40 protein-coding genes and 1 pseudogene (2 of these 41 cut by a window edge) are annotated in these 57,671 nt (G+C 66.1%); 22 read left to right on the top strand and 19 right to left on the bottom strand.

The genetic code is table 11. The annotated features are described in order from the left end of the window. Positions 1-286, bottom strand: partial view of an SDR family NAD(P)-dependent oxidoreductase gene (locus LOK46_RS06310; protein WP_273562988.1) — the 5' portion only. The gene continues 1,148 nt to the left of window position 1, outside the view; the window shows 286 of its 1,434 coding nt (coding positions 1-286); it begins with the start codon at positions 284-286; its stop codon lies beyond the left edge, outside the window. A gap of 190 nt (positions 287-476) precedes the next feature. Here LOK46_RS06310 and LOK46_RS06305 point away from each other — a divergent pair, with 190 nt between their 5' ends. The 8 genes from LOK46_RS06305 to LOK46_RS06270 all read left to right on the top strand — a co-directional run bounded on the left by LOK46_RS06305 (position 477) and on the right by LOK46_RS06270 (position 7,997). Further along, the gene (locus LOK46_RS06305; protein ID WP_273562987.1) at positions 477-2,084 is read left to right on the top strand and encodes an HAD-IIIC family phosphatase; all 1,608 of its coding nucleotides are present in this window, start codon (positions 477-479) and stop codon (positions 2,082-2,084) included. Continuing rightward, on the top strand, positions 2,050-2,361 hold the full coding sequence (locus LOK46_RS06300; protein WP_273562986.1) for a hypothetical protein: 312 nt from the start codon (positions 2,050-2,052) through the stop codon (positions 2,359-2,361). The genes LOK46_RS06305 and LOK46_RS06300 overlap by 35 nt, the downstream gene beginning before the upstream one ends. Then, the gene (locus LOK46_RS06295) at positions 2,354-3,394 is read left to right on the top strand and encodes a ketoacyl-ACP synthase III (RefSeq protein ID WP_273562985.1); all 1,041 of its coding nucleotides are present in this window, start codon (positions 2,354-2,356) and stop codon (positions 3,392-3,394) included. The genes LOK46_RS06300 and LOK46_RS06295 overlap by 8 nt, the downstream gene beginning before the upstream one ends. Next, positions 3,391-3,618: a hypothetical protein gene (locus LOK46_RS06290; RefSeq protein ID WP_273562984.1), complete on the top strand. Its 228-nt coding sequence runs from the start codon at positions 3,391-3,393 to the stop codon at positions 3,616-3,618. Before LOK46_RS06295 ends, LOK46_RS06290 begins: the two co-directional genes overlap by 4 nt. Before the next feature lie 14 nt (positions 3,619-3,632). Next, on the top strand, positions 3,633-4,355 hold the full coding sequence (locus LOK46_RS06285; RefSeq protein WP_273562983.1) for an SDR family NAD(P)-dependent oxidoreductase: 723 nt from the start codon (positions 3,633-3,635) through the stop codon (positions 4,353-4,355). Beyond that, positions 4,352-5,002, top strand: coding sequence for a PglD-related sugar-binding protein (locus tag LOK46_RS06280; RefSeq protein WP_273562982.1), 651 nt, complete (start codon positions 4,352-4,354; stop codon positions 5,000-5,002). The genes LOK46_RS06285 and LOK46_RS06280 overlap by 4 nt, the downstream gene beginning before the upstream one ends. Before the next feature lie 705 nt (positions 5,003-5,707). Continuing rightward, the gene (locus LOK46_RS06275; RefSeq protein ID WP_273562981.1) at positions 5,708-6,931 is read left to right on the top strand and encodes a class I SAM-dependent methyltransferase; all 1,224 of its coding nucleotides are present in this window, start codon (positions 5,708-5,710) and stop codon (positions 6,929-6,931) included. A 37-nt stretch (positions 6,932-6,968) separates the two neighbouring features. After that, entirely contained in the window at positions 6,969-7,997 is a 1,029-nt protein-coding gene (locus tag LOK46_RS06270; protein ID WP_273562980.1) for a methyltransferase domain-containing protein, read from the top strand. A 189-nt stretch (positions 7,998-8,186) separates the two neighbouring features. Here the strand turns inward: LOK46_RS06270 and LOK46_RS06265 are convergent, their stop codons facing one another. From LOK46_RS06265 to asnB, 4 genes are all read right to left on the bottom strand, one after another. After that, entirely contained in the window at positions 8,187-11,336 is a 3,150-nt protein-coding gene (locus tag LOK46_RS06265) for a glycosyltransferase (RefSeq protein ID WP_273562979.1), read from the bottom strand. 198 nt (positions 11,337-11,534) lie between these two features. Next, entirely contained in the window at positions 11,535-11,915 is a 381-nt protein-coding gene (locus LOK46_RS06260; RefSeq protein WP_273562978.1) for a hypothetical protein, read from the bottom strand. Further along, on the bottom strand, positions 11,915-13,009 hold the full coding sequence (locus LOK46_RS06255) for a hypothetical protein (RefSeq protein ID WP_273562977.1): 1,095 nt from the start codon (positions 13,007-13,009) through the stop codon (positions 11,915-11,917). Before LOK46_RS06255 ends, LOK46_RS06260 begins: the two co-directional genes overlap by 1 nt. Before the next feature lie 180 nt (positions 13,010-13,189). Beyond that, entirely contained in the window at positions 13,190-17,122 is a 3,933-nt protein-coding gene (asnB, locus tag LOK46_RS06250; RefSeq protein WP_273562976.1) for an asparagine synthase (glutamine-hydrolyzing), read from the bottom strand. 547 nt (positions 17,123-17,669) lie between these two features. Between asnB and LOK46_RS06245 the strand changes: the two genes are divergently transcribed. The 7 genes from LOK46_RS06245 (at position 17,670) to LOK46_RS06215 (ending at position 25,024) form a co-directional block, all read left to right on the top strand. Next, positions 17,670-18,761: a class I SAM-dependent methyltransferase gene (locus LOK46_RS06245; protein ID WP_273562975.1), complete on the top strand. Its 1,092-nt coding sequence runs from the start codon at positions 17,670-17,672 to the stop codon at positions 18,759-18,761. 151 nt (positions 18,762-18,912) lie between these two features. Beyond that, positions 18,913-20,049, top strand: a complete 1,137-nt coding sequence (gene rffA / locus LOK46_RS06240) for a dTDP-4-amino-4,6-dideoxygalactose transaminase (protein ID WP_273562974.1) — start codon at positions 18,913-18,915, stop codon at positions 20,047-20,049. Beyond that, positions 20,046-20,771 carry a WbqC family protein gene (locus LOK46_RS06235; protein WP_273562973.1) on the top strand — a complete coding sequence of 242 codons (726 nt, stop codon included), beginning with the start codon at positions 20,046-20,048 and terminating at the stop codon, positions 20,769-20,771. Before rffA ends, LOK46_RS06235 begins: the two co-directional genes overlap by 4 nt. Positions 20,772-21,462: 691 nt before the next feature. Continuing rightward, positions 21,463-21,891, top strand: coding sequence for a hypothetical protein (locus LOK46_RS06230; protein WP_273562972.1), 429 nt, complete (start codon positions 21,463-21,465; stop codon positions 21,889-21,891). 267 nt (positions 21,892-22,158) lie between these two features. Continuing rightward, positions 22,159-22,806 (top strand): class I SAM-dependent methyltransferase, encoded by a 648-nt coding sequence (locus LOK46_RS06225; protein ID WP_273562971.1) that lies wholly within the window; start codon positions 22,159-22,161, stop codon positions 22,804-22,806. Between the two features lie 218 nt (positions 22,807-23,024). Continuing rightward, positions 23,025-24,221, top strand: coding sequence for a hypothetical protein (locus LOK46_RS06220; RefSeq protein WP_273562970.1), 1,197 nt, complete (start codon positions 23,025-23,027; stop codon positions 24,219-24,221). A 140-nt stretch (positions 24,222-24,361) separates the two neighbouring features. After that, entirely contained in the window at positions 24,362-25,024 is a 663-nt protein-coding gene (locus LOK46_RS06215) for an acetyltransferase (protein ID WP_273562969.1), read from the top strand. Positions 25,025-25,168: 144 nt separating this feature from the next. Here the strand turns inward: LOK46_RS06215 and LOK46_RS06210 are convergent, their stop codons facing one another. From LOK46_RS06210 to LOK46_RS06165, 10 genes are all read right to left on the bottom strand, one after another. Further along, positions 25,169-26,407 carry a methyltransferase domain-containing protein gene (locus tag LOK46_RS06210; RefSeq protein WP_273562968.1) on the bottom strand — a complete coding sequence of 413 codons (1,239 nt, stop codon included), beginning with the start codon at positions 26,405-26,407 and terminating at the stop codon, positions 25,169-25,171. Positions 26,408-26,565: 158 nt separating this feature from the next. Further along, positions 26,566-28,293 carry a radical SAM protein gene (locus LOK46_RS06205; RefSeq protein WP_273562967.1) on the bottom strand — a complete coding sequence of 576 codons (1,728 nt, stop codon included), beginning with the start codon at positions 28,291-28,293 and terminating at the stop codon, positions 26,566-26,568. A gap of 290 nt (positions 28,294-28,583) precedes the next feature. Then, a complete protein-coding gene (locus LOK46_RS06200; RefSeq protein ID WP_273562966.1) occupies positions 28,584-30,173 on the bottom strand; it encodes a GSCFA domain-containing protein in 1,590 nt (529 codons plus the stop codon). Positions 30,174-30,369: 196 nt separating this feature from the next. Continuing rightward, positions 30,370-31,365, bottom strand: a complete 996-nt coding sequence (locus tag LOK46_RS06195) for an NAD-dependent epimerase/dehydratase family protein (RefSeq protein ID WP_273562965.1) — start codon at positions 31,363-31,365, stop codon at positions 30,370-30,372. Then, positions 31,362-32,696 carry a UDP-glucose dehydrogenase family protein gene (locus tag LOK46_RS06190; protein ID WP_273562964.1) on the bottom strand — a complete coding sequence of 445 codons (1,335 nt, stop codon included), beginning with the start codon at positions 32,694-32,696 and terminating at the stop codon, positions 31,362-31,364. Before LOK46_RS06190 ends, LOK46_RS06195 begins: the two co-directional genes overlap by 4 nt. A 344-nt stretch (positions 32,697-33,040) precedes the next feature. Beyond that, complete coding sequence (locus LOK46_RS06185; RefSeq protein ID WP_273562963.1) at positions 33,041-34,027, bottom strand: class I SAM-dependent methyltransferase; 987 nt, start codon at positions 34,025-34,027, stop codon at positions 33,041-33,043. 655 nt (positions 34,028-34,682) lie between these two features. Further along, positions 34,683-36,956 carry a rhamnan synthesis F family protein gene (locus LOK46_RS06180; RefSeq protein WP_273562962.1) on the bottom strand — a complete coding sequence of 758 codons (2,274 nt, stop codon included), beginning with the start codon at positions 36,954-36,956 and terminating at the stop codon, positions 34,683-34,685. A 178-nt stretch (positions 36,957-37,134) separates the two neighbouring features. Further along, positions 37,135-38,910, bottom strand: coding sequence for a glycosyltransferase family 61 protein (locus tag LOK46_RS06175; protein ID WP_273562961.1), 1,776 nt, complete (start codon positions 38,908-38,910; stop codon positions 37,135-37,137). A gap of 42 nt (positions 38,911-38,952) precedes the next feature. Further along, positions 38,953-40,062, bottom strand: a complete 1,110-nt coding sequence (locus LOK46_RS06170; RefSeq protein ID WP_273562960.1) for an aminotransferase class I/II-fold pyridoxal phosphate-dependent enzyme — start codon at positions 40,060-40,062, stop codon at positions 38,953-38,955. 126 nt (positions 40,063-40,188) lie between these two features. Further along, positions 40,189-40,833 (bottom strand): NeuD/PglB/VioB family sugar acetyltransferase, encoded by a 645-nt coding sequence (locus LOK46_RS06165; RefSeq protein WP_273562959.1) that lies wholly within the window; start codon positions 40,831-40,833, stop codon positions 40,189-40,191. 264 nt (positions 40,834-41,097) lie between these two features. Between LOK46_RS06165 and LOK46_RS06160 the strand changes: the two genes are divergently transcribed. The 7 genes and pseudogenes from LOK46_RS06160 to LOK46_RS06130 all read left to right on the top strand — a co-directional run bounded on the left by LOK46_RS06160 (position 41,098) and on the right by LOK46_RS06130 (position 52,454). Beyond that, a complete protein-coding gene (locus LOK46_RS06160; protein WP_273562958.1) occupies positions 41,098-43,770 on the top strand; it encodes a glycosyltransferase family 61 protein in 2,673 nt (890 codons plus the stop codon). An 83-nt stretch (positions 43,771-43,853) separates the two neighbouring features. Next, a complete protein-coding gene (locus tag LOK46_RS06155; protein ID WP_273562957.1) occupies positions 43,854-44,810 on the top strand; it encodes an NAD-dependent epimerase/dehydratase family protein in 957 nt (318 codons plus the stop codon). A 127-nt stretch (positions 44,811-44,937) separates the two neighbouring features. Continuing rightward, a pseudogene (locus LOK46_RS32840) lies at positions 44,938-45,573 on the top strand (DedA family protein); the annotation flags it as partial. A gap of 601 nt (positions 45,574-46,174) precedes the next feature. After that, the gene (locus LOK46_RS06145) at positions 46,175-48,328 is read left to right on the top strand and encodes a hypothetical protein (protein ID WP_273562955.1); all 2,154 of its coding nucleotides are present in this window, start codon (positions 46,175-46,177) and stop codon (positions 48,326-48,328) included. A gap of 43 nt (positions 48,329-48,371) precedes the next feature. Then, complete coding sequence (locus LOK46_RS06140) at positions 48,372-49,436, top strand: glycosyltransferase family 2 protein (protein ID WP_273562954.1); 1,065 nt, start codon at positions 48,372-48,374, stop codon at positions 49,434-49,436. Positions 49,437-49,600: 164 nt separating this feature from the next. Beyond that, on the top strand, positions 49,601-50,017 hold the full coding sequence (locus tag LOK46_RS06135; protein WP_273562953.1) for a hypothetical protein: 417 nt from the start codon (positions 49,601-49,603) through the stop codon (positions 50,015-50,017). Positions 50,018-50,069: 52 nt separating this feature from the next. Then, positions 50,070-52,454 (top strand): glycosyltransferase family 2 protein, encoded by a 2,385-nt coding sequence (locus LOK46_RS06130; protein ID WP_273562952.1) that lies wholly within the window; start codon positions 50,070-50,072, stop codon positions 52,452-52,454. A gap of 123 nt (positions 52,455-52,577) precedes the next feature. Here the strand turns inward: LOK46_RS06130 and LOK46_RS06125 are convergent, their stop codons facing one another. From LOK46_RS06125 to argC, 4 genes are all read right to left on the bottom strand, one after another. Then, positions 52,578-54,236 carry a GDSL-type esterase/lipase family protein gene (locus LOK46_RS06125; RefSeq protein ID WP_273562951.1) on the bottom strand — a complete coding sequence of 553 codons (1,659 nt, stop codon included), beginning with the start codon at positions 54,234-54,236 and terminating at the stop codon, positions 52,578-52,580. Positions 54,237-54,258: 22 nt separating this feature from the next. Then, positions 54,259-55,503 (bottom strand): hypothetical protein, encoded by a 1,245-nt coding sequence (locus LOK46_RS06120; protein WP_273562950.1) that lies wholly within the window; start codon positions 55,501-55,503, stop codon positions 54,259-54,261. Positions 55,504-55,581: 78 nt separating this feature from the next. Then, positions 55,582-56,925 carry a coagulation factor 5 8 type domain-containing protein gene (locus LOK46_RS06115; RefSeq protein ID WP_273562949.1) on the bottom strand — a complete coding sequence of 448 codons (1,344 nt, stop codon included), beginning with the start codon at positions 56,923-56,925 and terminating at the stop codon, positions 55,582-55,584. A gap of 338 nt (positions 56,926-57,263) precedes the next feature. Beyond that, positions 57,264-57,671, bottom strand: partial view of an N-acetyl-gamma-glutamyl-phosphate reductase gene (gene argC / locus LOK46_RS06110; RefSeq protein ID WP_273562948.1) — the end only. It continues 543 nt past the right edge of the window; only the last 408 of its 951 coding nucleotides appear in the window; the start codon falls outside the window, past its right edge; the stop codon is at positions 57,264-57,266.

Below are 57,671 nucleotides of genomic sequence, written 5' to 3'. Positions count from 1 at the left end.
CGTGGACCGTCAGGACGGTGCGGTCCCCGACCAGCACGAATCGCTCGAACCGCATCTGGAGCGTCGCGAGCCGGTCGAGGGGATGGGCGTCCGCGCAGGCATCGAGGGCCCAGAGGGCGGCGTGGACACCGTGGACGGCGCGCTCGCCGGCGAGCGTCCGCCGGGCCATCCGCGCGTCCATGTGCATCGGGTTCACGTCGCCGGTCGCCCGCGCGAAGGCGGCCTGATGGGCCTCGGTCCAGGTCCGCGTCGTAGCGGCGGCCTCGTCCGAACCGGATCCGTTCATCGCGCAGCTCCTCCTCGGCCGGTCCCCGTCCGGTCCACGCCCCGGCCGGGCCGGCCGGCCGCCGGATGCCCGGCCCCTTGCTTTATGGCACGCGATCTCGCAAGAGGGCGGCGCTCGCACGCACGGAAAGGGGCCGGTCGATCGCCGGAGGGCAGGCATCCGCAGGGTGTCGCAGGGACCGGTATCGAGGATGACCACGGCTCGCGCCCTGTCGATCGGTTTCGTCGGAAACGTCGTCACCAACCCGTTCGGGAAGGTGGCGGGCCGCCTCGCGAATCTCGCCACGGTCTCGTGCGAGCATCTCCCCATCGGGCAGATCGAGCAGGTGCTGGCGGGACCCGCCGCCGCCGACGTCCTGATCGTTCATCTCGACCACCGCTGGTTCTTCGACGTCGCCCCGGACGAGGCGGCCGTGGACCGCGCGCGCGGCCTCGCCGAGCTGGTCTCGGCGCGGCTCGCCCGGGCACCGGGGACGATCATCCTCAACACCGTGCCGTTCGTGCCGGTCTCCTCCGTCGAGAGCGACCTCCACGACCAGCTGGAGGCGCTGGCGCGGGTGAACGCGGTGCTGTTCGACCTCGCCCGGGTGCAGGAGCGGGTCAGCGTCGTCGACGCCGCCGGCGCGCTGGCGCTGCTCGGCTTCGCCAACGCCTTCCGCGAGCGCAACCGGTACATGTACCAGATGCCCTACGCCCCGGCCGCCGTGGACGCGCTCAGCGAGCGCTACGCCGACGCCGTCGCGGCGCGGCTGCGGGCGCGGCGCAAGGTGGTGGTGGTCGACGCCGACAACACCCTCTGGGGCGGCGTCGTCGGCGAGGACGGCGTCGAGAACCTGGAGGTCGACAGCGACTATCCGGGGATCGTCCACACGCAGCTCCAGCGCCAGCTCCTGCGCCTGAAGGGCCTCGGGATCCTGCTCTGCGCGGTGACCAAGAACAACGAGGAGGATTTCCGCGCGGTCTTCGCCCAGCGCGCGATGCCGCTCCGCCTCGACGATTTCGTGTCCTACCGTAGCAACTGGTCGGAGAAGAGCGAGAACATCCGCGACCTCGCCGCGACCCTGAACCTCGGCCTCGACAGCTTCATCTTCCTCGACGACAACCCGTTCGAGATCGAGGAGGTGCGCGCCCGGCTCCCCGGCGTCGAGTGCCACCTGTTCGACCGGACGCGGCCCGAGCAGGCCATGGCCCTACTCGACGGCATCGCCTCCTTGCGCGCCCGGAACGTGACCGCCGAGGATTTGGCCAAGACCGATCAGTATCGGGGCGAGGCGCAGCGGCAGGAGCTGCAGCGCTCGGCCGCCTCGATGGACGAGTACCTCGCCTCGCTGGAGATTTGCGTTCACATCGCCCGCAACAATCCGGGCTCCCTGCGGCGCGTCACGCAGCTGATCAACAAGACCAACCAGTTCAACCTGATCACCCGGCGCTACACCGAGGACGAGGTCGCCACCGCCATGCATGAGGGCAGCGTCTACGCGGCCCGGGTGGTCGATCGCTTCGGCGATATGGGCATCGTCGGAGTCGCCATCGTCCGGAATGGCGCGCTCGAGACCTTCCTGATGAGCTGCCGGGCGCTGGGGCGCCGCATTGAGAGCCAAGTTCTGCGCTACATCTGCCGAAAGGAGGCCGATCCGGAGCTGCGGGCCCAGTATCGCCCGAGCACGAAGAACCGGATGGTCGAGACCTTCCTGGACGAGAACGGGTTCGAACTCCTCGGCTCTGGCCCCGATGGCAAGAACTATCGACTGACTCGAGGACCGGATGACACCGCATACATCCACATCGTCGCGGAGTGATGGCGCGGCCACCGCGGCCTGCACCACCCTGAACCGTCTGATCGAGACCTGGGGGCGCCCGGAGCTGAGCGCGCTCGGCCCGGAGGACGACCTATTCGACAGGATCGACTCCTTCGCGGTGGTGGAGTTGCTGCTCGAGACCGAATCCGAGGTTGAGAAGACCGTGGGCCGCTACGTGCCGCTCGCCGACGAGAGCATCCTCGACAGCACCCGCTCGCCGCTACGGCGGCTGCAGAGCTGGTTCGACTACGTAGCGGACGCAGTCGCCCGTGGCTGAGCTGCGCTTCCGGAATGCCGGCCTCGCCGGACTGGTCACCACGGTCGGCGGCCGCGCGCTCGCCTTCGATGCGGAAGCCGCCGATCTCGGGATGGCGCCCGAGGAGGCCGAGCGGCTCAAGCGCGCGATGGGCTTCATCACGCGCCACGTGGTCGTCCGCGTCGACACCACGACGGCCGACCTGTGCCTGCACTCGGCCCGGCATCTCCTCGACGGCCTCGGCCTGCGGCCGGAGGATCTCGACGGGCTGATCCTGGTCACCCAGACACCGGATTACAGCTCGCCCTCAACCGCGATCTCGATGCAGCACCGGCTCGGGATGCGCACCGACACGCTCTGCTTCGACATGCGGCTGGGCTGCAGCGGCTTCGTGTACGGGCTCTCGGTGGCATACAGCCTCGTGGAATCGGGACTGCGGCGGATCCTGCTCTGCGTCGGCGACGTGGCGAGCCGGATGGTCGCCCGGGACGACCGGGCGATCACCCCGATCATGGGCGATGCCGGCGCCGCCGTGCTGGTCGAGCGGCGCGCGACCGAGAGCGTGTTCCAGCTCCACAGCGACGGCTCCGGCGAGAAGGCCCTGTTCATCCCGCACAGCGGCCTACGCGCGGATCCCGAGGACCGGGACAAGCCCGCCTCCATGCACATGGACGGCGCGCAGGTGTTCAACTTCACGCTGAAGCGCGTGCCGGCGCTGATCACCGACATCCTGTCGGCCGCCGACTGGCGGCCGGAGGAGCCGGACTTCTACGTGCTGCACCAGCCGAACAAGTACATTCTCAAGAACCTGCAGCGGCGGCTCGGCCTGGACGACAGCAAGCTTCCCTCGGGCACGCAATCCGTCTACGGGAACCAGAATTCGGCCTCGATCCCGGGCACGATCTCGGGATTCCTGGCGGAGGATTTCACGCACCGGCCGCTGCGCGCGGTGCTGGCCGGGTTCGGCGTGGGCCTGAGCTGGGGTGCGTGCGCGGTCACAATGGACGGGCTCTACGCACCGCCCGTCCTGAAGTTCGAGGGGAGTGCGTCATGACCGAGGCTGGGTTCCTGGACGAGCTCGGCGCGATCCTGGATCAGCCAGGGCCGCTCGCGCGTGGCCAGAGGCTGGGCGAGATCGAGACCTTCGACTCCCTCGGCATCCTCAACATCATGGCGCTGTTCGACACGCTCGGTCTCGAGGTCGAGCCGGCGCGGATCGCGGAGGCCGCGACCGCCGACGACCTCTTGGCTATGGCCGGCACAAAGCTGGCCGCCTGAGACCGGGGTTGAGCATGGCGGAGGCCGCGGGACACATCCTCGTCGTCGGAGCGAGCAGCGGCATCGGCCGGGCCGTCGCGGAGAGGTTCGCCGGGCAGGGCGCGGTCACCGCCCTCGCTCGCCGGGCGGACCGGCTGGCCGAGCTCGCCGGTGCTGGGATCGCGACGGTTGCGGCGGACGTGACCGACTTGGCGGCGATCGGCGGCGTGCTTCAAGCCGTAGTCGCCGAGCGCGGTCCCCTGACGGGCCTCGTTTATTGCGCGGGCGTGCAGGTTATCAAGCCGATGCGCAGCCTCGGGGCGGAGGAGGTTGAGCGGCTTTATACGACGAACCTCGTCGCGCCGACCCTGTTCGCAGCAGCCTTCGGCAGTGCCCGGATCTCGACCCGGGACGCCGTGTTCTGCGCCGTCTCCTCGGTGGCCGCCCAGCGCCCGGAGCCGGCGATCGTTCCCTACGCCGCCTCGAAGGCGGGGCTCGACGTCCTGATCCGCGGCCTCGCGCGGGAACTCGCGCCCCGGCGGGCCGTCGCCGTGTCGCCGGGCTGGCTCGACACGGAGATGACCCAGGCGCATGCGCGCCTGTACGGCGACGACTTCAAGGCGACGCTAGAGAAGCGGAGCCCGGCCGGGGCGGCGACGGTGGCGTCAGTCGTCGACGCCATCGCGTTCCTGATGTCGCCGCAAGCGCGGCACGTGACCGGCGAGATCCTGCGGGTCGACGGCGGGGCCGCGCTGTGACGGGCGGCGGCAAGAACCTGGCGCTGATCGGCGGCGGCGGCTTCTCGAAGGAAATTGCCGAGGTCGCCCAGTTGTGCGGCTACACCATCGCGTCGACCTACTCGACCGCCCCACAGGTCGCCGTCGGCCGGTATCGCGGCTACCTCGACGACTTGCTGGTCGATCGCGCGGAATACGACGGTGTGGCGCTGGCCGTGGGTGGCGTGAGCCGGGCCGCGATCCAGGCGCGGGCAGAGATCATCGCGTGGCTGGACCGCCACGCCCTGCCCTGCCCACCCCTCGTCTCGCCGCACGCGATCGTCAGCCAAGGCGTCGCGCTGGGCGCAGGCGCCTTCGTCGCTCATGGCGTGATCGTCAACCTCGATGCGCGATTGGGTAGGTTCTCCGTGCTGAATACCGGCGCCATCATCGGCCACGATGCGGAGATCGGGGACAACACTACGATTTCGCCGGCCGCCTTCATCGGTGGTCGCTGTACGATCGGCGGCTACAGCTTGGTCGGCCCCCTGGCCAAGGTGCTGCAGGGCCTGAAGGTTGGAGAGCGGGCCATGATCGGTGTCGGATGCACCGTGCTGCGCTCCGTGGCGGACGGAGCTACGATTTGGCCCAAGCCCGACAATCCGTTGGCGGCATCAGACCAAGCATGAGCAAGGTGGGGTTTTCGTGAGCGCAATGCATCGCAGCTTGCGAACCGTCAGGCATCACGGGATCCAGCCAGACGCACCGAGCCTTCGACATGGCGTCCATGAATGCAGCGTCCCAGGAGGGCAGCCGGTCCCGGCAATCCGGTGACCGACGCAAGGCGTTCGCGTTTCCTCCCCAGCCCGTCGCGCTAAATCACGTTCCGCCAGCGACCCTCAAGACACGTTGACGAAGGCCATTGTGAGCGCAGTCGATTGTGGAAGGCCAGTATGTCAGTCCCTCGGGCGGCTGCGGAGGTTCCGGCTCTGAGCGATGACCTCCAGAGCTGCTCACCCGGGCTTTGTGAGCGCCGCGTCGGCGCCAATCGCCGTCTGCGGGCGTAAGCCCGAGCTTGGAGGACCTGGCGAGTATCGGCTTGATCCACGGCGCGATGACCGACGCCCAAAATCTGCTCGTCCTCAAGGATCTGGTCTTACGCTTCGGGGCCACGGGCGCCGGACTGGCATCCGAGCCTCGTCGTGCACCTTGGCAGCACTTGGCTGCTGATCCGGGATCAATGCATCCGGCTCGTGCGGCTAGAGCCCGGGGTGCTATCGACGGCGCGGGCATAGATCGGCATAACGCGTCCTTAGCAGACGAATGAGGGGGCGCTGTCGGGCCTAGCGCGGAACGCTGCTGTATCGAGAAAGCCGAAGAGGAGGCACGATAGGATGTATGAGCCTGTCAATTATCGATCGCGTTCGCGGGCCGATATTGAGAAAGCGGCTGTCCGAGCCATAGAAATCTACAATAATTTGTACTCTATAGCCTTGTCGTATGTGCAGAAGCCGATCTCCGGCCTCAAGATCCTAGAGATCGGGCCCGGATCAGATTTCGGCCCACAGCTTCTGCTGGCGTCCCAAGGCGCTAGCGTCATAGTGGCCGATCGCTTTCTCGCACGGTGGTACGAGGACTACCATCGGCCGCTGTACGAGACGCTGCTGCGGCGATGGGACGGCCCAGCCGACGCATTGAAGCGCTGTCTGGCGGACGGAGGCTATGCGAATTCGGGCGTTCAACTGCTGGAGGAGCCGGCGGAAGATCTGTCCTCGATCGCGACCGCGAGCATCGACTTGATAACCTCGTTCGCAGTCTTGGAGCATATCTCCGATCTCTCGGCGGTCGTGCGGGAGCTCAGCCGCGTCAGTGTCCCGGGGGCGATCTCGTATCACGGCATTGACATGCGCTATCATGCGTTCTTCGAGCGCCCGTTGGAGCACCTCATTCCGGCCGACGATGAGTTCCTCCGCGTTGCGGAGCCGGCCTTCTTTGAGATGGGCAACCGCATCCGATCGAGTGAGTTCTGGGCCGCGTTCGAGGCGGAAGGCCTTGAGGTCGTCGCACGCATCCCGACCTCTGTACCCGAAGAGGCGTACTTTCAGGACGCGTTGCCGCGCATCCGCACTGGCCGCTCATCCTACCGGCTGTGGCCGGAAAACGACTTGCGCATTGACACCGCCGCCTTCGTCCTTCGCCGGGACGAGGCGGGCTCGGAGATGGTGCGTGAACGGGGTCGCAGCGCCCGCGATCTGATAGCTGCCCTCAAGGACGCCGCCGTCGCCAAGCCGCCCAACGAGGCTGATGATCCTCATGTCTTCATCGATATCGATTGCGAGCGTGTCGCTTCAAGCGGTGGGTTCAGCTGGGTCTATCAATTGTCGCAGGTGCAGGAAAACGACGGCAGTCACGGGCGCTGGTCCGAGATGCAACTCTTCGAAGACGATCGGCCACTCGGCCCCTCACATACGCCGCACGTCGAAATCCAGCAGCGCGGCGCGGGTCGGTTCACCCATTGGCGGCACGAACTGTACTTCGCGACCTCGGACAACAGCGATCCAAAATCGAATGGGCGTCGTTACGTTGTCAAAGTGCAGAGATCATCGTTGAAAGAGTAGTGCGTTAAGCGCACGGTCATAAACCGAGATCAGGCGAATGAATATTGAAGACGATCCTTCTGTCGAAGTTATTCGTGCAGCTATTGAACTTGTCACGAGCTTCGAGAAGCACAAGGTCTTCGATCGGCTTCGGCTGCTGATGTCTGAGGAGGCCGCGACGAAGGTGCGGGAGCAGTTCGCCAGCGAGCAGCGCTGGCTTACACCATTCGACTGGCCGTTCCTCCACGAGGCGTCTCAGAAATTAAATTCTATATTGTCCGACAACTGGCTGTATCCGTACGGCCCACGGAAGTATCGTGACCAGCTGAATTACATCAAGTCGTTATGGAATTTTGTCGCTCTCGATGGGATGAGGGCACTCGATTTCGGCTCGGGCCATACCGCCCCGCACCTCATGTCCACGTTCCTCTACATCAACGGAGCGACCACAAGCTTCTCCGTCGAACCCCTGCCGATCGCGGATGAGGCCGACGCGGCGCGCATGGTCCTGCACTTTCTCCTGCTTGCCCTCCAGGATCCTAAGGCATGGACGGTAGGCCGCTCGGATCCTTCGAGATTGGTCGAACGGGCCGCCCAATTTGATCTATCAAATCTGTCTTCGGGCCGGCTCGCAGGGTCGTTCGATCGTACCGGAGTCGATTACCGTAACGGCCTAGCTGAGCAATATGACAATATTTCCGACTTGGATCTGATATACTCTATTGCCGTATTCGAGCATATCATGAAGCTTGACGAAGTTTTTTCGATGCTTATCGGCAAGCTCAAGCCGGGCGGTCATATGTGTCATGTGATCGATTTTTCGGACCACAATTTCCATGCGGGTCTCACCCCACTGCGATGGGCCTATATGACACCCGGCGGTGGTGACGGCAATGGGATCAACAGAGTAAGACTCAGCCGTATGGTCGAAATCATGCGGCGATCGGGATTAGAAATCCTGCACATCGACCGCTGGAAATCCGAGTCCTCAAAGCAAATTCGAGGTAACCTGCTCCCGGAGTATGAAAATCTCTCGGACGAAGATCTGGAGACCTATACGGCAACGATTATCGCGAGAAAAATGTAGGCCTGAACTCTCGGCGGCATCATCCGGTCGTCTCCGAGGCCGTGTCGTCATCGGACGGTGGCACAGCGAGGCGCAACTGGTGGCGATGGTCACGTGAGCGTGGCCCACGAAACAGGTCGACGGTCGCGCCTCGCCCGTGCAAGGACTGCCGGCCTGTCGCCGGAGCCGCCCGTTGTCCATCCGGCGCTTTCAGCCGATCGAACGGTCGAGGTCGAGCCGCGCGCCGACAGTATCGGCTAGCAGTTGAGTCCAGTTGGTCAGATACCGGTCGTGATTGAAGACATCGAGCGCCGTGCGCCGCGCCGCGGCGCCGATCCGGACGGCCTCGGCGCGGTTCCGGAACAAATGGTTGATGTAGTCGGCCAGTTCCTCCGGCGTGTCGGCGAAGAAGCCGTTGACCCGGTTCTCGATAAAGAGTGACACGTCATGGTTGTTCAGGCAGACGGGGATTACACCCGTCATCATGGCTTCGCCCCGCGACCGGGGCATGGGCGATTTGAGCGTCGTGTTGAGGTAGACCGTGAACTGCCGGATCCTGTCGATGTAGGATCGAAAGTTCTTGCTCGCGAACGCGTTGCCGTCCCGGATCTCCAGGGCCGCGCCGGGATGCTCGGCCGTCTCGACCCGGATCGACTCGTCGAGTGCCTTGAGGACCAACTCGTGTTCCCATGCGCCCCTGTAGTGCGGCCGATGCTTGTCCGCTTCCAAAGCGAGGATGTCGCGCCGATAGGTGCCCGCCGGGAATTCCTGCGGATCGAAGCCGTGCCAGATAACGCGCGCGTCGTGGAACTGCCACTCGTCCAGCGCCTGATGCGAGTTGCAGACCACGCGCACGCCGGCGGCCCTGAGCCGCTCGACGAGATCGAGACGCTTGGCTTCGACCTGGTTGAACCTGTGCTTCCGGCTCGGATCGAGCCCGTACTGGCCCTCGAAGGCCGGCGTGCCGTGGCAGATCGCGATCTTGGGCAGGTCGTCGATCGCCAGGAAGCGCCGGAACGGATCGCCCCATACGGCGGGTATGATGCCGTTCGTGAGTTCCGCCGCGAAGACGTTCTCGTCGAAGTGGAGGATCGCCACGTCAAAGTCTCGCGTGTCGATCTGAGCGGACGGGACCATTCTGACGTTCGGGCGGAACGGTCGTTGATTGTAGCCCCAGCTATCGACCATGCCGATGCCGAGATCGGTCGCCAGCGTGAATTCATGCGGGAGCTTGTACAGCTCGTACTGATGCGGACAGTGCCACCGGTAATTCAGGATCCGCAACGGGCGCGTCTGACCGCGGCGGTATGAGAGCGTGAGCGGCTTCTGTCGCCCCGCCTCGGCCTCAAACAGGCGCGACAGCGCGGCCCCGTCCTCTCCGAGATCGACCTTCTCCCAGGCGGCCCAGTCCATGATGCGGCCGTACGTGTCGACTGCCCAGCGCCGGGCCACGAGGGCCAGATCCTCGTGCTTCTCGAACAGCCGCAGGAAGTTGCGCATCGACCCTCTGACCTTCGCGGCCTCAGGCACGGACGAGGTGTGTGAGCAATGCACCGAGAAGGCTTTATCGGTGAAGCGGAACGCCCCTCCCTTCCGGTACAGCCGGTAGCTCATCTCCACGTCCTCCCAACCGAAGCCGGATCCGGGCTTAGACGAGTAGGAGAAGTCCAGATCGAACAGATCCTCGGCGTCGACCAGGCGCTTCTTGACTGAGAAGTTGCGTGTGATGCCGTTTAGGAACCCGTCCCACTGCACGCTGTCCTGGAGCTCCATCGCCTTGAGAACGGCTGCGGGCTCACGCTCCAGATCGAACAGGACCTCCAGCGGATCCCGCTCCTGGCTCTCGATGTTGAGCGGACCGATGACGACATCGACCGCGTCGTCCCAGTGCTCGAACACGTGGGCGGCGACGAAATCCCGGTTCAGCAGGCAATCGCAGTCGATGACGATGTAGATGTCCCCCACGACGGCGTCGAGCCCGGCCAGGCGGGAGGCGCAGTTTCCGAGGTTCGCGTGGTTGGCCACCACGCGGACGTCGCGCGGGCCGGCGAAGCACGGTCGATCCCCGTCGAGCAGCGTGGAGTAGGCGCGCGCGAGCACCGCATCCGGCTGCGGCGAGGCGTCGTCGACCAGCACTGTCGTGATCGGGCCGTCGTAGCTCTGGGCGCTGATCCGGCCGAGGAACTGGTCGATGATGTCGGCCTTCTTGTAGAGCACTGAGACGATCACGATGTGCGGCTTGCGCCGCCGCTCCGCTTGGCGGACGAGCTCCGTCCAGTCGAAGCCGCTCCCGTCCGTGTTCCCGGTCTGGGCCGCCTCACTGCTCTGGAAATTGGCTTCTAAGACGGGGCTGTCGCCGTCCGTTAGGATGAAGTGGCAGCGCCGTCGTTGCTGCCGCTGCTGGCGTCTGAGCGTGGCGAGATGGCCGAGGGTATGGGACCCGGATCCGGACGCCGCCCCGTCGCCGGCCGCCTTGTAGAACACGGTGACGATGCCGAGGCGATGCAACGCGAAGCAGAGGTCATCGAACGTCACGCGGTCGGAGACGCGCGGCTCGTAGACGCCGCAGAAAACCACGAGCTTGCGCGAGGCGATCGTCGACCAATGGCCGAGCAGCTCCGCCAGTCGGACGACACAGATCTCGCCCGACGGAAGCAGGTTCTGCAGCCTTCGGACGGACGCATTCAGGCGGTCGGGATCGGCGGCGATGTGCTCCGGCACGACGATGCAGATCGGGGCCTCCAGGCTGCCGATCGTCGGTGCAGGGCGCGCGGTCACGAACAGGCGCTCGGTGCAGAAGCCCATCAGCCGCTTCTCGAACTCATAGCGGCCCTCGAAGGCGAAGGCGCAGAAGATCGCGAAGGGGGAGCGCGGACCGCGCGACGCCGGCGACAGTAGGAGTGTGTAGGTCGCCCCGATTTCGAAACGATGGGCCGCGAGGTTGATCTCAACATCCGCCATGCCGTCCGGACCCGGCTTCGGGAAGATCGGCTTGGCTTCGAAGATTGCGCCGGCGCGATCGACGAGCCGGACGTGAAGGGGCATGTCCTGACCGGCAACGTGCGCGCCGACGCGGAATGCGAGGCGGTCGAGCGCGGCGGCCGGTGCGCTGAAGCGGATTTCGACCGGGCCCTCCTGCGCGATCGTCATCAGGCGCGGATAGGACGGCGGGGTGAATTTGGGGGTCGTCTCCCAAAAGCAGCTCTGGTCGCACCATGTGAGCCTGAAATCCGGGACGATGCGTACCGGCTCCCGAAGCAGGTCGAGTGTGGGAATGCCCATGATGGTGTTGCCGGTGTGGGAGGATGGCGGATGGCGATGCGCTGGCTGCTCAAGCAGCGCGGTGGGGCAGACGTACACGATGCGATCGGGCGAGACTTTGTCCTTACCTCTCCGGCCCGCCGCGCGGGACCGTGATGCGATCCGCGAGATCGGGTGGGCCACCCCACCCAGCGGGGGCACCGAGCCCTTCCGGGCGCCAGACTCGCAGGAGCGGCGACGCGTTCAGGTCGCCTGCGGTGCTCCGCCCGCAGGTCGGGCGGCCATGACCTGCGTCCCTCATCGCGCGGGCGGGATGCGTTCCCGGGCGAGGCTGGCAATCAGGCCGCGCGCCTCTTCGAGTTCCGCCGAGAGACAGGCGATGCTGTGTCGGAGTTGGGCCTCACGGTGTCGCGCGCTGGAATTCATCGCCTTAGCCCGATCGGGCCCCTCGTGGAGCGCGCGGACGAGCGCATCGACCTGCGCGTCGGTCGCGGCTTGATCCTTCAGCCTTACGAGCGCGTCGTTCAGGCGCTCCTCAAGCTTCCGGTTCTGATCCGTCAGACGCGCGAAGATCAAGCGGGCGGCCTCGGCGTCGAATTGTGCGGCCGGATTCATCGGGTCACCGAGTTTTTCGGAACTGCTGTGGTCGCCATGCATCATCATCGTCCCGCCAGCCATCAGAGGCTTGACCGGACGTCGGATCGGTCCGGGACCGCGAAGGGCGCCCGCGTGGTCCGGCCCTCATCCGCGCCTTTGGTCACGAAGTGAGTCAGCGGATCGATCCCCGAGGCTTCGACATCCGGATAGGCCTCCAGGTAACCCCGCGTATCGAAGTTCGGGTTGGGCCATCGGCCCTCGCGCCAGCCGTAATCGAGGAAATGTAGCAACGGATCGCTCCCGTGCTCGGCGACGTCCGGGTTGGTCTCAAGATACCATTTCGCATCGAAACACGGGTGCGGCGAACGTCGATCCCACTCTCGGACCGTCGCGTAGCGCGCCAGCGGGATCTCGCCATGCCCGAAACAGTCCGGTCCCGACTGCTCGAACCAGATCGGATCGAACAGCGGATGGGGTAGGCAGCCCCGCGTCCATCCCGCGCGGACATAGTGAGCCAGCGGACTCTCGTCCGGCCGAAGCAGCGCCGCGTATCGTTCGCGGTACCATGCGTTGCTGAACAGCGGCGTCGGACGGCAATCCGCCCGCCAAGCGTCGAGCACATAATGGAGGAGTGCGGGCGTGGCGGGGTCGAGCGCTTCGGGCGCGTGACTCCGGTAGACATCGTCATCGAACAGCGGATGCGGGTTGCCGCCCTGTCCGGCCAAGTAATGCCGCAGCGGCAGCTCGGGTTCTCCGTTGCGTTGGCGGTACCAAGCCGGGTCGAACAGCGGGTGCGGGGAGCGGCCTTCGCGTTCGCCGTTATGGACGAAATGGGTCAAGGGCTCGAAGCCGGCCGAAATGACATCCGGATTATGGCTGAGATACCAATCGCCGTCGAAGAGCGGATGCGGATTGCAGCCCTTTCGTACGCCCTCGGTCAGATAATGACTCAGCGGGTCGAGATCTCCCGGAACATCGTAACGGGCGCAATACCAACGGCCGTCGAAGAGCGGGTGCGGCTCCAGACCCTTCCGCCAACCTTGGTCCTGATAATGCCGCAGGCGGGCGTCACGGTCCGCGGGCAGATCATCGCCGTACGCGGCGTACCAAATCGGATCGAACAGGGAACCGGGATCGACAGGTCCAGCGGCCACCGATGTCACCAAGTCGGTCATGATCTGAGGTCATCTTCTCGAGGAAAGCCGTGCGCGCGGCTGCGCCGGACCGCGGCGAGAGCCCTAGCATGAGTCCGGTCGCGGCGCCGAGGCGCTGCGTCGGGCTCGATGAGCAGCGCACCCGTTTGCGCCGCCCGCGGTGCGGACGGCGCTGGCGACCGCACGGTCATGGCGCGAAACTCACGCCGAAACCGGTGCGCGTCTCGGCGGCACGACAGGGTCGCCCGCGGTCAGGCAGGCCAGGCTCCGTCGTCCTAACTCCACCTTCGTGAAGCCTTCGAGCATGTGCCGCCGGCCGGCTAGACCCATGCGCTGCGCCAGGGTCTCGTCCGCGACGAGACGCAGGCACGCCCTGGCCAGTGCCGCGGCATCGCCGGGCGGGCACACGAACCCGGTGGTTCCATCCACCACGACGCTGCGCACGCCGCCGACATCGGTCGCGACCACGGGCGTCCCCATCACTTGCGACTCCATCAGGACGTTCGGCATGCCCTCGATGTTGGAGGTAAGCAGAAGAACCGATGCGAGCCGCATGAGCGTCCCGACATCGGTGCGCTTGCCGAGGAAGGTGACCCTGTCGGCCAGACCCAGCGCGTCCGCCCAGTCGAGCATCTGATTGAGACCCGGACCGATCCCGGCGATCAGGATCCTGACGTCGGGCCGCTCGGTCAGAATGCGGTTGCAGACATCGAGAAAAAGGCGCGGGTTCTTCTCTTCCGACAGCCGGAAAACGCCGAGCAGCACGGGCATGCGCTCGTCCAGGCCGAGGGAACGGCGCGCCGCCGCGAGGTCGGCATCGGCCGGCAATGCGAAGAGATCGGGATCGATGGCGTTCGGGATGAAGGTCACCGCCGATCGCGGGACGCCGATCCAATCGGCGTAGTCGTCGTTCGCCGCGATGCAGTTTCCGGACAGCTTGACGCGCGGCGAGCGGGCCAGCGCCCGATACACCTCTTTGAACCAGTCGTTTGCCAGGTAACTGAAGTGCGACGGATTGTAGTTCCGGAACGACAGCAGGATGTGGGCGACCCCGGCGATGTGCGCCGCGATGCCCCCGATGGTGTTGGGGCCGTCGAGTTGCAGGAAGACGGCCTTCGGCCGGACGGCCATCAGGGCGCTGGTGATCGCCAAGGCCTCGTAGGGGTCGGGCAAGCCGTTCAGGTCGCCGAGCGGGATGACGTGATCCGGCCACATCTGCAGCTTCTGGATGTCGCTGAAGGACCGTCCGTCGATCACCGGTATGTCATGGCTCTTCAGCAGGCGGAGATAGCTGTTCGTGTCTTGCAATTTGTCGACTACGACGAAGGTGACGTCATAGCCTTCGGCCTTGAGCGCCTGCGCGAGGTAGACCCACTGCCGTTCGGCGCCGCCCGGAGGAAGCCCGTGCGTGCACACGACCACGGGATCCCCCGGTTGCAGCGCGACATCGTTGATCGGCACCGCGAGGGCACGCTCGACGACCGGCATGCCGGAGCCGGGCTGGAAGAGTGGCACCGCGATGTCGCGTCGGCGGACCGGGAGATCGTTCTCGGCCGCGATGTCGTTGGACACGGCCCAGTAGGTGCTGGACTCGCCCTGCCCGTCGTCCTTGCCGACGTAGAGCCGGCGGTTCCAGACCGTGTAGCGGTCGGGGGATTTCCTGACCTCGTCGAACGGACGCTCGAAGGGGAGCAACTGCCGAAACCCGCGAAACACGGTGAAGCGGTCCGAGGATTCCCGATCGCGGTCGTCCTCGGTGCCCAATGTCAGCTGGACCGTCCGGAGATCCAGTCCGGCATCGTCGACGATGTCGGCTGCCCCGAACCGTTTCGCGACCGGGTTCGCGGAGAAGAAGGCTTCGCGCTTCTTGAACAGCCGGGCGACGGCGGCGAGGCGGGCGACAGGGTTGTGCTGGGAGAAGGTGAATTGATGGACCACCGTCCAATTGTGCGCCGAGCGGACGAGGAGATGCCGGACGCCGGCGTCGTCGAGATCCTTCCACAACGCTTCGGGGCAACCATCCGCGTTGACGCCGTAGAGCAGGACGGTGGCCGCCTTCAGGGACCGGCTGGATCCCCTGAACTCCACGATCGGGCGTTCTGCGGTTGCGGCGTTGAGCGGATCGGCCGCCGGCATCGTCGCGACGCGTCCGAGCAGGAGGATGCGCAGGTCCGTCGGCAGCAACGCCAGCGCTTCGTCGGTGGTGATCCGCGCGCCCCGCGGCAGCCGGGTCTCCGCCACGATGAAGATCCGGGAGGTCACCGGCAGAGCAGCCCAGCGCGCGGCGTCATCCGCGTCCTGGGGCGCTGCCGGGGCGGCCTTCACGTCGCCCTCCCCCGTGACCTCGGGCGGCAGCGCGTAGCTCGCCCGCCCGGGCAGGTCGACCGAATGGTGGCGGAGCCACGATTCCAGCATCGCGACGCCCCAGACCTGATAGGGCGAGAAGTTGCCCGGGCTGCGCTGGCGCCCCAGGAAACGCGCGATGCCCTCGGAGCCGAACACGGCCCGCAGGCGGCTGTCCGGATCCTCCAGCATCCCGCCTGCGACCTGCAGCATGCTCGTGCGGGCCCAGTCGGAGAGGGGCAGGGCGAAGCCTTGCTTGGGCAGGTCGATGAGGTCGCGGGGGAGATAGCGGTAGGCGATCTCGCGCAGGACGAGCTTGCCCCGCAGCCCGCTGATCAGGACCGAGGGGGACAGGCGCTCGGCAAAGCGCGCCAGTTCCATGTTCAGGAACGGCGTCCGGACCTCGAGCGAGCATTGCATGCTCATCCGGTCGACCTTGGGCAGGACGGCGCCCGGCATGTAATTGTCGGCGTCGGTGCGCCGCAGCTCGGCGAGAAGCCCGTCGCCGCTGGCATTCACCTCCTCGCGCAGATGGCCCAGGTGCGCGGCGAAGCCGTCCGGGACGAAGCCGAACAATTCCTTGATATGGTGCTCGGTGGCGACGAGGATCCGGTTGCCGAAATAGGCGTCCCCGGGTGTCCATTCGCTGCCGATCTCGCCGCGTGCGCGCCGCTCGGCCTCGCCGAGGGTCGCGAAGTAGCGGCCGTAGCCGCCGAAGAGTTCGTCGCCGCCGTCGCCGGATATCGCGACGGTGACCTGCCGCCGGGCAAATTGGGACAGCAGGTAGGTCGGCATGCAGGAGCTGTCGCCGTTCGGTTCGTCCAGGCGCGCGCCGATGCCGGATAGGAACGCCGAGATGTCGGGGTTCAGGATCTCGTCGTGGTGCTCGGTCCCGAGATGCTGGGCGAAGATGCGCGCGGTGAGGTGTTCGCTCTCGGGCGCCCCCTCGAAGCCGATCGAGAACGTCTTCAGCGGCCGGTCGAGGCGACGGCGGATCAGGGCGCAGACGGTCGAGGAATCGACGCCGCCCGACAGGAAGGCTCCGAGCGGGACGTCCGCGATCATCCGCCGGTCGATGCTGCGGACGAGGATCTCTTCCAGTTCGTCGGCAAGGTCGGCCAGGGGCCGGTCGGAATAGCCGTCCCGGCCCGGCCTGAAGCTGAAGAAGCGCTCGGTCTCGATCCGGCCGTCGGCGTGGATCCGCATCCAGTGGCCCGGCAGGAGCTTGCGGACGCTACGGTAGATGCAGCGCGGCGCGCCGATATACTGGAACGACAGCACCTCGGCCATCGCCGACACGTCGACGCGGGCGTCGAAGCCCTCGCAGCGCTCGAGGGCCTGGAGCTCGGAGGCGAACGCGACGGCCCGGGAGCGGAGGGTGGTGATGTAGAGCGGCTTCTCGCCGAAGGCGTCCCGCGCCAGCAGGAGCGAACCGTCGCGCCGATCGAACACGGCGAAGGCGAACATGCCGTCGAGCCGCGACAGGACGGACGGCCCCTCATGCGCGACCGCTTCGAGGAGCACCTCGGTGTCGGTCTTCCCGCGGATCGTGATGCCGGCCTTTTCCAGGCGCGGCCGCAATTCCAGGTAGTTGTAGATCTCACCGTTGAAGGTGATCACGTGGCGCGCGCTGCCGCTGTGCATCGGCTGAACGCCGGCTTCGGTCGTGTCGATGATGCTGAGCCGCCGATGCCCCAGGACGCAGCGTCCTTCGCCGTCCGCCCAGAGGCCGTCCGCATCGGGGCCGCGATGGTGCATCGAGCCGGTCATGGAGGCTACGGCCCGGCGCATGGACTCGGGCTCGACGGAGGCACCGCGCGGAGCGAAAAGGCCTGCTATTCCACACATCGCTCTCTGGTTCCTCGGTCAGCGATGCGCCGCCTCCGGGGAGCCCACGTGCGGGGGGTGGAGCCCACGTGCGGGGGTTAGGGCGCCGACGCCATGTTGTCCGTCCTATCGGGGCCGGCGTATACCACCGGGGCTTCGAACGTCCAACCAGTGAGGCCGCATCGTTGGAAAGCCCCGCTACGATGTCGACTTCCGGCGACGCTCCGGCATGCGGCCACCTCCGAGCGGCCGGGCGCCTCGCGATCATCGTTATCCGATGCCGACGAGGCGTGCGCCAGCGGTTCGGAGACGGCTTCCGTGGCGGATAGCACGTCGTGGTCGACGAGGAGCATTCCGGACATTTGTTTGAGCCGGCTTGGTCGCTACAAGATGGTGCTCGAAGTGAGGGCATTTCTCCGAGGACTTGACACGCGTTGTGCGGATTAAAATTTACAGATTGTTCTTCAAAACGAAAATCCGCCCCCAATAGATTTACAGAGACCTGCGAAAGATGGCGATGCAAAACCTGGAAGTCGAGCTGTCGAAGAAGGATATGAAGCGGGAGTCGGATCACTGCTGGACCGTCAATTTGGACTCTCGTTTTGCCAGCGGCGACAGTCTCGATGAGCCGTTGAAGTCGCCGTTACAGCTGTTTGAGAACGGGCGCCCGCTCGGCCCGCCGCATAGCTTGCATGACGACATCCGACAGACAGGCGGCGGACGCTTCTCCCATTGGGGTAAGGCGTTGATGTTTTCCACGTCCGACAATGCCGATCCGTCGCAATCGACGCGCCGCTACTCCGTTCGAGCGCCCCAAGCTGCGCGCGAGCTGAAGCTCACGGACGATGCGCTGCCCGACAGCCGGATCGCCTGTCCCTGTTGTGGGTTCACGAAGCAGTTTCGTCCCTACGCGACGCGACTGGATGTGGCCGGGAACAGAGTCCGATTCTTCACCTGCCAGATCTGCACGTCTCTCGTGAACATGACCAACGTGTCGGAGGCCCTGTCCGATCTCGGCGCGTCGGAGGATATGCAGGAAGAAGCCTCGCGCGTGTTCTATCCCGTCGATGACGCGGTCAGAGATCTCGCGGGCCGTCTCGAACTGCACAGGGGGCTGCTCGATTGGTTCCTGCAATCGGTCGAGACGACGAACCTGCGGCGCGCGATCGAACTCGGTGCGGGGCTCGGCTTCCTGTCTGCGGCCGCGTGCAGCCATTTCGACGAGGTCTGGGCCCTAGAGATCAATCGCTCCACGCTTGATCGGATGGTGCCGCATTTCGGTTTGGCGGACCGGCTGAAGATCGGCTCGCACCTGGACGAGGTCCCCGGAACGGTCGATGCGGTCTTCGCTTGGCACACGCTGGAGCACATTCCGAAGCTCTGGGAAGTCGGCCAAAGCGTCGCCGATAAACTGAACCCGGGCGGATATTTTTTCTGGCAAGTGCCGATGTATGCGGATCCTTACGTGGTCTCTTCACATTATACGTTCCTCAACGAGCATGCCGCGGCCGTCTTCTCGGACCGCATCGGTCTGCGGGTGGAGAAAATCTGGAACGACGAGCCCAACCAATTCCTGACCTGTCTCGCGCGCAAGCCCGGCTGAGCCTTTCCGGCCCGGGCGTCGGATCGCCGCGCGTTCGGCGCCGGACGGGCCGCGAGGTCCTTTGCCCGGAACCCTTGCGCGGGACCTTGCTCTTGACTGGGCAGGCGCCAGGGCGAAGAACGCCCGTATGACGGACCACGCCGCGCGACCGATGAAAATCCCTTTCGGGCGTCCGACTATGGTCGGGCGCGAGTTGAGCTACATCGCGCAAGCCGTCGAGCACGGGACGATCGCCGGCGGCGGTATGTTCATGCGGCGTTGCGAGGCGTGGCTGGAGACGAACCTTCCGGTCCAGCGCGCGCTGATCACGCATTCCTGTACGGCCGCGCTCGAGATGGCCGCGATGCTCGCGGGCGTCGGCCCCGGGGACGAGGTCATCATGCCCTCGTTCACGTTCTCGTCGACCGCGACCGCTTTCGTCCTGCGGGGGGCGACGCCGGTCTTCGTCGACATCCGCCCGGACAGCCTGAATCTGGACGAGCGGCTGATCGACGCCGCCGTGACGTCGCGGACGCGGGTCATTGTGCCGGTCCACTACGCCGGCCTGGCCTGCGAGATGGACGCGATCATGGCCCGCGCGGAGGCGCACGGGCTCATGGTGATCGAGGATGCGGCCCAGGCGCATCTCTCGAGCTACAAGGGGCGCGCGCTCGGCACGATAGGGCACCTGGGCTGCCTGTCGTTTCACGAGACCAAGAACATCATCTCCGGCGAGGGCGGTGCCCTGCTCGTCAACGGTCCCGGCCTCGTTGAGCGGGCGGAGATCCTCCGCGAGAAGGGCACCGACCGGAGCCGGTTCTTCCGTGGCGAGATCGACAAGTACACGTGGCGCGACATCGGCAGCTCCTACTGCCCCGGGGAGATCGTGTCGGCCTTCCTGCTCGCCCAGCTCGAGGAGGCGGACCGCATCATGGCGCGGCGGCGGGCGCTCTACGATGCCTACCGGCACGGCTTGGCGCCGTTGGCCGCGACCGGGGCGATCACCCTGCCGGAGGCCGACAGCGCGCAGGCCAACGGCCACATCTTCTGGCTCCTCGCCCCCGATCCCGGCACCCGGTCCCGAATCCTGGAGCGCCTCAACGCGGCGGGCATCAACGCGGTCTTCCACTACGTGCCGCTGCATTCGTCGCCGGCCGGTCTGCGGTTCGGCCGCGCGCAGGGCGAATTGCGGGTCACCGACGACATCGCCGCCCGCCTGATCCGCCTGCCGATCCATCTCGGCCTGACCGACGCCGACGTGGCGGATGTCGTCGCCGCGGTCACGGCCTGCGCGACCACGGCCGGATGAGTGCCGTGTTCCGCGTCGCCATCGTGCAATCGTCCTACGTGCCCTGGCGCGGCGCCTTCGCCCTGATGGCGCGCTGCGACCAATACGTGTTCCTCGACAGCGTTCAGTTCACCCGGCGTGACTGGCGCACGCGCAACCGCATCAAGACCGCGCAAGGACCGGCTTGGCTGACGATCCCGGTCAAGCAGAAGGGCAACTACCACGCGCCGATCGACGCCATCGAGATTGCGGAGCCCGGCTGGGCGGCCCAGCACCTGCGTCGGATCGAGGAATCCTATGCTCGCGCGGAGGGTTTCGGACAGGCTATCGGCCTCGTCCGCGACGGCTACGCGGCGGCCGGGCCGGAGCCGATGCTGTCCCGGGTGAACCAGCACCTCACGCAGAGCATCGCGACAGCCCTCGGCCTGACCACGCGTTTCACGGCCGATGTCGACCTCATCCCCCGCGAAGACCTGCGCGCGATGGATCCGACCGCACGGCTCATCGCGCTCGCGGCGGCGGCCGGCGCGACGCATTACCTCTCCGGGCCTTCGGCACGGGCGTATCTCGATGAGTCCGCCTTCGCCGCACGCGGGATCTCAGTCGAGTGGATGTCCTATGACGGGCTCGGCGCCTACCCGCAGCTTTGGGGACCTTTCGAGCCCGCCGTGTCCATCCTCGACCCGCTGCTGACCCTCGGTCCGGATGGAACGAGGAGCGCGCTCCGCGTCGATGCGGTGTAAATATCGATTGGGCCGCAGCAAAGACGTAACGAGTCGGTCCTCCGGGACTCCGGCGACCCTATCTGTGTGGGTGCGTCTGTGAGCGAACGAGTCTCGCAAGAGGCCAATCGAGTGACGTTCGATGGGCCCTGCAGCATCGGCATCGATGCGCGACTGTAAGAATCGACTAGGACGGCGATCCCCTTTTGAGCAGGCTTCTGATCCGATGGTGTGGGAAAAGATAAGTTGGATATTCGTTGCTGATAAGCGAACGCAGTGGCTCACTTCGCACGCGTCCGTTCCGTTTCCGGAACATTTATACGATGATGTTTTCAGAATTTATTTTACGCCTCGGGACGAAAGCGGCCGATCAAACGTCTGTCATATCATTGTCGACATAAAGGAACCGTCGCGCATCCTCGATTGGTCGATCGAGCCGGATCTGAAATTTGGCCGCCTGGGATGTTTTGACGATCGGGGCGCCATGGGCTCGTGCCTCGTTCATCATAATGGGCGTCGCCTCCTATATTATGTTGGATGGAACACCGGAACGACTGTGCCGTGGAGAAATGCCATCGGCCTAGCCATATCCGACGCAAGCACGGATGGGTCTTATCGACGGTACTCCGAGGGGCCCATCATTGACCGTTCGGTACATGACCCGCTCTTCGTGTCGAATCCTCATGTCATAAGGGACGAGGATCGGTGGCGAATGTGGTACATTTCCGGAACCGCATGGTGCGAACGAGCCGGTGTGCCGCGGCCGAGATATCACATTGCTTACGCTGACTCGGAAGACGGCCTGAACTGGACGACGGGTGGCCGGGTCGCGGTCGCGCACGCCCATCCCGATGAAGTCGCGATCAGCCGACCTTGCGTCGTCCGCGATGCCGATATGTACCGCATGTGGTACTCGTACCGAGGCGACACGTTCGGCTACCGCATCGGCTTCGCAACCTCCTTGGACGGGACGGCCTGGCAGCGACACGACGCGGAAGCAGGCTTGACGGTCTCCGCTGAAGGTTGGGACAGTGAAGCTGTCGCGTATCCGACAGTATTTGACCACAATGGCTCCCGATACATGCTTTATTGCGGGAATGAATACAGCAAGACTGGTTTCGGTCTGGCGATCCAAAAATGATTAACGATCTGCAGGGTGGGGTCGCATAGGATCATGGATCTTTACATTTCGTCCTATGTCTACGTTGTCAGAGATAGGTTGCGTTGCAAAAATCTATCGGGTTGCAATGAGCGATAGATCACGTCGTGTTCTCCGCTGATGACGGACTGGTCGATCATGCGCCGGCAACCGTAATTGGCTCCTTCGATGAAACTCGCAAGACGTTCATGCGTCGCACAAGCGGGCGAGCGTTGTTAGGTAAGAGCTTTATGGATGGGATGGTCGACCATGACAACGGATCAACAGGCGCAGTCGTCCGCTGACGTCCGTCTCTCTGCTATAGCGGATTATTATGGCTCAAAAATATCAACCCACGGAAATAACAGCCGGGGCGTGGACTGGAATGATGCCGATCAGCATCAATTGCGTCATGAGCAGTTTTTGAGATTGCTCCGCGGTCAATTCGAAGCGACAATTACAGATTTTGGATGCGGTTATGGGGATTTTCTGACATTTCTGCGTGCGAACGGCTTTGTCGGACGCTTCCTGGGCCATGATATCTCTCAGGCGATGATTGACCACGCGCGTCACCTTCACGGTGAGGGGCAAGACCGAATATGGAGTTCCGGTCCGAAGCCATCAGATGTCAGCGATTACACTATAGCGAGTGGGGTTCTCAATGTCCGTTGCGGTGCGTCGGCCGAAAGCTGGAAATCTCATGTGGACCGGACGATAGAACTGCTTGCAGATTCGTCCCGCATCGGCTTCGGGTTCAACGCGCTCACGTTGTGGTCAGACGTGGACAAGCGGAGAGCGGACCTGCATTATGAAGAACCACTGGAACGTCTCGCGTGGTGCCACGATCGCTTCGGGCGGCACGTCGCATGTCTGCACGATTATGGCTTGTGGGAATTTACGATCCTCGTGCGCCTGTGACGCGTCGAACGCCTCGCGCTTCTTTCGAGTATCGAGATCAATACGAGATTCGGACCAGTGATGCCGGTCGCTCTAATCCGGAAGGCGAGATCCTGACCGACGTAACGAGCTGGTGATGGTATTGCATCCGTTTGATCCGTCGAGCGGCTAAGATGTTCCTCCTTCGCGTCGCGGGTCGCTGCGCGCCCATGTTTTGATTGGATGCAGTAAGGTGATTGATGTCCAAGCGGATCTGCGTGTTTGGGAATATGAATAATTATCCCCTTCTCCTGACAGAGGGGTTTCGTGCGATAGGCGTCGACGCGCATCTTTATCTACTGCGAGGGGAACAACTGCATAGGCCGGAATCGAAATATCCGGACCTGTCCAATAATTATCCACATTGGATTGTCGATTGTTCTCAAATGTCGTTTGATGACGTTGTCTGGGAGACGGCTGCCTATATGGATGTTCTGTCTCGGATCCGAAGTCAGAATTTCGATTACATTATCGCTAATGATTATGGAATTGGCTTATCCGACGCGATTGGCAGACCTCACGCGGTCCTTCTCACTGGCTCGGATCTCACGTATTTCGGGGATTTTGCATCGATCATCGTCCGCCGCGCGAGCTGGGATCCGAATTTTGCGCGGTCCTACCGAGGCCGGGCCGAAATCAAGCGCTTCACGGATTTCATCGCCCGGCAACGGTCGGGCTTGCTCGGGGCCGAGGTCTTCGGGTACCCGCCGCGCGGCCTCATCCCCGAGGGCGATGACGTGATCGATGCCATCGGCATCGCGGACGAACGGCGCCATTGGATCGGCATGGCGGACACGCTGTCCATCGTCCCAAGCGAGCTACCCGCGACGGAGCGGCTGCGGATCCTCAACGGAACCCGCCTTCAATGGATTCCGACGGCGGAAACGAAGGGCTCGAGCCTCGATCTCAAAGGCACGGATATCCTTCTGCACGGCTTCGCGCAGTACGTTCACGCCGGCGGATCCGGTGAACTGATCCTGGTGCGCAAGGGCCACGATGTCGAAGCCGCCGCGGAACTCGTGCGGCAGCTGGGTATCGGAACCCATGTCAGCTGGCTGGGCGAACTCTCGCTCGCGGATTACGTGCGGGCCGTCCAAGACGCGCACATCGTCTGCGAACATCTGGGCGGGGGCGCGCCCGGCATGGTTCTGCGGGATGGTCTGGCCCAGGGCCGCCCCGTCCTGGGCAACCTGCGCAATGACGTCTTCGGACGCCTGCTTCCGGAGCCGATCCCCGGGCTCGACGCGCGGACGCCCGGGGAGGTCGCTGCCCATCTCCAGGCCGCGGAACGGGATCGTGACGCGCTCTGTGCGCTCGCCCGGCGGGGGCGCGCCTTCGCGGAAGCGTACCTGTCGCCCCAGGAAAATGCGCGGCGCATCCTCGAACTCATGGGCTGAGCCGCTGTTCACCGCTTCATCGGCCCCGGCTGTCGGATGTCGATCGGTGCTGGACCGCGTCCGTGCGCCCGAGCGCAGCACTGGTTCGGTCCCGGTCGCGATGCTATGGTCAGCTCCAGACACGGCCACGGGATTTTCCGTTGAAGAACATCATCATCTTCGGGACGGGCCCGATCGCGGAACTCGCGCAATTCTACTTCGAGACCGACGCCGGGCGACGGGTCGCCGCCTTCACGGTCGATCCTGATTATGTTCAGAGTGCCGAGTTCGGCGGAAAGCCCCTCGTCGCGTTCAACGAGGTCACGGAACGTTTTTCGCCCGACACGCATGACCTGTTCGTGGCGCTCTCCTACACGAAGCTGAATAAACTGCGTCGCGAGAAGGTCGATGCAGCGGTGGCGCTCGGATACGGCATCGCCGGCTACGTCAGCACGAGAGCCACGACATTCTCCAATTTTCAAACGGCCGAAAACCAGTTCATTCTCGAAGACAACACGATCCAACCGTTCGCCTACGTCGGGCGAAACGTGACCCTATGGTCCGGCAACCACATCGGTCATCACAGCGAGATTGCGGAAGACGTTTTCATCGCGTCGCACGTCGTGGTCTCGGGCGGCGTCAAAGTGGGCCCGCGCACGTTCATAGGCGTCAATGTCACGATCCGCGATCATGTGACAATCGGTGCCGATTGCATCATCGGCGCGGGAGCCTTGGTTCTGGCCGATCTTCCGGCCGGCTCCGTGTTGTCGCCAGGGGCGACGGACATCTCGCGGGTTCCGAGTCACCGCGTGAAGAATATCTGACATTCGTCCCGGCGCAGCCTGCGGGCTCGGATCGAGGGGCCGTCCGTCATAAGCGATGATCGCGTATGATCTCGGTCCGTAACGTGACATGAGCCGCGGCGCTCCGCGGCCTCGTGCGAGAGGCCCGCTGATCGTGGCTGCCCATCAAGGACGGGACGCAGGCGACCTACGGGCACGGACCTTGTAGCTGCGCCCATTCTCGCGCGGGGACGTGTTATCCGAGGTCGACATGAAAAGCTGTCGCCCCCAATGGGAAAACCGACCCAATCCCCGGGCCCGGATATCGCTGTGACTGGTGTGCGGCGGACCGAGCAGCCGCTCGTCCTCCCACAGTTCAAGGCTCGACACGTAGGCGTCCCCGATCGTGTCGCCGGACTGAATATCGTCCAATTGATGGATCCAGGCGTGCCCCTGCTCCGGACTGAATCCCGCGGGATCGAGAAGGATCTCCGCCCAGTCCTCGTCGGCGTCGGCCTTCGGTACGGGGCCCCTGCCCGCTTCCGTCTTGAGCGCACCGATCATGTCCAGCGCGTCTGTCGCCCGCATGGCCATCCAAGAGGCTTCCGGCTCGCCGATCCTTTGGAGGCTGAAGGCCACCACCAGCCGCGTCAGATCTTCGGCCGGCCAGGCGCGATAGGAGGATGCACTCGTGCGCAACCGCGCGATCGCGTCGCTCACGTAGGACTCGGCTGCACATTCGAGGATATCACGGTCGGTGACCCTGAGGCCGGCCTGCTCGAAATGGGCTGCGAACTCCTGCGAGCGCCATCGGTTGCCGAAGTCGAAATCCACCGCCTCAGCCGCTTGCTGGAAGCGGGCATCGTCCCAGATCAAGTGCTCGAGGGGACGCGCGAAGTCGCGATGGTAGCGGAGGTCGATGAGGTGGAATCCGTGCGCACCGACGGCGCTCACGCGCGCCATCTCGTGGGCGATGGCGTTGATGTCGATGATGTGCTCCAGCACGGCGAACGAGTAGAGAAGATCGATGCTGCCGCTCTCGACCGAGACGAGGTTCTCGGCCGGCTCCTCGAGCAGACGCAGGCTGCTGGCACGATGGTCTCCCGCGGCGATGACGGCCTCGAGCTGCTCCCGCGGACCGTCGTAGCGCTCGGCCAGGCGACGGTAGAATTGAGGATGGTAGTCGGGGTCCCAGCGCGCCAGAAACCGGTCGCACAGCGTCACCTCGGCGCCCTCGGATGCGATCAAAAGTTGCGCGCCGAAATCAGAACCCGGGCCGAGTTCCAAAATCCTGAGCTCTGAAATGGGCTTGCCGGTCAGCGCCACGGCACGACGGATCTGGCGCAACACGTCGAAGACGTGGTCCAGCTCGTGCTCAAGGGCCTCAACGTCTCGACGCCGATAATTGGTCGGATCGTAGCTCAACGCTCTCGCTCCAAGATCATTTTTGATCGGGCGTCCAGGTTCGGCATTGGAATCTGCCCATCAGGGCAGAACCGTCCCAGCCGCACGGTAATCGCCCGCGCAGGCCACCACTCAGGCGTTTCAGCGCCGATCCGAACCCGTCTCCGTTACGATCACGCCTACAACGCGGCAACCCGATCCGTGCCTTGATCCACGATGGGCCTCTCACGATCTGCCGGCGCGTCATGACCTGGCCCGCGATCCGAAACCGCTTTCGATCGCAGGGCGTAGCGTCGGCGGCTGAAGCTGAAGCGTGCGTCCTTCCCGTCGGTCGTGGTGAAAAACACCGTGCGCCCGGTGAAGAAATAGCACCCGCTCGGTCCGCGCTTCACGGCTTCGAGGCTCTCCACGCGGGTCAAGGGCGCATCGGCCTCGACCAGATCGAAGGCCCGGATATCGATGCCGGGCGTAATGCCGGCAGCGCGATAGACCTTGTCCTCGAAGGGCACGATCTGATCGAGAACGATGTCGCCGTCGATGGCCAGGCTCAAGCCATCGGGATGGACCGTCGATGAGCCTTCATAGGGGACGGCCGTGCGGCCGCAGCTGGAATTGGGCGCGAAGAATTTGACGCAACTCTCGCAGTTCGGAAGAGGATACTGGCCATCGTAATCGCGCGTCAGCGAATGCCGGATCCGCGCGTAATTGTGCCCGAACCAGCTGTCGGCGAAGGCCTCCACGCTGGTTGCGTAGCCGAGCGCGATGTCCTGCGAGCGGCAGCAGGCCGAGACCTGCGCATCGAGCCCGATCTCGACATAGCTGTTGGGCGCGTCGCATACATAGACCGGGTCCGCGCCGGGCAGGCCGGGATCGACCGGATAGGACGGGGGGATGTAGTAGCGGCGGAAGCTCTGCTTTACCGCGGAAGCGAATTTCGACCGCCGGCTCGGCACGGGATCCGGATTGAGCCGCTCGCCCTCGAAATGAACGTTCAAGGGTGAGTTGTTCTCGACGCACCACGCGTGCACGGCCGCGCGTGCCGTGTCGTACTCGTCCTGCGTGGGCGGTTCTTCGATCGACATCCCGTCCGGAAGCGGGTTGTATCGGTGGAAGACGATCGTATCGATGCCGACGTCCCGCGACCATTCCACGATGGATACGGCCTCCCCGACCGTGCGCTTCGTGACCGTCGGGTAAAGGCCGACCTGCAGCTTCTCCGGGTCGCGCCGCGCGAGAAACGCGCGCATTCCCGGTTCCGCCTTGGCCCAGATCCCGCCCTTGCGGACCGCGTCGAATTTCGGGCCGACCGCATCGAGGGAGATGTTGACCTCGCCGTACATGTCGACGAGGAGATCTATGATGGAATCCTTGAACAGCGTGCCGTTGGTCTGAACCTTGATCTCGCAATCGTGCTTCTTGATCAGTTTCAGTACATCTTCGAAATTTGGATACAGTAGGGGGTCTCCCTGGCTGTTCAGCTCGACGGTCACCAGGAAGGGAAACAGCGTATCGGCAACGGATTTCAGCCGGTCGAGATCGGAGTGCCGGCGCCGGCTCCCGGTGAGATCGAGGCTCTTCTGACTTCCGCAGATCTCGCAGCGCAGGTTGCACTTGTTCGTGAGAGCGATGTTGGCCGTGATCGGTGGCGGCACGCGATCGCCGCCGCGCGCGAGTAGATACGGACCCTTTGTGTGGAGAAGCCAAAGGCCCGCGGCGCCCTCCGGGGATTGATCGAGCGCGGGCGGCTCTGAAGCGATCACGGCCGTCGGAGCGAGAGTGGCGGGAAGGTCGGCCGGCGTGGCTGGAGCCACATCGCCGACCACATCCTGACGCGGAGCGAGTCGCGAGTTCGGCGGAAAGCGTCTCGCTAAGCCCGCGAGCTTGCGCAAGGCTGCTTGCTTGAACATGGCTCTATCCACCTACGACAAACATCGACGTCATCAACGAAGGGCGATCAATCGGAAGCGCTCCCGCCCCGTGCGCAGGCGGCAAGCGGGGCTTGAGCACGGATTGGACTGCTCGCCAACCCCATGTCCGCCCGAAGCGCATCGGATATGGCCCTGCGACAACAGATCAAGCCCCCGCACCAGCGTCACACTCATTGCCCGACGAAGGTGGTGCGTTTGAGGCAAGGCGGCGCAGGCTCGTGCAGTGCCGGCTCGACCGCGGCGAGCCGGGGATGCCGCGGAGGCAGGGCTCAGAAATTCAGATCGGACTGCCCGAGGAGCCTGCCAAAAGCCCTGATCGTCTCAGACACGGCATAGTCACTGACATGGGTAGACGCGCCGTCGTCCGCACCGAAGAATGTGCTGGCGTTGGAGCCGGCCCATCGAAAGACCTCAAACGACGGCCAGTAGATGGTATTTGGCGGCTTTATGACCGAGACGATTTCGTGGGCGACCAGCCTCATCGTGCTCTTCGACAAACAATCGGCTTGGACGCACGACTCGAATTCGAACGAGGCCATCAACGGAACCGGCGATACCGTGAGGACGATCTTTATATTCGGGTTCAAGCTTCGAACGAAATCGATCAGGTGAGCGACATTGTCGACGTTTTCCTGCACCGTGGTGGTTCGGAAGACGTACTTGTTCGCAAGGGCACGGGAGCTCAGTGCGCTGCTGCGCGGCAGGGCGAAGGCGCCGGTGTGCCTGTCGAAGAAGGCCGCCGCCACGCCGAGGGTGAGGATGAAGACGTCGCTCGTCGCAATCGCAGCGAGCGTCGACGCTGCGCTCCAGCCCGCGGGGGCCAGTTCCGCAAATCGCGCGCCGACCTCGCTGTCGGCACCGCGCAGCCAATCGACGAAGGCGCGATTGGCGAAGGTGGTGTTGACGTGCTCGGTCAGTTCAAGATGCTGGCTGCTCAATCCAGCCTTTCGCAGGCTGTCCGACAAGTTTCGAGCAAAGCACGAGCCCATCGTGAAGAATCGTGTTGCCGGACCGATGAACTTGGGGTGAGCGCGCAATTCCGGGGCGATGTGGTCGACGATGAGATCGGCCAGATTGCCGTGAAAATCGGCTGTCTGGGGGTAGCGAGCGACCTTCTTCGGGCGCTCACCGTAGCGGCGAGCCTCGTTTCCGAGCCGCGCAAGCCGTATCGCCTCGCGATTCGCGTCCGTGTCGTACGAATCGGGGTCAAGCCGCATGGCCTGCTCCAAGCATCGCGCCGACTCGTCGAGATCGCCCTCCGAGCTGGCGAGGGCCTCGCTGAGCAAGGCGTAATCGCGTGCGCTACCGGTCATCATGACGAGTTTTCGCAACAACGTGACGGCTTGCTGAAGCGGTCCGACATAGATGCAACGTTCCGCCGCCGTTCGGATCAGGCTCGCCGCAACATCGCTCCGCGACGCGAATATGTCCGGCCTCTGATCTAGGATCTCCAATAATATGTCGCGCGCGGCCGCTCTTTGCCGATGCGATTCACCGTCGTGTTGAGCCGCGGTTGCGAGAAGATTGTTTAACGCCAAGTCCTCCGGGTCGCGCGGCGTGAACCGTAAAGTGTACGTCCGGCCGTTCGTTAAGGGAGATGAATTGTCGGAGGTGGAAAAATAGAGATCTGACTTCCAATGCGAGAAGCGGCCGCCGCCGCGGCTCCGGATGTCGTCGTGCAGCGCGTCCGCCGGTCCCAACTTGAGCGCATCTTCAAATAAGTCGACGCGTGTGTATGCAGGATCTGTCGCGTCTTTTCCTTCAGAGCCGGCGCTGATGCCGTATAACCAGAGATGCCCCTCTTCCTTTCTCAATATGTCGGGACTGATCACCACTTCGAAGGACTCGGCCGTATGCATCTCGAATTCCCGCGTTGTGTCATATGCGCGGACTGACGAGTGCGACGTCGCGGTCCGCCAGGCGTGGGATAACGCGCTTCTGTCCAGATGCTGAATGCTCGCGTGATGTGTTCGCTTTGTGTGCGCACCGACGCATGCAGGGGTGGGTTACAAAATGAGACGCCCGATCTGCCGGCGGACGTCGATAACGATCAGGTCAAGACGCCTGAACATGGTGGTAGGAGCGGAACCAGTCGACGAAACGGCCGATGCCGACTTGAAGGGGGGTCGATGGCGCGAAGTCGACCAGAGCCGCAAGTTTGTCGACATTCGCGTAAGTCTGCACGACATCGCCGGCCTGCATGGGGCGGTACACCTTCCGCGCGGGCTTGCCCACGGCCTCCGCGATCGTGTCGATGAAGACGTTCAGCTCAACCGGTTGATGATTGCCGATATTGTAGACGGTGTGAGGCGGGGATCCGGCCGGGGCCGGCGGGGAATCCAGCAGCCGGACCATCGCTTCGATGACGTCTTCGACATAGGTGAAGTCGCGACGCATCCGTCCTTCGTTGAAGACCTCGATTTCTCCGCCCTCGAAGATCTTCTTCGTGAAATGATAGTAGGCCATGTCGGGCCGGCCCCAGGGGCCGTAGACCGTGAAGAAGCGCAGGCCGCTAGCCGGGATCGCGTACAGATGCGCGTAGGTCTGCGCCATCAGCTCGTTGGCCCGCTTCGTGGCGGCGTAGAGCGAGACGGGGCGCTCCACCGGGTCGGTCTCGAGGAAGGGCACCTTGTCGTTCGCGCCGTAGACGGAGCTCGAGGAAGCGTAGATCAGGTGCGCGACCGGGTGCCGGCGGCACGCTTCGAGGATCGAAAGAAAGCCGTCGACGTTCGAGGCGATATACGACCGCGGGTTCTCGATCGAGTAGCGCACGCCAGCCTGCGCGGCGAGGTGCACCACGTGGGTCGGTGCCGTCTCGGCGAACAGCCCTTGGACGCGCTCGTAATCAGAAAGGTCGGCGATCTCCAGGCGGAAACCGCCGATCGTCTCGAGCTCGGCGAGCCGCGCGCGCTTCAGCGCCGGATCGTAGTAGATGTTGAGATTATCCAGGCCCACAATGGGCCGGCCCGCCCGGAGCAGTCGCTTCGCGAGATGGAAGCCGATGAACCCCGCTGCGCCGGTGATGAGGATCGGCTGGCCGTTGCTGCTCATGACCGTACGCCCGCTTTGTCTTCGCCTCCGGGGCGCCCGATAGAGGTGTAGCTGAAGCCCGCGCGCTCGGCTTCGGCGGGCGGATAGACGTTTCGCAGATCGACGAAGACGGGGCTGCGCAGGCGTGCCTTGACTGCTTGGAGGTCAAGGGCGCGGAACGCATCCCATTCGGTCACGATCACGAGTGCGTCCGCCCCGTCCGCGCAGGAATAGGGGTCGGCCACGTAGTCGACGTCCGGCATAAGCGCCTTGGCGTTCGGCATGCCCTCGGGGTCGAAGGCCCGCACGGTCGCGCCGGCATCCTGCAGGCCCGTGATGATCGCGAGCGCTGGGGAGTCGCGCATGTCGTCGGTGTTGGGTTTGAAGGTCAGGCCCAGGACGGCGATGGTCCGGCCGCGGACCGTGCCGCCGCAGGCCTCGATGACCTTGCGAGCCATGGCCCGCTTACGCTGGTCGTTGGCGGCCACGACGGTCTCGACGATCCGCAGGGGGGATCCGGCATCCTGCGCTGTCTTGACGAGGGCGAGCGTGTCCTTGGGGAAGCAGGAGCCGCCGTAGCCCGGTCCGGGATGCAGGAACTTGCTGCCGATACGGTTGTCTAGCCCGATGCCCCGCGCGACGTCCTGAACGTCCCCGCCGACGCGCTCGCACAGATCCGCGATCTCGTTGATGAAGGTGATCTTCACCGCCAGGAACGCGTTGGCGGCGTATTTCGTGAGCTCGGCCGTGCGCCGCGACGACAGTACGATCGGCGACTGATTGAGGTAGAGCGGCCGGTAGATTTCTCGCATCACGGCGATCGCGCGCTCGTCCTGCGTGCCGACGACGATGCGATCCGGGCGCTTGAAATCGGCGATCGCCGCTCCTTCCCGGAGGAACTCGGGGTTCGAGACGACCTCAACGTCCGCGTCGGGCCGGCTCTCGCGGATGATGCGCTCCACCTCGTCGCCGGTCCCGACAGGCACCGTCGATTTCGTAACGACCACCGTGTAGCCGACGATCGCGGCCGCGATCTCCTTCGCCGCAGCGTACACGTAGGACAGGTCCGCGTAGCCGTCGCCGCGGCGGCTCGGCGTGCCGACGGCGATGAAGACCGCGTCGCTCTCCGCGACCGCCTGCTTCAGCTCGGTCGTGAACCGCAGGCGGTTCTGGCGGACGTTGGCGGCCACGAGCTGATCGAGGCCGGGCTCGAAGATCGGAATGCGGGCATTGCACAGGTCATCGATCTTCCTGGCGTCGTGATCCACGCACGTGACGTGATGGCCGAAATCGGCGAAGCAGGCGCCCGATACGAGCCCGACATAGCCCGCGCCGATCATGGTGATGCGCATCGATCGTTCCTTACCCCGGCCGCCGCGATTCGTTCTGCGCGATGGATGCTGCCAGCCTGCCCGCCGGAGCTCGCGGGCGCTCTATAAGACGTCTTCTAGGGGAGATGCAAAGCGCGCCGGTCCAGGGCCCGCGCATGCGCGCTGGCTGCCTTCTCATGCCGATCCTGAACAACCTGCGCATGACCATGCGAGAACGGCGCCGGTCAGTCCAATTTGCACGCGCTGCGGAGCGGCCCAGCCCATGGGTGTCAAGGTGACGTGGATCCGAAATTGGGATCGCCGGCTTCGTGCGCGCCGCCCCGCTTTCCCCGTTCCGGAAGGATCATCTCGGCCGCTGACCACTTCTATCGCCTCAGGAAGGATCGGATTCTGCCAAGCAGGTCGGTACTCCTCGGCCCCACGAAGCTGATGGACTCGTACCCCCCTTCAAACTCGATGTGATAGGCGCGACCATTCGTGCGCGGATCTGAGTTGTCGGATGCCGACATCACGAGGAACCGTCCGATATGAGCGTACCGCCCCAGGCCGATTGTCTCGATCGCCTCGGGCGTTGCACGGGCCGGGCCTAGCGGCCTCCCATCCTCGTAGAGAGCGATTGGCTCGACACCCGAGGTTGTATCGTCCCGGTCAGGATGGCCGATGTGGGCCCAGTACTTGAAGCCACCCAGAGGTGCGAACGGATTGGTACCGCGCACGCGCTCGATCTTCGCGATACCGCCTGGTCGGAGTCTGCCGAACCAAGTTCCCCAGCCATAAACGCCGAACGTTTCCAGGGCGTCCTGCCGAATGAGATCATCGACGAAGGTTGCAAGCAGGGCCGATTTGTCGCGTGCCTCGTCCGACTTGTAGTCGTCGATGATGACGAATCCGTCGGGACGGAGGTACTGAATGTAGGACTGTAAAGCCAGCTCGGTGCCGGGATCGGTATCAACGAACAGCATACCGGCGCCGCCGATCCCGATGTGGCGACGCAGATACGCGTGTGTGGCCGCATCTTGGAAGCCCGCTACGACCATGTCGACGCGGTCGAGGAGGCCACACCGTGCGAGATTGGCCCGCGCATCGGCCGTAATATCAGTGGTCGGCAGGTGCTCGTGCTGCGCGTTACTACCGCCGGGCTCGATCGAGAAGATCTTTTGCCGGGTTTCTGAAGCCAGGGCGATGGTACTGCCGCCGACGTACGATCCGATCTCGATCACCGGTCCGTTCGAATACGCTGCCAGCTTGGCAAGGAGCGCCAAAGCTTCTTCCCGAAGCATCGAGACTTTTCGAGCCTCGCACACGAGCGGCGTAAAATCCTCCGCCCAGCGGGCGATGGGCAACTCGCTCAAGTCGGTACTCCTCAGGTGTGAACACGAGGCGCCGGATCTGGCGCCGAAGAGAGCACCGGCCGCAAAAAAGCCGAGCACGGCAGCCAGCCGAATGCCTTACCGCAAAATCCGCAACTGGGATCCATACTTGATACGCCACGGAGCCTCAACAGCCCAGCTGCGCTGGGGCGAGCTGCCCCGATGCAGTCGGAACCGCTCATAGGAGGCGGATCATGGAAGGCGGATCAAGCTCGCGTGATGGAGAGCGCAGCCAATCCCGCGTTGCCAATGTTCGACGTGCGATCCATCGCGCACGCCCTCTGATCTCCTGATCCGTTAGCTACACCAGTCGCGCTTCTGTCGCTGTCGCAAGCATGACGCACGTAAGGGGGCCCGATCAGAAAGCTACTCCAACCGCCTGCTCTATGGAGGACAGCGATATGCCACGGTGAGGCAGAGCCAGGGGGCGCTCGGAGCCGGCTCGGGCGCATGACCCTCCGGATCGCAGTAATCGCTTCTTATGGTTTTGTTCGAATGCTTCGGTTTGTGTGTTTATCTGTACTCTCGAATGAAGCGAAGTGATCCACGGCCGTAAGGTTGATCAACAAGTCGCTGCCTCAGATTCATTCGCTGCGTTCGCAAAGCAGAGATTCAGGAGCCATCAATTAGAAAAATACTAAACTGTCACGATCGAAATATGCTTCATTGAGCGTGGGACTAATCCGCGTGACTGCAAAAGAGCGCTAAAGCTGCTTTCCGGATCACTATCTTGCGGAAGGCGGATTTGTAAGGAAAAATTCTTTACAAATGCATCGCTCTCGAAAAGCATCATATAGTCAGCAGGATTCTCGCCTGCGCGCTTTGCTATAATGGAAATGCTTTGGATTGCGTTGGCAAGATGTTGCCTCCCTGAAGTTGATGGATAGCTGTGCGCGACATATTGCAGATTCTCTTTCAAGGTTCCTGTGAAAAATTCGGCATTTAGCTCTGTGTAGCCGCATGGAAGGATCATCTCGATCAAATCTCTATTGAAAAAGACCGCCTGACGCAGCAGTAAAATCCGTCGCCCTCGCGCGAGACGGACCGCCTCCGCGACGAAATCGATAGCTTGCGTTTCAGCGGGCAAGTGGTGGAAGGCGCAGCCTTCCACGTTGCTTGCGAGGTGTGTCGTATCGTCCGTCGAGGCATGATCTAAGATGATTAACTCGACTTCTGTCGAAAATTGAGTCTCGCCAAATATCTGCATCAACGGATAAAGAAATTCAGCTTGATTGTGCGAAATGATAACAATCGAGAGAGTAGGTGAAATACATTTTCTCAGAGCAAGCTGGGATCCCGTCGCGAAAAATTGGTGCAGATTGTATAGGGCGTTGCGCTGCGATACGAGCCCTCTCGAGTAGTCGGCCATATCGTCGTGCTGCGCGGAGCGGCAAGTCAGCGCGAGGGATCGGTCCGCACGAGCGGTGTCGTAACCGAGACCGTTCAATTGCTGCCGCCACCCGGTGATATCGATCTTGACGGTACACCTATTGAACAGGGACGCCTTGACGTACGGCATTCCGTCTCGCGTCAGGTCGCGCCAACTGTCGAGCGTGGCGTTGGACTGATCGGTTGATTGGTAGAGCGCCGCGCATGTCAGGCCCTGATCGGACATGACGCGCGTGAACTTCGTCTCGTACTCGGCGATCACGTCGTTCTTGCGCCTGTACGACACCACCTCGTTGATGAACCGCTGGAAGGGTGCGGCGGTGAGGGCCCTGCTCTTGATGGCGAGGAAATAGCTCTGCAGGTGCCAGCCGAGCTGGAAGTTGTCGGTCAAGCCGACGATATCGGCCTCGGAGGCATCGATTGCCGCCAAGGTGCGATTGAAGGCGTCCTGCGTCAGCGGCCCGAAGACGCTGTCGTTGGCGAGGAAAACGATATCCTTTTGGAAAAAGTCCGGGTTCTCCCGGAGCAGGTGGGCCCAGGCCGCGAAATCGTAGCCCCTGTTGTCCCGTCGAACGATCACGTCCGCGAGCTGCGACACGGATGGCGAAACGTGGATCTGCGATGCATCGCTCGCGGCGATCAGCACGACGCTGATCCGGGAGGTCTTGTAGGCCGTCAGATGTTCGACGACATGTGGCTTGATCTGTCCACCCGGCGCGTGCGTGACGAAGAGAACGACGCGGCTCGACACGGCGCCCGCCTTCACCACCGTCAATTGCGCGCGTTCGATGGCTTCGTGCTCGGGAACGGCCGACGCGTTCGGCTTGCGCCCGGCTATGATGCCGTAGGCTATAAAATGCTCGAGCGGCGACAAACCGGAACTCGCGATGTCGTCGTACCGGCGCGTGTACCACTGCGCATCGAACACCCCGTCCCAGGCCGCGCGGTTCTCGGCGGCCGTATTCGGAGCCCTACCTTCGTAGATGCCCAGGCGCAGGTAGTGCTCTAGGGGGGATAACCCGGACGTCCCGACGTCGTCGTACCGCGCGGTGTACCACTCTGGATCGAACCAGCCCCGCCAACGGGCACGTGACTCGGCGCGTTCGTTCGGGCTGCGCCCTTCCGCGTGACCGTATGCCAGGAAGTGATGGAGCGGCTCCATGCCGCTCTCGGCGACATCACGGTTGCGGCGGAGGTACCAGATCGGATCGAACGCCTCGACCAGCGCCGCCCGTTGACGAGCCTTGTCGTTCGGAAAATATCGGCGTCCCTTACCGACCAATAGATAATGCGAGATCGGGTCACTGCCCTGTTCGATGCTATCGGCATAGAAGGCGGCGTACCACGACGGGTCGAACGCATCCGCGTTCAACAGGCTTTCAGCCCCGGCATTGGGGACGCGTCCTTCCCTTCGGCCGTAGGCCGTAAAGTGATCGGACGCCGTCATGCCGCTGGCCGCGATATCCGCGTAGCGCTGCAGATACCAGACGGGATCGAGATCAGTTAGGCCGTGTTCGTTCATCGCGCTCCCCGTATCGAACGCGCGACGGGCGTAGCGCTCGATCGCGGCCTCTCATGTTGCCGGTGAATGTGGATGGCGGGTGCCCTATCCGATGATCCAAGTTTTGCGATGCAATCCAGACGCGGCAACAGCCCTGCACGACCGCGTTCCGTCGCGGTTCTGGCGAGGACGGCGCGAATCAGCCACGGCCCATGAGCGCGTCGAGGCCGCGTCGCACGAGGGTGGGAGCGACCGTGTAATTCGCGTGAAAGGCATGCACCGCCGCGCCGGCAATGGTCTTGCCGCGGATGAAGAGCAGCTCCGCACCGCTCGACCGGATCATGCTCGTATATCCACGGAAATTAAACGATTGGTCCTCGTGGATCAACGCGAGGACGCGGGCCTTCGGATTGCAGAAGATGCAGTTGGTCAGTGCGGAACTGGCCGATCCGACGATCGTGTCTGCCGTATGGTAGAGTGCGACCTGCTCGGCGAACGACAGCTTCTCCGGATAGACCACCTCGAAGCCCTCGCGTGCGAGGAGATTGATGATCTCTGCCTCGTTGAGGAGCTGGCGCTGGACGAAGCCGCGCCGCGACAGAACGATCTTGCGTCCTGAAGGTCGCAGGTCCACCCCGCGGGCGGCCAGCCGCTCCAGCACCGCGCGCCGCATCGCGCCCAGCACGTCCTCAGGCCAGATAGCGTCATAGACCGGCACGCCAGGCCGCGAGTCGAACGGGAAGAAGATCGGCACCGGGGCGACGCCGAGCTCGCGGAACCGGGTCGCGAGCGCCGACAGCGGCAGGATCGGCCGGTCTTGGGTGTCGAGCAGCTCCACGATCTGGCGATGCGTGTCCGGCATGTGATCGTCGATGCAGATCGGAAAGCCAGAGGGGCAGGCGGCATCGTTGAACCACAAGAGGCGTGGCACGAACTCGAGCAGCCAGTGGCCGTAGTTCTTGCTCTGGAGCCCGAACAGCATCAGCCCAGCATCCAGAGTTTGCGTCTCCGCCGGCTCCTCGACTAGGGCACGCTTCGCTCCGTAGACCGCCGTCATGATCTGGTCGGGGTTCACACCGTCCTTGATGTCGGCGACACCGCTGAGCGGGTGCGCGGCGAGGTCGTAGATCAGGCGATCGCCCTGGAGCACGATGTTGCTGCGCGGGAAGGTCAAGCAGTCTTTGAACTGGGCGACGTATTGCGTCGGCGCGTCCAGCGTGCCGCATGTCGAGGTCAGCGCCACCGGGCCTTCGAGGAAATGGATCTCCGGTTCGGCGATCCGCCGGGGGCCGAGCAGTTCGTGGTATTCCCCCTCCCCTCCCGCAGCTGCCTGGCGGGCGGAGACGATATCGTAGATCCGCAGCGGCCCAAGCCCCAGGACGTGCCGCGTCCGCTCGTGGAGCGCCTGCGCCTCCTCGTGCCGGCCCGCCTCGGCCAGCGCGTTCATCTGCAGGATGCGCAGATTCCGGATCTTGCGCTCGAGGGTATCACCGTCGATCGTCAGCGCCTGCCCGCCCAGTTGGTCCCGCGCGATCCGCGCGAGGAGGTAGCTGCGCACTGCGCCCTCGGCATCGCCGGCGAGCTCGTACTCCCATGCGATGTGGACGAGCGACGGGTCGTCGTTCTGCCCGCGGTCCCCGGCCGCCGCCTTGGCCTCGCGCAGTTCCCGCAGCAATCCTTCCACCGGGTCGAAGACCTGGCGTCGGCACAGGTCGAGAATGCGCGTCCGGACGGCAGCGAGACGGTACTGCGCCGCCTGCGAGGGCGCGACGCGCGCGGCCAGGTCATAGGCGCGCGCGGCGAGGTCGAGCATCTTCTCGCCCTCGAGCCGGAAGGCCAGGGTGACGAGGTGCTGCGCGGCGATCTCCGGTCGGGCATCCGTCAGCGCGGAGAGACTGCGCTCGATCGCGTCGAGCGCGGCAGCGCCGTTCGAGCGGTTGGCCTGCGTCAGGATCTGCCGAAAATCGCCTTGCATCGTCCTCGACCGTTCCACTCGGCCCGCGCTCACCGTCGCCACTCACCGGGCCGCCAGAGACCGCTCCACACTGTTGCACACCGTGCCGATCTGCTCCGCTGTGATCGCCGGGAAAAACGGCACGCCGATCGCGCTCGCGGCCACCTCGGCAGTCCGCATCAAGCCGTCGTGTCGGCACGACGCGAAGGCAGGATGCGTTTGGCAGCCCGTCCCGTACCAGCGCCGCCACTGGATCCCGGCCGCGTCGAAGCCCGTCGTGACCGCCTCGGCGGCGGCGGACTCGAACAGCGCGGTTATTGTCATGGTCAGCCACTCCGTGCCGAAGCCCGGCTGCATGCGCACGCCGATTCGCTCGAAGCCCGTGACGTAGGTGAGCGATGCTTCCCGCAGCCGCTGGATGCGCGCCTCGAGGCCGTCGAAAACCGCCAGCCCGACCGCGGCGGCGTATTCGGAGATCCGGTAGTTGCCGCCCCGCACCTCCGAGACACGGCTGCTCGCCGAGAAGCCAAAGCCCGTCATGACAGTTGTCTTTGCCACCAGATCGGCGTCGGTGGTGAGGATCGCCCCGCCCTCTCCGATCCCGAGCGCCTTCGTGGCATGCAGACTCACGCAGATCGGCTGCGCGCCGACGCGGTGCAGGTTGAGCGTGGCGGCAGCGGCGTCGAACACCACCGGGATGCGGTGCGCCGCCTCGAACGCCTCCCAAGCGGCGACGTCTATCGGCGCGCCGTAGGGGCTTACCACCACGACGGCCGCAACATCACCCTCGGCCGACGCCAGGGCTCGGGCGGCGATCGCGGGGGTGAGCGCCAGGGTCTCGGGATCGACATCCGCGAAGAACGGCTCCAGGCCCACATTGACCGCCGCATGCGCGGTGGCGACGAACGTGTAGGCCGGCATCAGGCAAAGCCGGCCTTTCCGGCCGGCGATCCGGTAGCGCAGGGCGAGCTCGATGGCCGTCGTCCCGCTGCCGGTGATCGTCGCCGCCACCGGCGCGCCGCCGGCGCGCTCCGAGACGAAGCGGCAGAGCTTCTCGGTGAACTCCCGGGAGAGCGGCCCGTAATTGCTGTAGATGTGCGACTGATCGATCCGGCGCAGGTATGGGACGATGGCCTCCGTCTCCGGCAGGCTTGGAATGAGCACGGGAATCATCGTCGAGACACGTCCTGATTGTCGGCCGCCACCATCCTCACGCGCATGCTAAAGGTGACGCGCCCGCTATACATGGCCCGACAGGGCCGCGGAAGGCGGCGATCCGGACCCCGGCCATGTCCCATCCTAGGCGCGCCTCAGGGACCGCGCCGGATTGCCGAACACCGTCTGGCCCGGCGCCACGTTACGGATCACGACGGCGCCGGCGCCGACCACGGCGTGCGCGCCGATCCGCATCCGCGGGATCACGCAGGCCCCGGTGCCCAGGAATGCGCCCTCCTCAACGCGCACATGGCCGGCCAAGTGGACTCCAGGGCTCAACGTGGCGAAATCCTCGAGCACGTCGTCGTGGGCGACGGTACAGCCCGGGTTGACGAGGACGTGCTCCCCGAGGCGCGCATCCGTCGTGATGGAGGAATGGCCGAGGATCACGGCACCCGCACCGATCCGGCTGCTCGCTCCGATCAGCACCCCCGGATCGATGATCGAGGTGAATTGGGCGCCGATCTCCGCCCGAAGATGCGCGACCGCCCGGGCCCGGGGCCCGGGCTCGCCGAGGGCGACGACGAAGCGCAGGCTCGCGTCGCCCGCCAGGCTGCGCACATCCCGAACCACGGGCCGGCTCCGAAACGTCTCCGGCGCATCGATCCCGGGATCGACGATGCTGGCTTGCAGCTCGATCGCGGTCCCGTGCGCGTTGAGGCGTTGCAGGGCGTCGACAATCTCGCGGGCGAGCGCGCCGGCGCCGTACAGGACGAGGCGGACGGTCATTGTGCCTGGATCCGGGATCGGATCCGTCCGCGGCCCGAATGCAGCGTGTCGTTCCGGTCGTCGTCCATGCGCGGGGATCCCTGCCTGCCCGGTGCCCTGCCCTACACGAGACCGCGTGCACCCTCCAGCGCCGCGTCCGCTGGCCCTCCCCGGTGAGGGTTTCGGATATCTCGTCACGGCACGCCGGTTCCAGTACACCGCCCGCGAGGGCGCGCCGTTCGACCGGCGCGCGGACGGGCAGGGTCGATCAGGCGCGCAACCGACATGAGGCCGACACAGACCTTCATCGACCTGATCCGGACGGTCCATCGCGACAACGCGCCGGACGTCCTCGCGCAGATCCGCACCCTTGCCGCCGAGGAGCGCGAGCCGGTGCGGCGCGGCGCGCTGTGCCGGCACCTCGAAACCCTCGCGTTCCGGCTCGAGGGCGACGAACGGCTCGGCGCCGCCGCCGAGACCTATGACCTGATCGCTGCCCTGGTCCCCGGCCCCCGGGAGCGCTGGACGAGGGCCGCCGCCACGGCGCGACTGCGCGACCTATGCGAGAGCGGCCGGTTCGCCGAGGCCGAGGCTTACATCGCAGGTCTGCGCGCCGACGGTGAGGTGCCTGTGCTGATCCAGGACGGGCTTGCGACCCTGCTGCGGCTCGGATGGGCGTACGAGTGCCGGAACCAGCCCGAGCCGTGCCTCCATTGTTACCGCCTCGCCTACGATCTGAATGGCGGCGACGCGGGCGTGACGACGGAGGACGGAGACCGGCTCAGCACCAAGGTCAAGAACCTGCGCCGCCTGCTCCTCGATACCCTGCTGGAGGACGGGCGCTTCGACGCGGCGATCGCGCTCCACGCGACGACGCGCCACGTCACCGGCTCCGGGCCCCTGGAGGCCTACGACATCGTCTCCGTCCAGGACCTCGCGGCGGCGGGCGGCGCACGCTCCATCACGATGCTCCCGGAGCGCCGAATCGCTGCGCCCGAGTTGCGCTTCTGGGAAAAGCCCCCTGCGCTCCGATCGGAGGCCGGCAGCCTGGATATCCCGGCTCAGTATCTCGCCTTCCTGGAGGGGGCGCGCGCCTTCCCGCGCAGCAACATCGTCATCGCCGGCGGCAAGCTCGTCTACGACCTCGCCGCCCATCCGCGGCGCCCGGACATCCTGCTGCAGGACGGCCTCAACCCCGACCAGATCATGACCGCCGCCTTCGGGGCCACGCGGGCCCTCGTCGAGGTGCCCGAGGCCGAACACACGATCGCGGCCGGCCTCATGATGTTCGGCCTGCAGAGCCGGAACTACGGGCACTGGTTCTGCGAGTTCGTGCCGCGGATGCTCTGCTACAACGACCCGCGCTGCGCCGACGGGATCCCGCTCTGCATCGATGACCACATGCCGGGGGCGCACGCGGAGATCCTGGGCCTTCTCGACACGCGAGACCGGCCCGTGATCACGCTGCCACCCAGGTCCGTCGCCTTCGGGCTCCTCGGGATGGCGCCGGTGCCGGCCTTCTTCCCCTTCGACATGAAGCCCGGCCGCCCCTTCTACGACACGGTCTGGCCGGCCGACGTCTTCGGGGCGATCCGCCAGCAGATCCTCGACCGCGCCCGCGCGCGCGGTGCCCTCTCGGGACGGACCGACCGGCGACTGTTCATCTCGCGCAAGGCCTTCACCCAACGCGCCCTCGTCAACGAGGCGGAGATCGCCGAACGGCTGCGCCCCCTAGGTTTCGAGGTGATCTATCCGGAGACGCTGTCCTTCCTCGAACAGGTCGACGCCTTCCATTCCGCCGCCCTGGTGATCGGCTCATCGAGTTCGGCTCTGAGCAACGCCCTGTTCTGCCGGCCCGGGTGCCGGATCCTCGGCCTGATCCACGAGGAGCTCTCGTTCAACTTCCGGGGCTATGCCAGCTTCATCGAGGCCGGGGGCGCGCGAATCCTGTTCCTGCGCGGCTGGACCCTCCCGCGCCCTGGCGTGCACGCCTTCCACGTGAGCTATACGGTCGACCCGGGGCGGGTCGTGGCCGCCGTGGCCGCACTCGAGGCCGAGGTCGCCACCGGGGTGCCGGCCGGCTTTTCGATCGCGGCTGCGGACGATCGGCCGATCCGTGCGCCGGATCGCGGCGCCTTCCGGCTGCAGGACAAGCGGACCGTCGGGCCCGCGCGGGTCGACCCAGACCGGCTTGCGCGGGTCAGGACGCTCGCGGCCGGCCCCCATGCGGGCGCGGAGGCAGGCCTGTGCGCCCTGGAGGCGGTGGCCTACGTCGCCGGCGAGCCGCATTCGGATGAACCCGCCTGCGCGTCGCCCAGCATCACCGCCTTTGTCCGAACCTGGAGCGATCGCCTGCCGCAGGATGCGCGCGATGCCCTGATCCTGCCGCTCGTTCCGCGCTTGGTCGGCACCCGGGGCTCGGAGGCTCTGGAGCGCCGGCGGGTCGCCCTGGTGGCCGATTGGCTGATCCGCACCCACCTGCCGGCGTGGTTCCGCCTCGCCAAGCTGAACGTGGAGGGGGACGAACTGGCCGACCTGCCCGAGGTCGAGGACGTCGCCCAACTCGTCTCCCTGTGCGATCACCTCAAGCGCGCGCGCAAGCGGGCGGCCGTCGCCAACCTGACCCTGCGGCAGACCGGCTCGGCCGTTCGAGCCGCGGCCTGGGACGCGGCCCATCAAGCGGCCTGGGGCACCGTTCGGGACGCATTGGAGGCCGCGGGCCCGTCACTCCTCGCCGCCGGCTGGGACGCAGCCTACGCGGCGGCCTACGCGGCGGCCCGCGCCTGCGGGAAGGCGCCCCTCGAACCGACGCGGCAGGCGCTTCAGCGTTCAGCCCTGGCGCTGGTCGAGCGCATGATCGAGGCCCGTGAGCCCGATCCCGCCGATCCGGGCCGGCGGCCGGAAGATGTCCTTCTGACCCCCACGCCGATCCAAGACGGCGCTGAATTTCGGCCATGAGTGAGACCCGGCAGGGCCCGCAGCCGCTCGATCCCGCCAGATCCGGTCAGCCTGCGCCGTCCATGGCGGGGCTCCGCTGCCTCGTGCTGGGCGGCGGCGGCTTCCTCGGGCTGAACCTGTGCAACCGCCTCGCGGCGGCGGGGGCCGAAGTCACCTGCTTCAGCCGCAGCCACATCCAGTCCGAGGTGCTCGACCGACGTGTCGCCCGGGTCGCCGGCCAGTTCGCCGACCGCCTCGCGATCGCCAACGCCGTCGAGCGTCAGGACGTCGTCTTCCACCTGATCGCCGGCTCAATCCCGGAGAGTTCGAACCGGGATCCGTCCGCGGAACTGGCTGCCGCGCCGATCGCCACCCTGCATCTGCTCGAGATCTGCCGCTCGGCCCGGATCAAGAAGCTCGTGTTCTCTTCCTCCGGCGGCGCGATCTACGGTATTCCCCGGGCCATCCCGATCCCCGAGCAGGCGCCGACTGACCCGATCTCGGCCTACGGCATCGGCAAGCTGATGATCGAGAAGTCGCTCCACCTGTACCGGCATCTCCACGGGATCGACTACCAGATCCTCCGGATCGCAAACCCGTACGGCCGGTTCCAGCTTGGCACCAAGCACCAGGGACTGATCGGCAGCTACATCCACCGTGTCCTCTTGGACCTGCCGCTGGAGGTCTGGGGGACCGGGGAGGTGGTGCGCGACTTCCTGCACGTCGACGATGTCAGCGACGCGTTCCTCGCCGCGGTGTCCTATGACGGGCCGCACAAGGTGCTGAATGTCGGCAGCGGCAGGGGCTTGAGCGTCAACCAGATTATCGCCGAGCTGGAGGTGGCCTTCGGCCGGGATCGCCTGCCCTGCATCCACAAGCCGAGCCGCGCCGCCGACGTACCCGCCAACGTCCTCGACACCGCGCTGATCCGGTCCGAGCTCGACTGGCAACCACGCGTCGCCCTACGCGAGGGGCTCATCAGCACAATCGCGTGGATGCGCGCCCATCTCGCTGGGATCCGAGCGGGCGCTGCGGCGCCGTATCCTGCCCGTGAAGGATGAAGGGCCCGTGGCCGCGGTCGCGGCTGACAGCGCGACGGAACCTGTGCGGCAGGCCTGATCGTCACTCCGCCCCGGAGCGGCCACGTTTGTCGTCGACAGGGCGACCTGAGAGCCGCACGGAGACTACATGTCCTTCCTGCATGACCTGCCGATCGCCGACCTGATCGCGAACTATGGCTACCTGGCGATCTTCGTCATCATCACGCTGGAGAGCGCCGGCCTGCCTCTGCCAGGCGAGACGGTCCTGCTGACCTCGGCGGCCTACGCGGGCAGCACCGGCAACATCAACATCGCCGTGGTAGTGGCCATCGCGGCAACCGCGGCCATTCTGGGCGACAATGCCGGCTACTGGGTCGGCCGCCGCTGGGGTCTGCCCCTGCTCCTGCGCAAGGGGCACCTGATCGGCCTCGACCACGGCCGGCTCAAGCTCGGCCAATACCTGTTCCGCCGGCACGGCGGGAAGATCGTATTCTTCGGCCGCTTCACCGCGATGCTGCGCGCCTATGCGGCGGTGCTTGCCGGCGTGAACAAGCTCGACGCCCGCCGCTTCTTCGCTTTCAATGCGCTGGGCGGTGTCGCCTGGGCCTCGATCATGGGCTTCGGCGCGTATCTCTGCGGGCGCTCCATCGAGAACGTCATGGGGCCGGTCGGCCTCGGGCTGCTGGCCTTCGTCCTGATGGGCGCCGTCGCACTCTGGTTGTTCATGCGCCGGCACGAGGCGCGCTTGATGGTCGCCGCCGAGGCGGCGATCCCGGGTCCGCTGGAGGCGCCGGACGGGACCGCGCCGCAGGCGGCGCCGCTTGCGCGCGACGACGACGCCGCGCGGCGCGACCGGATCCAGGCGGATTTCGCCGACCACGTCGAAGCACTCCTGACCCAGAGGGAAGCCGGCCGGAGCGAGACTGGCCTCGATGCGATCGTGCCGCCGCGCAGACGAGCCCTGCCCCTGTGGTTCAAGATCCCCGCCCTCGTCGTCGCGTCGGCCGTCGGGATGACGCTGGTCTCGTGGCATGATGGCGTGACCGGTGGCTTCTACGGACGCCTCGTCGGCCATGTCGGGATCCTCGGCGCCGCGCTGATCCTCGTTGTGCCGGTCGTTTTCCTGATCGTCATCGGCTGGCGTCTGTCGGGCCCGGGCGCCGCGCCCGACACCGCAGAGCGGGCCGCCGGCGCGTTGGCTTGAGGGAGCGAGCCCGCGCTCAAGCACCCCCTCCGCCGTTGGGCAGGGTAGGCACACGGGACCCGCTATGCGAGAAGCCCCCGCGCTACGGCTCGGCAGGACGTGAGCGCGCCGGCCGGACGGCCAGACGTCCTTCCGTCCGGAGCCGGCTCGTGAGGGCGCGCCGAGAGAAACGGACGACGGCATGCATCCGGATCTGGCTGGATTGTTCGACGCGGATTCGGTGATCCGCCGCTACGGTCACCGCGGCGTCGCGACGCCGGTAGCCTACGCGGCCGAGGGCTGGTGCTCCGAACTCGACCCGAATCCCCTCTTCGATTCGGCCTTCTATCGGGCGCAGGTGTCGGCCGCGGAGGCATCCAGCCTCAGCCCGGCCGAGCATTACTGCGTCCATGGCGCCGCGATCGGGCTCGATCCCGGTCCGCTGTTCAGCACCCGCACCTATCTGACCCTCTATCCCGATATCGCCGCAGCCGGGGTCAATCCCCTTGGCCACTACCTCCATTACGGGGCCCCGGAAGGGCGGCTGCCCAACCTCCTGGAAGGCCGCGCCCTCGCCGAGGCCAGTGCGGCGGCGCTGACCCACGATCCAGAAAACCCCTATGCACGAGTCCAGGCTGCGTCCGAGCGGCTGCACGCCAACGATCCCGCGGCGGCGCTCGCGCTGCTGGCGGGCGGCCCGGTCGCCGGCCTTCAAGCGCTCCTCGTGCGCGTCGGAGCGCTGCTCGCCCTAGGGCGGCGCGACGGGGCGCTCGAGGCTGCCCGCGCAGCCGCGGAGGTCGAGGGCGCCGGCCTGATCGCCCGATGCGGTCTGGCCGCTTACCAGGCCGAGTCGCTGGGCCGGCTGGGGACCGCAGCGGCGGCCTACGAGATCGCCCTGGCGGTGGGCTGCGAGGATCCGGCCCTGTTCCGATTCCGCCTCGCAGTCATCTTCCGGACCTGGGGCCGGCTCGTGGAATCCGAGGAGCAGGCGCGCCTCGCCCTCGAACTCGGCGATGCCAGCCCCCATACCCGCGCTCTCCACGACCTCCTCGTCCGCGACCGGACTCAGGCCGAGCGGCTCCATGCCGAGAGCCGCGCGGTTCCGGATTTCGCGCCGCAAGCGTGGCAGGCGGCCAACCAAGCCTGGGCCGCCCACCCGCAGGTGACGGGTCCGACACGGCCGGCCCGGACCCGAGGAGCCGGCCTCCTCCTCGTCGATTCGAGCTTCCCATCTCGGTTCTCGGCGTTCCGCTACGGCGAGTTGCTCACCTACCTGTCGGCCATCCCGGACAGCCGGGCCGCCTCGTCGCTGCGCGACATCGACCGCTACCGGCCTGACCGGACCTTCCTTGACGAGCTGCGCCAGTTCGAGGCGGAGCATCCGACCCTGTCGGACCGGGTGCGCGCGTTGAATACCGGCCACGACCTCAGCGCCAAGGTCCTGCACACGACCTTCCTCCACAACGCGGCCGTGCTGCTGGCCTCGAATCCGGACCTGCGCGCAGAGCGCTTCGTCTTCACCCTATATCCGGGAGGGAGCTTCATGCCGAACGATCCGGTCTCGGATGCTAAGCTCCGGCGCGTGCTCGGCGATCGCCGCTTCGCCAAGGTGCTCACGACCCACACCCTGCAGCGCGACTATCTGCTCGACCGAGGTTGGTGCGATCCGGATCAGATCGCCTTCATCTTCGGCGCCGTCTCGCCCGATTGCTGGGACGTCGCGGCGAGCGCGCGTTGCTCGCGGATCGGCCGCCCGTTGCAGGACACGATCCGGATCTGCTTCGTGGCCCAGCGCTACACGGAGTTCGGCCTCGAGAAGGGGTGTGACGTGTTCACCGACCTCGTCCGTCGCTATGCGGACGATCCGCGCTTCGAGTGGCACTATGTCGGTGACTGGACGCCGGACCTGCTCGGCCTCACGCGGATCGACCGCGTCCGCTTCCACGGCGTGCAGCCGGCCTCGTTCTTCCAGGACTTCTATCTCGGCATGGACATTGTCATCTCGCCCAACCAGTCGCCGATGGAGCGTGACGGCGGCCGCGGATCGTTCGATGGATTCCCGACCACCTCCTGCGTCGAGGCAGGCCTGCGCGGCGTGGCGATGTTCCTCTCCGATTCCCTCGCCCTGAATCGCCGGCTCGACGGGACTCCCGCCTTGATGCCCGGCGAGGAGTTCGAGTTGATCACCCGCGACGCCGACGGGATTGCCGCCCGAATCGAGTTCTATGCCGGCGACCGCGAGGCGCTCCGAAGGCTGAGCGAGGCCGGCCGTCTCGCCATCCTGCGCGAGTACAGCTTCGAGCGGCAGATGGGGCCGCGTCTCGACCTGCTTCGGGGGCAGCTCGATGCCGCGTAGAAGTGCGGTCCCGCAGATCCCTCGGAGATAGGCGCGAGCGTCGATGATGCGGTTCCTGTCCAAGCGCGCGCCGCAATGGCGCGCGCAACCGGTGTCGGGGCGGGCCGCCGGGCGGCGCATCTCGGTCGTCATCCCGTCCTACAACCACGGCCTTTACATCGCCCAGGCAATCCGCTCGGTGCTCGATCAGGAGCGCCCGGTCCATGAGCTAATCATCGTCGACGATCACTCCACCGACGACTCCCGGGCGGTCATCGCTCGGACAATCGACGGTTATGACGGGCCGGTCCGGATCCGGTGCGAGCTGCTCGACCGCAACGGCGGCGCGCACGCGGCGATCGCGCTCGGCCTGTCAAAAGCAGGTGGGGACGTGCTCACCATCCTGAACTCGGACGATGCCTACGCGCCCGACCGGTTCCGGGTGATGCACGACGCGCTGCCGCCGGTCGGCGATTTCATCGCGTTCACAGGCGTCGACTTCATGGACGATGCCGGTGTCCGGCTCGCCGATGACGATCCGGTCCGCGTTTGGTACCGCGACGTGGTGGGTCAGGCGGGGGCCTGCCCGACCATCGGCTTCGCTCTTCTTCGCCACAACATCGCGGTGACGAGCGGCAACCTCATCTTCTCGCGCGGGCTTTACGACACGATCGGTCCCTTCGCTGCCTATCGCATGTGCCACGACTGGGACTTCCTCATCCGCTGCATGGTGCACGTGGAGCCGATCTTCGTGCCGTCCGCGCACCTCCACTATCGGACCCATCCGACCAACACGCTCAAATCCACCGGCGACCTGATGCATGGCGAGGGATCGGCCGCGCTGAAGACCTATCTGTCGCGGATCGCCCATGGGCCGACACCCAACCGGCTGGCGCCGACGCCCGAGAACTGGCCGGTCTATTTCCGCTTCTTCACCGCGACCTACGCCCCCTGGTTCACCGGGGAGCCGATCGAGACTGTCGCCCGACAGCTCTTCTCGGCATCGGAGGCCGCCCCGTCCTGGCTGGTGACGGGCGCTGCCACGGCGGGCGGCTTCCTGACGGCACCCTCCCCCGAGCAGGACGCCCTGGCGTTGCGCCATGTCGTCGGACTGCTGATGCCGCGCTGACACGGTCCGGGCGCGCTGGTAGCTCAGGGTTGACCGGTCTGGGGGGCAATCGTATCACCCGGCCTCACCCGACAGGAGCGCGCTGTCGCGCCGGTCCCCGGCCGTTCACGCCGCGCCCATGCGCGCAAGCTCCTGAGAGCGTCGTGATTGAGACGGAGCCGACCGTGGGCGAGGACGTGGAAGCGCTGCGGGCCGAGCTCGCCGAAACCCAGACACGGCTCAAGGAGGCCCAGGGCGAACTCGCTCGTCTAGTACGTCTGGCTGAAGCCGATCTCCAGCGCCGGCGCCCCGGTGAGCAGTCGAGCGTTGTCGCATCCTCGGTGCGCCGCCCGGCCGCCAAGGAGGTAGCTGCTCGGATCGCCCGGTTCGCGCACCTCTACCGCGAGGCCGCCACTGCCACTCCCGATCGGGCCCCCGTCGTACCCGAGGCGACGATGCTCAGTTGGCTCGAAACCTCCGGTCTGTTCGACCGTCAGTTCTACCTCGCATGCAACGACGACGTCGCGAACGCCGGGGCCGACCCGACGCATCACTATTACAATCACGGCTCCGAGGAAGGACGCCTCCCCAGCACCCTCTGAGGGTTTCGTCTGGGAGAGTGGCCTGCTGACGCGCGTTCGAGGGATCTGATCGATGCAGGACGGTGCAGGAGAGGCCGCGCCGGCGCTCGAGCCGTGGCAGGACGATTTCGCGACGATCTACGCCAGCGGCCTGTTCGACCATATCGGCTACGCGACGCGCTATCCCGACGTGGGTCTCACCGACCTGTCGCCCCTCGAACATTACGTGAAGTACGGCGCCCGGCTCGGGCGCCGGCCCCGGGCCGACTTCAACGCGCCGCCGGACGAGACCTTCGACGGCAGCTTCGTCAATCCCTTCGCGGCCTGGATCCGGGCGCGCGCCGAGACCCAGCCTGCGCCGGCCTGGAACCGGCCGGTCGTCTCGGTCCTGTGCATCAGCTACAACCAGGCGGCCTTCATCCGGCAGACGCTAGAGAGCATCCTCGGACAGGCCACCGACTTCCCCTTCGAGCTGCTGGTCGGCGACGACCGCTCCACGGACGGGACCGCCGAGATCATCGCCGAGTACGCCGCGCGCCACCCCAACCTCGTGGCGATCCTGCGCGGCGAGAATCTCGGGCCGAACCGGAACTTCGCCGACCTCACGTCCCGTGCCCGCGGCGAGTTCGTGGCGATCTGCGAGGGCGACGATTACTGGACCGACCCGCGCAAGCTGCAGCGGCAGGTCGACTTCCTGCGGGCGCGCCCGGAATTCACCCTCTGCTTCCACCGGGTGCGCGTCGTCTACGAGGACATGCCGGGGGTCGACGAGCTGTACCCGAAGCAGTGCAGCCCGCAGCCGTCGCTGTCGGACCTCGTGGCCCACAACTTCGTCCAGACCAACAGCGTGCTCTACCGCTGGCGCTACCACAGCGAGGAGGCGTTCGTGTTCGACGAGGGCATCGCCCCCGGCGACTGGTACGTCCACCTCATGCACGCCGAGGTCGGGCGCATCGGCTTCCTGCCGGAGGTCATGGCGGTCTACCGCAAGCACGCCGCCGGGATGTGGGCGACCTACGCCAACGAACTCGCCCGCCACAAGAAGCTCGGCAATTCCGAGATCGCGTTCTTCCGAAAGCTGCGCGGCCATTTCGGCGGCCGCTACGCGGCGGGCTACGAGGCCGCGCAGAAGTCGATCTTCCGGCGGCTGGCCGAGGCCTACCTCGACGAGGAGGACGTGCCGAGCCTCGGGCGCCTGATCGAGGCCAACCCCGACATCGCCCGGGACGCCTTGAGCGACATGGGCCTCGACGCGCCGGATGATCTCTCCGGCGCGCCGGAGGCGCTGCGCGCGTGGCTGCTGGAGCAGCTCACCGTCAGCGTCATCGTCACGGCCTACAACCACGCCGCCGATATCGGCCGCTGCCTCGACGCGGTGCTGGGCCAGCGCGGGCTGTTCCGCCTGCAGGTCGTGATCGGCGACGACAAGTCCACCGACGGGACGCCCGAGATCGTAGAGCGCTACCGGGCGCGCGATCCGGAACGGATCGCGGTGCGGCCCCGGCCGCAGAACCTCGGCATGCTGCGCAACATGCATGACTGCCTCTCCGCCTGCACGGGCCGGTACGTCGCCTTCTGCGAGGCGGACGATTACTGGCTGTCGGACCGCAAGGTCGCCATGCAGATGCGGATGCTGCGCAACGACCGCAAGCTCGACATGTGCTTCAACTGGGTGCTGCTCCACTACCCAGCGACCGGCTCCTACGTCCCGCACGACGAGCAGGGCCGCTATCCCACCGGCACGATCAGCTTCCCGGTCCTGGCGAACTCGCCACTGACCGCCAACTTCTCCTGCTGCTTCTACCGCGCCGAGGCCCTGCGCCGGGTGCCGGAGGCCTACTACGCGAACGCCTCGGCGGCCGACTGGCTGATGAACCTCTACGTCGCCGACAAGGGCCGGATCGCGTTCCTGCGGGAGCTGCTCTCGGTCTACACGGTTCAGGAGAAGGGCCAGTGGTCGGGCCTGCCGGAGGACATCAAGAACGCCCGGATCGCCCAGTACCAGAAGGAGTTCGCCGGAATCTTCGGCGAGGGGCGCGGCTTCGAGAAGTACGAGGTCGGCTGCACGGTGGCCGAACTCGATGGCGAGCTGCCGGATTCCTTCGCCCGCGCGAACCTGGAGGCCCCCCTGGACCGGGTCTGGGCCGAGATCCAGGACGGGCAGGTGGTGCTGGCCGGCTGGGTCGTCTCGGCAAGCCGCGCCAGGGCGACGCTGATCGTCGAGGCCGACGGCGAGGTCCAGCGTATCCCGGTCGACGTCCACCGGCCGGACGTGATCGCGGCGGTGCTCGGCGACATGCCGACCACGATGGAGGAGGCGCGCTGCGGCTTCCGCTTCAGCCTCCCCTACGCCCTCCATCTCGAGGTGCTGCTCTCAATCGAGGTCGAGCACGAGGTCGTGCCCTGGCTCTCGGTGATCTTCACCCACCGGGTGAAGCGGGTGATCGAGCAGGGCTGAATCTCGGCCCCGCACCGGGCGGAGCGATCCCGTGTAGCGCGACGTGCCCCCTCTCCCGTGCGGGAGAGGGGACCCGCGCCAATCCCGGCTCCGCGGCCCCAGTAAGACGCCTTTGGCTCGGCCCTATCGCCGCCGACCGCCGAGGAGCTGCCGCACCCGGGCCAGCGGCGTGCGGGCGCGGGCCCGGTCCAGGGCGCTGCGGATCTCGGCGGCCAGGCGGGCCGCGACGATCTCGCGGGCGGGATCGTCGTAGTGGACGATGTCGTAGAAGGCCCCCTCCTCCCGGTCGCGGAAGATGCCGCTGAGGTCGAGGGCCGTGAAGGTGCGCCGGTACGGGCGCCACGCCGCGAGCTGCGCGGTGAACGCCTCCAGCTTGGCGTACTGCCGGTCGAGATAGGCCAGGAATGCCCCCGAGGCGACGCCGCGCTCCACCTCCGTCAGGTGGCGCTTGCGCAGGACCGTCGGCTGCAGAACGCTGACGATCGGCACCCGGTGGTCGTGCGACAGCTTGGTCAGCCGGTGCGCCGCCAGTTCGTAATGGTGGACGATCGCGTCCTCCCAGCCGGGGCTCTGCCAGCCCACCTCGACTCGCAGCCGCTTCAGCTCCTCGTAGATCAGCGTGATCAGCGCCTCGTAGGACAGGCCGTCCTCGCGGGCGCGGGGATCGTGCGTGTCGAAGAAGTGGTCGTAGAGCCGCTGAGTGATGAAGGCGTTGTAGGGATGGCCCGGCCGGGGATCGTAGGTCCAGGGCTGGAACAGGTCGGTGCTGCCGCTCAGCACGACGATCGCGTCGGGGCTGTAGGTGACCAGACGCGACCAGATCAGGTGGGTCATCTGCGTGAGGCAGCTCGACATCACCCCGAAATTGTAGACCTTCGCGCTCTCGAGGCCGCCCGCCCACAGGAGCCGCTCGATGCGGCCCGGCAGGGTGTTGGCGATGTCGCCGCCGTCGATCGTGGTCGAGTCGCCGACGACCAGGATCCGGGTCTCGCCCTCCGGCTTGCGCTCGACGATCGGGACGGCGTTCAGGAAGCCGTCGGCGTCGAACGGGACGCCGTAATGGCTCGCCCCCGGCTTGCCGGCGAACTGGATGAACGGGCTCGGGAAGCGTGTGTTCGAGTCGAGATAGCCGAAATGGTGCAGGAACTTGCGCCGCCGCGCCGCGTCCTCGCTCTCCGGTGGGGCCCAGATCTGCTCGACGCCCGGGGCGGTCAGAGCCGCCATCATCGCGTCCCTGAGGGCCGCGTAGCCGGAGGCGTTCAGCCGGATGCCGTCATCGCTAAGACCGGGCCTGAGCGCCCCCGTCCCGGTGGCCAGGACGGCGTCGTAATCGACGAACTGCGCCCCGTACGCCTGCACGTGTTCGCGCAGCCACGCGTTGACCTGCGCGATGAGCGGGATGGGTAAGCCGGCCGCGGCCGGCGCGGCCGGATCCACTGGCGGGATCGAGCCGACCCAGGTCCGCACGTGGAGGTCGCGCGCGTCCTGCAGCATCGCGGCGACGTCGGCCACGATGCTGTCCAGCGACGGCGCGGACTTGCCGCTGAGAATGTCGTCGCGGCCGCCGATGAGGTGCAGGCCGCGGGCTCCGTAGAGGGCGATGTCGGAGCGGAGCCGCCGTCCCATGTCCCGGGTGGACTGCCCGGCGATTCCGCGCGGGACCGTCTGGGGTCCGGAGAAGAGCGCCGGGGTCTCGGCCACCAGTTCCGCCGTGACCGAATCGCCGAAGAAGAGGATCGGCCCGAACGGGAACAGCGGCTTGTCCTGCATCGGCGTGCTCATGCCGTCGCGATCGGGGGCGGCGTCAGCGCGCCGCGAAGATCTCGATCCCGTCGAGGTGCAGGTGCTGCTCCTCGTCGAGATCGATCTTGAGGTAGCGGGACCGCGCGTTGTCGAACCGCAGGTGGAGGGGCAGGCCGGGATGGCAGTGGGCGTCCACGGCGTCGAAGACGAGGCGGTATTCGCCCTCGGTCTCGCCCAGCCAGACCCGCATCAGCTGCGCCCGCTCGCTGAGCTGCCCCCACCGGTTGTAGATCCGGATCTCCGAGACCCGCTCGACCGCGCCGAGATCGAGGACGAACCAGGGGTTCCGGTCGAGCCCGGTGTGGAAGAAGAAGGACGGGTCGCCGGTGGTGCGTTCACCGTAGATTCCCGTGGTGCCCGACCAGGGCGAGGCGGAGCTCGCCGTCCAGGTCTTGCCCAGCGCGATGTTCTCGGAGGGCCGCGTCGCCACCAGCGTGTCCATCTCCAGCTCGTCGATCAGCGTCCGGATCTGCTTGGACGGCTGGCGCAGCGGCGGGATCTCCAGCCCGAGCTTGTAGATCAGGTTCGACAGGATGCTCTGGTCGAAGCGGTGGTCGATGAAGCCCTCGAGATCCGGCAGCCCCATCTGGTTGGGGCTGTCGGTGACGACCCGCGCGTCGCCGGCGTAGCGCAGCCACTCGGCCACGAGCCGGCGGGTGGCGGGGCTCACCATGAAGGCGATCCAGGAGGCCTGGATCTGGTCGGCGTCCCAGTAGCGCGCCGCGTCGCAGTCCATCAGCACGAAGCAGTCGCGCTTGGTCCAGGCCCGCTGCGGCTTGCCGTGCAGCACGCCGACCGCGACCCGGCGGTCCGAGCCGTCGAGCCAGGTGAGCAGCGGCGCCACCGGCGGCAGCGGGTCGTCGCCGACCGCCTGCATGCCGGTATCGCTGAAGACGATGAAGTCGCCGTCGCGGCGCTTCTCCAGCGCCTCGGCGATGACGTAGGGCTTCCAGGCCCAGTTGCCGGCACCCCGGGACCGGTCGAGGATCTCGCGGTGCTCCCGGTAGAACGGCGTCTCGCGCAGCCGGTCAGGGGACCAGCTCTCGATCGTGTCGAAATCGCCCGTGGCGGCGGCCGAGGCCACCAGCCGGCGCTGGCTCTCGACGTAGTGGTACTTGGCGGCGAAGCTGACCAGGGTGGTGTGGCGCGGCCGGAACCGGCGCCGCAGCCGCATCAGCACCTCGGCCCGGTGCATGTCGAAGGCGTTGACCTGCAGGGCCTCGGGGGATGGGTCAGCGCTGGCCAAGTCTGTCCTCCGGCGGTGGCTCGAGGGCTTGTCACCGGTTTTGCCAGCTTCGGCAAGGCGGCCGCGGCGGGGCCAGGCTCAGGCGTCGTCGAAGGCGAGGTTCTCGGCCGGATAGGCGAGCATCAGCGCGCGGCGCTCGGGCGAGTTGTCCCACTCGCCGACCTTCGTGTAGCCGCCGGCGACGTCCAGCACCTCGACGACCCGCCCGATGGTCGGGATGCTCTTGAAATGCTGCGGCCAGCCGGAGGCGAAGTAGAAGACCTGCTCGACGTGCTCGGAGAGCTGGCAGACCCCCGGCCCGAACGTGCCGAGCCCGAAGACGAGGTAGCGCCCGTTCATCAGCGCCGCGACGTCGTCGATGAGGGTGCCGCTCTGGGTCGTCAGCGGCACGCCGATCTCGGCGATCCACGCTTCCAGCACCGGGATCACCGGATTGAGCCGGTTCTCGAACACCATCTTGATCCGTGTGATGCGGCCCTCCGCCAGGAGCCGCCGGACCACCATCTGGTAGAAGGCGAGCGGCGGCTGCGGGTAGGTCGGCGCCACCCAGGTGCCGAAGATGTCCCCCGAGCGGATGTGGATCAGCAACTCGTCGTCGGGCTTGGCGGGGATCTCCGCGGGCAGTCGGTTGAACAGCGGCCGGATGCAGGTCCGCACGATGTCCCGTGTCTCGGCGGGACCGAGGGTGCCGGCGAGCTGCTGGATGCCGAGATCGAAGTACATCCCCGACAGGAAGGCGCCGTCCGACGGCAGGGGCTCGGAGCCGGGAATGAACGTGAGGCCTCCGCAGGTCAGCGGGCCGGTCAGGCCGATCACCTCGCTCCGGTCGACGGCCGGGAGCTTGATGTGTTTCAGGTTCAGGTTGCGGGCGATGCCGATGGCGAGCAGCAGCTGGATCAGGCAGTTGCCGAAGGCACCGCACTCGTAGAGCGCGAGCCCGACCAGGGCGCGGGAACGCGGCCGCTCGGCGCTGACGAGGCGGTAGGAGACGTAAGGATTCGCGCCGGGCCGCTCGTCGGCCATGTCGAAGGGCACGTCCAGCACGCGCCGCAGGGCGATGAGGTCGAAATCCGCCCGGTCGCACAGCACCCGCACAGCCGGCGGCTCGACGCCGGCGGGAGCGCCCGGGACGACGCGGATATGGCGGGCCCAGGCGCCCTCCCCGGCAGCGAGCACCAGGGCCCCCGCCCCGCTCCGGGCCGCGTCGAGGTCCGGCTCGCGCCAGACCTGCCCGTCGTCGGAGAGGGCGAAGCACGGCGGCGCTCCGGAGGCGCCCGCGATCTCGACGCGGCGGACCGGGCAGCGGAAGCCGAGATCGACCTGGAAGCTCGGCGGCCCGGCCGGGCGGCCGGTCTCGCCGGCCGCGGCGTCGGCGCCGTGCCAGGGCCGGCCGAACGCCGCATCGATCAGGTCGCCGGTCATCGCGTCTCGCGGTGCGAAGGGAGCGGTTCGGGGCTCGCGCCTCGAGTCCTTGTCTTCGCCGGCCGAGCCCTCTCTGTCGAGGCGGACGTGAGTATCTGATCACCGCGCCGCGCGAGGCACGGCGCGTCTTTCCGTTCACGCAGACAGCGGCCGGCGTCCGTGCGGCGAGCGCCGCTCCCGATAGTGTCGCAACGGGCTGGAGGGAGGGCGGCTCCGGTCGACGCAGCCGCGCCATTCGGCGGCTCCCATGCCCCCTCTCCCGCACGGGAGAGGGGATCTGCGCCTGGTGCGGCGCGGGCTCGGCGATAAACCCCCACCGCAATGCGATCGGGAACGCTCTAGCCGTCGAGCCCGAGCATCAGCCCGAGATTCTGCACGGCCGCCCCGGAGGCGCCCTTGCCGAGATTGTCGAGCCGCGCGACCAGCACCGCCTGCCCGTGCTCGGACGAGCCGAACACGCGCAGCTCCAGCCGGTCGGTGTCGTTGAGTTCCTCCGGCTCGATCTTCTCGCGGTGCGCGCCGGTGGCGGCGCCCGGCACGACCTGCACCAGGGGCTGCCCGGCGTACCAGTCGCGCAGGGCCGCCTCGAGGTCGGAGGCGGTGGGCCGGCCCGGCAGCGTGTCGAGGTGGAGCGGCACGCTCACCAGCATGCCCTGCCGGAAGTTGCCCACCGAGGGTACGAAGATCGGCCGCCGGGTGAGGCCGCTGTAGCGCTGCAGCTCCGGCAGGTGCTTGTGGGCGAAGCC

Origin of the sequence: Methylobacterium sp. NMS14P (assembly GCF_028583545.1) — a bacterium.
GTDB lineage: Bacteria > Pseudomonadota > Alphaproteobacteria > Rhizobiales > Beijerinckiaceae > Methylobacterium.
Note: the sequence above shows the minus strand (reverse complement) of the source record. Positions and strands in the feature narration are given on the sequence as shown.

Coding starts and splice junctions, on each gene's coding strand:
- LOK46_RS06305 (WP_273562987.1), top strand. CDS start 477: ATGACCACGGCTCGCGCCCTGTCGATCGGTTTCGTCGGAAACGTCGTC.
- LOK46_RS06300 (WP_273562986.1), top strand. CDS start 2,050: ATGACACCGCATACATCCACATCGTCGCGGAGTGATGGCGCGGCCACC.
- LOK46_RS06290 (WP_273562984.1), top strand. CDS start 3,391: ATGACCGAGGCTGGGTTCCTGGACGAGCTCGGCGCGATCCTGGATCAG.
- LOK46_RS06285 (WP_273562983.1), top strand. CDS start 3,633: ATGGCGGAGGCCGCGGGACACATCCTCGTCGTCGGAGCGAGCAGCGGC.
- LOK46_RS06275 (WP_273562981.1), top strand. CDS start 5,708: ATGTATGAGCCTGTCAATTATCGATCGCGTTCGCGGGCCGATATTGAG.
- LOK46_RS06270 (WP_273562980.1), top strand. CDS start 6,969: ATGAATATTGAAGACGATCCTTCTGTCGAAGTTATTCGTGCAGCTATT.
- LOK46_RS06260 (WP_273562978.1), bottom strand. CDS start 11,915: ATGGCTGGCGGGACGATGATGATGCATGGCGACCACAGCAGTTCCGAA.
- LOK46_RS06255 (WP_273562977.1), bottom strand. CDS start 13,009: ATGACCGACTTGGTGACATCGGTGGCCGCTGGACCTGTCGATCCCGGT.
- asnB (WP_273562976.1), bottom strand. CDS start 17,122: ATGCGCCGGGCCGTAGCCTCCATGACCGGCTCGATGCACCATCGCGGC.
- LOK46_RS06245 (WP_273562975.1), top strand. CDS start 17,670: ATGGCGATGCAAAACCTGGAAGTCGAGCTGTCGAAGAAGGATATGAAG.
- rffA (WP_273562974.1), top strand. CDS start 18,913: ATGAAAATCCCTTTCGGGCGTCCGACTATGGTCGGGCGCGAGTTGAGC.
- LOK46_RS06235 (WP_273562973.1), top strand. CDS start 20,046: ATGAGTGCCGTGTTCCGCGTCGCCATCGTGCAATCGTCCTACGTGCCC.
- LOK46_RS06230 (WP_273562972.1), top strand. CDS start 21,463: ATGTGGTACATTTCCGGAACCGCATGGTGCGAACGAGCCGGTGTGCCG.
- LOK46_RS06225 (WP_273562971.1), top strand. CDS start 22,159: ATGACAACGGATCAACAGGCGCAGTCGTCCGCTGACGTCCGTCTCTCT.
- LOK46_RS06220 (WP_273562970.1), top strand. CDS start 23,025: ATGTCCAAGCGGATCTGCGTGTTTGGGAATATGAATAATTATCCCCTT.
- LOK46_RS06205 (WP_273562967.1), bottom strand. CDS start 28,293: ATGTTCAAGCAAGCAGCCTTGCGCAAGCTCGCGGGCTTAGCGAGACGC.
- LOK46_RS06200 (WP_273562966.1), bottom strand. CDS start 30,173: ATGCATACGGCCGAGTCCTTCGAAGTGGTGATCAGTCCCGACATATTG.
- LOK46_RS06195 (WP_273562965.1), bottom strand. CDS start 31,365: ATGAGCAGCAACGGCCAGCCGATCCTCATCACCGGCGCAGCGGGGTTC.
- LOK46_RS06190 (WP_273562964.1), bottom strand. CDS start 32,696: ATGCGCATCACCATGATCGGCGCGGGCTATGTCGGGCTCGTATCGGGC.
- LOK46_RS06180 (WP_273562962.1), bottom strand. CDS start 36,956: ATGAACGAACACGGCCTAACTGATCTCGATCCCGTCTGGTATCTGCAG.
- LOK46_RS06175 (WP_273562961.1), bottom strand. CDS start 38,910: ATGCAAGGCGATTTTCGGCAGATCCTGACGCAGGCCAACCGCTCGAAC.
- LOK46_RS06170 (WP_273562960.1), bottom strand. CDS start 40,062: ATGATTCCCGTGCTCATTCCAAGCCTGCCGGAGACGGAGGCCATCGTC.
- LOK46_RS06165 (WP_273562959.1), bottom strand. CDS start 40,833: ATGACCGTCCGCCTCGTCCTGTACGGCGCCGGCGCGCTCGCCCGCGAG.
- LOK46_RS06160 (WP_273562958.1), top strand. CDS start 41,098: ATGAGGCCGACACAGACCTTCATCGACCTGATCCGGACGGTCCATCGC.
- LOK46_RS06145 (WP_273562955.1), top strand. CDS start 46,175: ATGCATCCGGATCTGGCTGGATTGTTCGACGCGGATTCGGTGATCCGC.
- LOK46_RS06140 (WP_273562954.1), top strand. CDS start 48,372: ATGATGCGGTTCCTGTCCAAGCGCGCGCCGCAATGGCGCGCGCAACCG.
- LOK46_RS06130 (WP_273562952.1), top strand. CDS start 50,070: ATGCAGGACGGTGCAGGAGAGGCCGCGCCGGCGCTCGAGCCGTGGCAG.
- LOK46_RS06125 (WP_273562951.1), bottom strand. CDS start 54,236: ATGAGCACGCCGATGCAGGACAAGCCGCTGTTCCCGTTCGGGCCGATC.
- LOK46_RS06115 (WP_273562949.1), bottom strand. CDS start 56,925: ATGACCGGCGACCTGATCGATGCGGCGTTCGGCCGGCCCTGGCACGGC.